Origin of the sequence: Halomonas nitroreducens (assembly GCF_003966155.1) — a bacterium.
Lineage (GTDB): Bacteria > Pseudomonadota > Gammaproteobacteria > Pseudomonadales > Halomonadaceae > Halomonas > Halomonas nitroreducens.
Map to the genome: position 1 here is coordinate 282,918 of NZ_RXNS01000002.1, position 54,053 is coordinate 336,970.

Sequence of the window (54,053 nt, forward strand, 5' to 3'; positions counted from 1 at the left end):
TGGTGGAAGACGCCCTGATCGCGCGTGGCGGCAGGTACTCCAAGGCCGAGGACTTCGCCCCCTACACCCGCCAGGACGGGCAGTTGCTCACCGGGCAGAACCCGCCTTCCTCCGAGCCGGTGGCCGCACGCCTCATCGAGATGCTCAAGGCATAGCGAGGAGTCGACATGATCGATCTCTACTACTGGACCACCCCCAACGGGCACAAGATCACGATGTTCCTCGAGGAGACCGGGCTCGACTATCGCATCAAGCCGATCAACATCGGCAAGGGCGACCAGTTCGACGAGGATTTCCTGGCCATCGCCCCCAACAACCGCATCCCGGCCATCGTCGACCATGCCCCGGAAGATGGCGGAGAGCCGCTATCGCTCTTCGAATCCGGGGCGATCCTCGAATACCTGGCCGACAAGAGCGGCCGGTTTCTGCCGCGAGACCTGCGGGGCCGCACCAAGACCCTGCAGTGGCTGCACTGGCAGATGGGCGGGCTCGGCCCCATGGCCGGCCAGAACCATCACTTCACCCAGTACGCGCCGGAGACGCTGGAATACGCCATCAATCGCTATGTCAACGAGACCGCTCGGCTGTATGGGGTGCTCGATAGCCGCCTGGCCCGGCGCGACTACATCGCCGGCGCCGACTACTCCATCGCGGACATGGCGGTGTATCCGTGGATCGTGCCCCACGACAAGCAGCGCCAGGACCTGAACGACTTCCCCCACCTCAAGGGGTGGTTCGAGCGCATCGGGGCGCGACCGGCGACCCAGCGTGCCTATGCGCTGACCCGCAGGGTCAATCCCGATGCCGGCAAGCCGCTGGACGACGAGGCCCGCCGCCATATGTTCGGTCAACGCTAGACCGCCGCGCCGGCGGCGGTATCGAGACCGGGCTTTAGAAGCGTGAAGGCGATGACCGGGGGTCATCGCCTTCTGTCGTCAGGGCCATCGAGCTTCGCGGCCCCTGGAGAGACGAGCGTCAACCACCCTCAATGGGCGTGGTCATGCCCATCGTCGTGATGGCCATCCTCGGGCTGCTGGGCCGCCTCCGCCTTATGGTGGTCGTCGGCGTCCGGGGCATCCGCCGCTCCGTCATGGTGGCCATCATCGGCCGCCCGATGGGCCCCCGCGGTGTCCGCCATGGCCAGCAGGTTGCCATGCTCGTGGTCATGGCCGTCGTCGGCCCGGGGCTGAGCAGCGTCGGGGGCGGGATCATCCCGGGAGTCGCCTTCCCCCGCCATGGCCGACATATTGCCGTGTTCATGGTCATGGCCATCGTCGGCCGTGTCCTGCCGCGCCTCGGGCGTGATCGAGGCGACATAATCCTGCTCGGAGAGTTCCGGTAAGCGCTGCAGGAAGGCCACCATTTCCCACAGCTCCTGATCCTCGTGAGTCACGCCCCAGGCCGGCATGCCGGTCATCTTGATACCGTGCTTGATGATCCAGAACTGCTCGGCCGGCGAACGATGGCCCGGCTCGGTCAGCCGCGGCGGCATGGGGTTGAGGCCAGCCCGCAGCACCGTGCCGTCGAGTCCCGGCTTGAGGTGACAGGCCGTGCAGAGCTCCTCGTAGGCGCGGGCCCCCTGGCGGATCATCTCGGGGTCGTCGAGGTCGGGCACCTCGACATCCTCGGCCCGGGTGGACACCGAGGCATGCATCGTGGAGTGCAGCGCCGAGTCGACCAGCGGCAGGTGATCGTCACTGGCGGCCACGTTGTACATGCCGCTGTGCATGTAAGCCATGGCTCCCGCAGCGAGCAGGACGAGACCCAGCGCCATGCCGGCAAGAATGCGAAACATATGGACAAACCTCTGATTCGTAGGTGGTGCGGTGCTTCCACTCGAGTGGCGCCCCCCTCGACCCGCCGCACCACGGCGAGTGACAGGGCTGGGCCGGCCGAGAGGTCGGCACGTCCGCTGGACATGGTGTGCGTGAACTCCCGCCAGCGGATACGTGGCACAGTGTGCCACGCCCGCGGCCGGAGCTCGACCGCCGAGCCCGAATGCCTAGCCCCGGCAGAACGGCCAGATCTGGTAGAAGCGATCGCAGCGGAACTCGGCCTCGCAGGCGGCCAGCTGCGAGCGATAGCGCACGGCGGTCGCGGCAACCTGCCGGGCAGCGCTGCGCACGCCGGGCTTGCTGCGGTAGGCCCCCCGCCGATAGCCGCCCTGACCCTCGTGGTAGGCCAGGTAGAGGTGCTCGGGATTGTGCAGTGACACCCCCGTCATGCGCCGGGTGCGCGCGTTATACCAGCCGATGAAGTCGGTGGCATCCTCCATGTCGCTGCGGCTGGCGAACCAGCCGGCGGCCTCTGCCTGGTACTCCCCCCACACCGGGTCCTGTGCCTGGGCGTAGCCGAAGGCCGACGATGGGCGGGTCCAGGGGATGAAACCCAGCAGGCGCTGCCGAGGAGGCTTCACATGGCTGCGAAAGGATGACTCCCGCTCGATGAAGGCCATCTGCGTCCAGATCGGCGTCCCCCACTTCTGCTGGGCGTCGCGGGCGGCGTCGTACCAGTCCGGTTGCTCACGGAAGATCTCGCACAGGTTCGTCTGGTCCCGGGGCGGCGCCGGCGCGAACATGGCACAGCCCGTCAGGCCGAGGGCCATGCCCAGTAGACCCAGCCGACCGATCCATCGCGTCATTCGCTTCCCGCCCCGCCAGGCGCCTCGACTCGCCACCACCCGCTGTCTCCCTCTCCGGCCCGGCCGCCTGCCGACCGGGCTGATGGCGAGCCTATCACCACTGCCGGCCCGGCGGGAGCCCGGTGGTTCCACGCACCCGCCAAGGCTCACCGCCGCGCCGTCTCCGTTGTGGCGCGGCGACGCGGAACGACCAGCGGTCGGTGCAGCAGGCCGTAGGCCAGGGCGCCGACCACCACGCCCCAGAAGGCCGAGCCGAGCCCCAGGAAGCTCATGCCCGAGGCCGTGGCGATGAAGGTGATCACCGAGGCCTCCAGGTGATCCTTCTGGGCGGCGAAGGCGCTGACGTTGCTGGTGATGGCACCAATCAGTGCCAGCCCCGCCAGCACGGCGACGAACTCGCCGGGCAGCGAGGTGAACAGCGCCACGATGGTGCCGGCGAAGGTCCCCCCGACCAGATAGAAGACGCCGTTGGCCACGCCGGCGACATAGCGCTTGTCCGGGTCCTCGTGAGCCTCCGGGCTGGTGCAGATCGCCGCGGTGATCGCCGCCACCACGGTGGTAATGCCACCGAAGCAGGCGGTCGCGAGGGAGGTCAGGCTGGCAACGGTGACGATGGGCCTGGCCGGGGTGTTGTAGCCGGAGGTGCGCAGGATCGCCATGCCCGGCAGGAACTGCCCGGTCAGGCTGACCAGTACCAGCGGGATCGCCAGGCTCAGAGTGCCCTGCCACGTCCACTCCGGCCGGATGAACTGAGGCGAGGCCAGCGCGAGCGTCACGCCCTCGAGGCTCGCCCCCTCCAGGACGACCGCCAGGGCGACGCCGACGATGAGCAGCAGCACCAGGCTGTAGCGCGGCGTCAGGCGCTTGAACACCAGGTAGGCCAGGATCATGCCGATGGCCAGCGACGGCACCGACTCCAGCGAGACGAAGACGCCGACGCCGAACTGGAAGAGGATGCCAGCCATCATGGCGCTGGCGATGCCCGGGGGGATCGTCCGGATGATGCGGTCGAAGGAGCCGGTGATGCCGATCACGAGAAGCACCGATGCCGTGGCGAGGTAGGCGCCCACCGCCTCGCCGAGCGACAGTTCCGGGAAGAGCGTGACCAGCAGCGCCGTGCCCGGCGCCGACCAGGCGGTGACCACCGGCACCTTCAGCCACAGGCTGAGTCCGATGCCCGACACGGCGGCCCCCATGGAGATGGCCCAGACCCAGGAGGTCATCATGGCGCCCGAGATCTCGGCGCTCTGGGCGGCCTGGAAGAAGATGGCCAGGGGGCCGGCATAGGAGACCAGCACCGCCACGAAGCCGGCGGTGACGGCGGGGAGTGACCAGTCCTGATGGAGTCGCATGACGAGAACCTCGGCTGAGAAACGGGCGGGCGCCACCAGGGCGCCGACGAAGGAAAAAAGGCCCGCACCACCATCGTGGGCACGGGCCAAGGGAGGATGCCGGGGCGGACGACGCGCCTAGCTGGCCCTCCTGGACAGCGGGCGACGCTCGAAGGTGAAGTCGAAATCCTTGAACTCGACAAGCATCGACAGCCCCGCCCCCAGGACCAGCGCCCAGAAGGAAGAGCCGATACCGAGGATCTGGAGCCCGGAGACAGCGATCAGGAAGGAGAACATCGCCCCCACCTCATGCTTGCCGGAGAAGGTCATGTGCATCGCCGAGCTGATCACCCGCAGCAGCGCCAGCCCGGCGATGATGGCGATGAAGTAGCTCGGCATGGCCTCGATCAGGCTGAACACGAAGCCATAGAAGGGCGCGGCCACGACGAAGATGATGCCGACGATGACGGCGGCCACCCAGCGCTTGTCATGGGTGCCGGCTTCCGGCCCGGAACAGATCCCGGTCATCGGCGCCGCGATGCAGGTGCTGTGCAGGTTGAAGAAGGCCGAGACCATGGTGCCGAAGCCGCCCAGGGCGGTGATGGCATTGGCGGGCGCATCCTTGTAGCCCATGCCCTTGACCAGGCCCACGCCGGCGGGCGTCTCCATGCCGACCAGGATCAGCGCCAGCGGCAGCCCGTAGGCCAGGAAGGCGTCCAGGGTGAAGGCGGGCATGATGAACTCGGGGAACCGGACCGAGAACTCCACGCTGGACAGGTCGGCACCGGACACCGCCATGTAGGCCACGCCGACCAGCAGGGTGACGACCAGCGGCGGCACCGGACGCAGGTAGCGTGCCGCGAAGAAGAAGGACAGGATCATCACCACCGCCGGCACCACGGCGTTCTGCAGCGGCATCACCATGTTGATGCCGAACTTGAGCAGAATGCCCGCGACCATGCCCATGACGATCGGCATGGGGATCAGCCGCATGACCAGGCTCATCATGCCGGCCAGACCGACGACCAGCGAGATGGCCCCGGCGATCAGCGTCGCCCCCAGGGCCTCGTTGAGGCCGACCACGGGAATGATGGCCGCGAACAACAGCGCGCCGGGGATGGAGTTGGCCATCGGCAGCGGCAGCCGATAGTAGGCCGGAAGGAAGAGCCCGAACAGGCCGTTGATCATCAGATAGCTGATCACCCAGAGCAGCGTGAACTCCTGGGGGAGCCCCGCCGCGGTGCCGGCACTGATATGGATGATACCGGCGCTGAGGCCGAAGATCCCGGCCACCAGGCCGGCGCTGAGGTTGTCCGCGTTGAGATCGCGGATGAAGTCGCGTGGCGCGGACATCAGCCCGACGCCTTTTTCGATATGCTTCACGATGTGCTCCAGGGGTTATTGTCGTTGGAAGTCAGGAGAGCGCCCGGGACGGGCGGGCCATCGGCCGGCTAGCCGAGGTCGCCACCGGCCACCGGCACCACCGTGCCGGTGATGTAGCTGGCATCGCTGGAGGCCAGGAACAGGATCGGCCCCACCTGCTCGTCGAGGGTGCCGTAGCGGCCCATGAGGCTGGTGGCCTTGGTCTGGTCGATCAGCGTCTGGTACCAGGCCTTCTCCTGCTCGGTCTGCTCGGCGGTATTGCGCGGCGTCTTGCGCGGGGGCGCCTCGGTGCCCCCCGGCGCCGTGGCGTTGACGCGGATGCCGTGCTCGGCGTATTCGAAGGCCAGCGCCACGGTCATGGCGTTGACGCCGCCCTTGGCCGCCGCATAGGGCACCCGCATCAGGCCCCGCGTCGCCACCGAGGACACGTTGACGATGTTGCCCCGGCTCTCCAGCAGGTGGGGCAATGCCGCCCGGCAGCACCACAGGGTGGGGAACAGCGAGCGGCGTACCTCGGCCTCGATCTGCGCCGGCGTGTAGTGCTCGTAGGGCTGGGCCCAGATGGTGCCGCCCACGTTGTTGATCACCACGTCGAGCCGACCGAAGTGCTCCCGGGCCCGGGTCATGGCGTCCTCGGCGCCCTCCCAGGTCTCCAGGTCGGCCTGCAGGGCGATCGATGCCACGCCCTGCGCCTGGAGGTCGGCCGCCACCTCCCGCACATGGTCGGCACGGTCCACCAGCGCCAGGCGGGCCCCCTCGGCGGCGGCGCGCTCGGCGACGCGCTGGCCGATGCCCTGGGCGGCGCCAGTGATCACCATCACCTGGCCGTCGAAACGTTGGCGGCTCATGCGGCCTCCCCGGGTGCCTGGTTGGGGGTGAACTTCTCGTAGTGGAAGCTCTGCGGGGCGATGCCCTGAACATCGAAGTGCTTGAGCACGGCATCGACCATGGGCGGCGGTCCACACAGGTAGACGTCGATGTCACCGTCGTGCAGGACCTCGGTATCCATGTGATGGGTGACGTAGCCCTTGCGCGGATGGTCGCTGTCCTCGTCCACCACCACGGTGGCGTAGCTGAAGGTCGGCAGGCGCTCCTTGAGGGCGTCCAGGGCATCAATCTTGACCAGGTGGTCGTCCTGGTTGACGCCGTAGATCAGGTGCACCGGCGCCTCGCAGCCCTGCCCTTCTTCCTGTTTCTGGGCCAACTGCTCGAGCATGGAGAGGAAGGGGGCGAGGCCGGTGCCGCCGGCCAGCATCAACACCGGGCGGGTGATCTCGCGCAGGTAGAAGCTGCCCATCGGCCCGCTCAGGGAGAGGCGCTCGCCGACCTTGCACTGGTCGGTGAGGTAGCCGCTCATCAGCCCCCCCGGGACGTTGCGGATCAGGAAGGTGGTCCGCGACTCCCCCGGCTTGGAGCTGAAGGAGTAGCAGCGATGCTCGGCGGTGCCCGGCACGTCGATATGGATGTACTGGCCGGGCAGGAAGGCCAGCTCGGCGCCGTCATCGAGGTCGATGACCAGCTCGATGCTGTCCTCGGAGAGTGGCTCGACCATGGCCACGGTGCCTTCGACCTTGCCCACCGCGGTCTTGCATAGGGTCGAGGCCACCGGCACCTGAACGACACAGTCGGTGGACGGCACCATCTGGCAGGTCAGCACCTGGCCTTCGGCGGCCTCCTCGTCGGAGAGCGCTTCCTCCAGGTACTCGTCGCCCATGTCGAATTCACCCTGCTCGCAGTGGCCCTTGCAGGTACCGCAGACGCCATCGGAGCAATCCATGGGCAGGTTGACCTTCTGCCGGTAGGCCGCGTCGAGGACCGTCTCCCCTTCCTTGCAGCCGATGAATCGGGTGACGCCGTCCTCGAAGTTCAGCGCAATGGTATAGCTCATGGTCGTTCTCCTCCGCACCGGTGTCGGGGGCCGGTCCTTGTCCCGGCCCCGGCGTCATCAGATGTGATAGACGTCGATGACCTGGTGGATGTAGTCGTTGTTCAGCACCACCTTCTTGTCGGTGATCAGTGGTGTCTCGCCGGATACGTCCAGGGTGTAGAAGGACGTCCCGAAGTACTGGTTGGTCTGCTGATAGCGGTGGCTGAGGGTGTGCCAGTTGAAGCGCACCGTCACCTCGTCGCCCTCCTGCCCCAGCACCTCCAGGTTGCTGATCAGGTGCGTGGTGCGCGGCTCGGGAATGCTGGTGGCCCCGGAACGCTCGGTCTTGATCCGGTAAACCCGGTCCTCGAGCCCCTCGCGGCTCGGGTAGTAGATCAGCGAGATCTCGCTCTGCGGGTCCTCGGTCAGCCGGTCGTCGTCGTCCCAGGCCGGCATCCAGAACACCGCATCCTTGCGGTAGCACTCGAGCCACGCGTCCCACTGGCGGTCGTCGAGCAGGCGCGCCTCGCGATGGATGAAGGCCTGAATATCCTGATAGTTGCTGCTCATGGTCTCTCTCCCCTCTTCACTGTCGCTGGGCGCTTAGGCAGACGCGGTGGCGATGTATTGGCTGCGTTCCTTGTCGATGGCGCGCCGCATCTCCTCGACCCAGTGCTGGTGGTGCAGCACGTAGAGGCCCTCGTCCTCCGGGGACGCCCCGCTCAGCAGCGGCTGCATGTCGATCGCCTTGGCGTTGTCGTCGGCCCCCTCGGTCCACTGCTTGGCGCCACGCGACAGGTCGTTCCATTCGGCCAGCTCGCCCTGATAGCCGTTGTGGCAGGCGCGGAATTCCTCCAGGTCGTCCGGTGTGCCCATCCCCGAGACGTTGAAGAAGTCCTCGTACTGGCGGATGCGCACGCGACGGTTCTCCGCCGACTCGCCCTTGGGCGCGAAGCAGTAGATGGTCACCTCGGTCTTGTCCACGGCCAGCGGGCGAAAGACGCGGATCTGGGTGGAGAACTGGTCCATCAGGTAGACGTTGGGGTAGAGGCAGAGATTACGGGTCTGGTTGACGATGGAGTCGGCCCGGGCCTCGCCCAGCTCGGCCTCGATCTCGTCCTTGCGGCTGAAGACGGGGCGCACCTCGGGGTTGAGCAGACGGGTCCACAGCATCATGTGGCCGTGATCAAAGGAGTAGAAGCCGCCCTGGCTCTTCGACCAGCCATCGGCATCCACCGCCTGGGTACCGCCGGCGTCGTAGTTGCGACGATCCATGGTCGAGGCGTAGTTCCAGTGCACGGTGCTGACGTGATAACCGTCGGCGCCGTTCTCGGCCTGCAGCTTCCAGTTGCCGGTATAGGTGTAGGAAGAAGTGCCGCGCAGAATCTCCAGGCCTTCCGGCGCCTGGTCGACGATGTTGTCGATCACCTTGGTGGTCTCGCCCAGGTACTCCGCCAGCGGCATCACCTCGGCGCTCAGGCTGCCGAACAGGAAGCCCTTGTAGTTCTCGAACGTCGGCAGCCGCTTGAGGTCGTGTGAGCCTTCGTGCTTGAAGCCCTCCGGATAGGCACCGGTCTTCTCGTTCTTGGCCTTGAGCAGCTTGCCGTCGTTCTTGAAGGTCCAGCCGTGGAACGGGCAGGTGAAGGTGCCTTTGTTGCCACGCTTCTTGCGGCACAGGGTGGCGCCGCGGTGGGCGCAGGCGTTGATCAGCGCGTGCAGCTCGCCGGCCTTGTCGCGGGTGATGATCACCGGCTGGCGGCCGAGGGTCACGGTCATGTAGTCGCCCGGCTCACTGATCTGGCTCTCGTGGGCCAGAAACAGCCAGTTGCCTTCGAAGATGTGCTTCATCTCGAGCTCGAAGAACTCGGGATCGGTGAAGATGCTGCGATGGGCGCGGAAGATACCGGCCTCGGCGTCGTCGACGACGGCACCGCGGACGCGTTGTTCGAGACGATCAAGCTTGGTGGTCATGATCCAGATCCTCGGTCTTGTATTCTCGTATCCGGCAGGCCCGGCTCTCGGACCTGCCTGGGCGTCAGGCAAGACGAACCGCGGTTACACCTTGGCCGTGCCGGCCAGCTGGCTGGCCTGGTCCTGCTCGTCTTCCTTGGCGCGCGGCCGCTTGTGGCGATGTTGCAGCTCGGGGTCGTCGGTCCTGGCCAGCTCGATATCGAAGGTCACCTCGGAGAAGGGGCCATCCAGCTCGCGCCTGGCGATCGCGTCCTGATCCTCGAAGCGGTTCGCCGGCACCACCAGCTCCTCGCGGGTGGCGTAGGCGAAGTCATCAAAGGTGTAGGGATCGCCGGCCAGGTTGATCTGGGTGGTCAGGTGCTTGTAGCCCGGCGCCGAGATGAAGTAGTGGATATGCGCCGGGCGCTGACCGTGGCGGCCGAGCAGGTCGAGCAGCTGCTGGGTCGGGCTGTCCGGCGGGCAGCCATAGCCGGAGGGGATGATGCTGCGCACCGCGTAGCGCCCTTGGCTGTCGGTGATGATGCTGCGCCGCAGGTTGTACTCACTCTGGGTGGGATCGAAGAAGGAGTAGCCACCCTTGGAGTTGGCATGCCACACCTCGACCTTGGCCCCGGCGACCGGGTTGCCGTCGGTGTCACGCACCTGGCCGGTCAGCCACATGGTCTCGCCGTCGCTGTCGCGCCCATCGTCCATGCGGCCCCGGCCGTGCACCTCGGGGGCACCGGCGACGTAGAGCGGGCCCTCGATGGTGCGCGGGGTCCCGCCGGCCAGGCCACGCGCCTCGTCCTGGGCATCCATGCGCATATCCAGGTAGTGGTCGAAGCCGAGCCCCGGGGCCAGCAGGCCGAACTGGGTGCCATGGCCCAGGGCGTTGAGCAGGCTGACGGCGTTCCAGAACTCCTCCGGGGTGACGTCATAGTCGTCGATCAGCCGATAGAGGTCGGAGAGCAGGCGATGCAGGATCTGCTTGGCGCGCTCGTTGCCGCTGTCCTGGTCGAGGCCGGCGACGGTGTTCAGGAAGTCCTGGACCTCGGGGGTATCGAAAATCTTTACGGTCATGCTGGCATCCTCGTGTTGTTGTCTCTGAGGGACTCGGGCGTCGAGTCAGCTGTCGTCGTCGCGAACCGACGAGGGGTGGCGACACAGCGGGGTGACGTTGATCTCCATGTACGGAAAGAGCGGGAGGTTGGAGACGATCTCCTGCAGTTCGGCGTTGTCCTGCACGTCGAAGATGCTGACGTTGGCGTAGCTGCCGGCGACCCGCCACAGGTGGCGCCACTTGCCGGCGCGTTGCAGCTTCTGGGCATAGGCCTTCTCGGTCGCCTTGATCTCGGCGGCCCGCTCGGCCGGCATGTCCGGCGGCAGCTTCACGGTCATTGCCACTTGAAACAGCATGTCGCTTCTCCTCTGAATCCGGGTCTGGATGCTTACTTGCGCGAATAGTGGGCGAGCTTGTCCTCGTCGAGGGCAATGCCGAGGCCGGGACCGGCCGGCAGGTCGACACCGAAGGCGTGGTAACGCAGCGGCTCGGCGACGATGTCGTCCTCGAGCAGCAGCGGGCCGAACATCTCGGTGCCCCAGGCCAGCTCGCCGAGCGTCGACCAGGCATGCAGGGAAGCGGCGGTGCCGAGGGTGCCCTCGAGCAGGGTGCCGCCATAGAGGCCGATGCCGGCGGTCTGGGCCAGATGCGCCAGCTCCAGCGCCGCCACTGGCCCGCCGGACTTGGCGATCTTCAGCGCGAAGGCGCCACTGAAGCCCCGCGATGCCAGGTCGAGGCCGTCGCGGGCGTCGGCCACCGCCTCGTCGGCCAGCATCGGCACCCGGAAGCGGTTGGCCAGGCGCACCAGGCCAGCATGCTCGCGGGCGGGAATCGCCTGCTCGATCAGCTCGATGCCGGCATCCTGCAGGGCCGCGATGCCACGCACCGCGGTGGCCTCGTCCCAGGCCTGGTTGACGTCGACCCGCACACTGGCCCGGTTCCCCAGCGCCGCCTTGATGGCCGCGACATGCCGCACGTCCTCGTCCAGGTCACGGGCGCCGATCTTCAGCTTGAAGCCACAGTGGCGGCGGTCGTCGAGGCGCTGGAAGGCCTCGTCGATGTCCTTGTCGGTATCCCCGGAGGCCAGCGTCCACAGCACCGGCAGATGACCATGGCGCGCGCCGCCCAGCAGGTCGGCCACCGACAGCCCCAGGCGCTTGCCCCGGGCGTCGAGCAGCGCGGTCTCCAGCGCCGACTTGGCGATCATGTTGCCGCGGGTATGGCGGGCCATTCGGGCGCGCAGGGCGTTGAGGTTGTCGGCGGGCTGGCCGATCAGCAGCGGCGCCAGGTAGGCGTCGATATTGCACTTGATGCTCTCCGGGCTCTCGGGACCGTAGGCGAGGCCGCCGATGGTGGTGCCCTCGCCCAGGCCCTCCACGCCATCACTGTGGCGCATGCGCACGATGACCATCGTCTGGCCGGCCATGGTGGTCATGGAAAGCTTGTGGGGGCGGATGGTCGGCAGGTCGACCAGCAGCGTCTCGATGGATTCGATCACGGATGACATGGAGGCTCCCGAAAGGCGGCATGCTGAACTGTTGGAGGCAGTTTGATTGCGCCCGAGGAGAGGAACCAATATGGTTTTGGTGGCCAGCCATACCCTGGAGGTATTATGGAGCTTCGTCACCTGCGCTACTTCTGCGTCGCGGCCGAGGAACTGAACATGACCCGGGCGGCCGCCCGACTGCACATGGCACAGCCCCCTTTAACCCGACAAATCAACCAGTTGGAAGAGGAAATCGGAACCCGGCTGTTCGAGCGCAGCCCCCGGGGACTGACCCTCACCCCGGCGGGTCAGTTCTTTCATGAGCATACCCTGCAGATACTGGAAAAGGTCGACACCACCGTCGCGGGCACCCGCCGCATCGCCCGCAGCAAACGCCAGCTGTTCGGCATCGGCTTCGTGCCGTCGGTGTTCTACGGCCAGCTCCCGCTGCTGGTGCGCGGCCTGCGACAAAAGGAGGATGTCGAGCTGACCCTTGCCGAGCTGACCACGGTGCAGCAGATCCAGGCGCTGAAGGCGGGGCGCATCGACCTGGGCTTCGGCCGGCTGCGCATCGACGACCCCGACGTGGAGCAGGAGGTGCTGTTCGAGGAGCCGATGATGGCGGCGCTGCCCAACGGCCACCCGCTGGAGGGCACCACGCCGACCATGGCGCAGCTGGCCGAGTATCCGCTGATCCTGTTCCCGGCCACGCCGCGGCCGAGCATGGCGGACACCGTGCTCGGCATGTTCCGCCGCCGCGGCCTGCGGGTGCAGGTCGCCCAGGAGGCCAACGAGATGCAGACCGCCCTGGGGCTGGTGGCCTCGGACCTGGGCATCACCCTGGTGCCCGAGCAGGTTCGCCGGCTGCAGCGCGACGGGATCAACTACGTCTACCTGGCGGAGACCCACATCACCATCCCGATCCTGTGCAGCCGGCGGCGGGACGAGCCGCCCTCTCCGATCATGCGCGAGGCCAACGCCATCCTCGAGGTGCTGGTCGAGAATCGCCGAACGGGCCGCTACCCCTGATCCTGCTTCCGTGATGGTCCCCGGGGACCTCCGGCCGACGCGTGGGCGTCATTCGGCGAGTGACCTGCCGCACGGGCCCGGGCGTCGCGATTCCCGGTGGCGGTCGGGGCCGGGGCTTCATCGATCGCCCGTTGGACGAGTAGGATGATCGCCTCTCCCTGCGGAGCCGAGCGAACCAGCCGGGAGTCCGCTGTCACCGGCGACATGCCGTGGATAGCCGTTACACTGCAGGACGCCCCGCCCCGTCAGGGCAATGCCGAAGGAGCCCCCCATGCGTCACCCCCTGAACTGCAGCGATGCCGAGTGGCAACAGCGCGTCGAACTGGCCGCTGCGTACCAGCTTTGCGACCACTTCGGTTTCAGCGACCTGGTCTGGACGCACCTGTCGGCACGGGTGCCGGGCGAGCCGGGGCGGTTCCTGCTGAATCCGGAAGGCCTGATGTTCGACGAGATCACCGCCTCCAACCTGGTCAAGATCGACATCGAGGGCCATGCCGTCGATGGCGGGCGCGCCAACCCCGCCGCCTTCACCATCCACAGTGCGGTCTATCGGGCCCGGGCCGACCATGCCTGTGCCATGCATCTGCACAGCCGGGCCGCCAATGCGGTGTCCACCCTCGCGGAGGGGCTGCTGCCGGTGCACCAGTTCTGCCTGGAGATCGGCGAGGTCGCCTACCACGACTACGAAGGCTTCGCCCTGGACCACGCCGAGCGAGAGCGCCTGGCCGCCGACCTCGGCGACAAGCATCTGATGATCCTGCGCAACCACGGCATGCTCGGGGTGGGTCACGATGTCGCCTCGACGTTCAAGCGCATCTACTACCTGGAGAAGGCCTGCGAGACCCAGCTCGATGCCTTGTCCATGGGGCGCCAGCTGACCTTGATCCCCGACGACATCTGCCGCAAGGCCCGTGCCCAGGCCGCCGCCTGGGGAGACCCCGGCGCCCTGGAATGGCAGGCACTGCTGCGCTTGCTGGCGCGCAAGGGCATCGATGCCCACCTGCGCTGAGTTCCCCTACCGTAGGCGCCAGCACCCGTCTCGCCTCCCTCGCACGGCCTGGGGGCCACAAGCGGCGCGCCTATCGCAGGGACGGCGAGCCGCCATTGCCGGCCGACCACTTCGGACGGGCACCCAGTAAACTGTGTTGACGAACCGGGCCTAGCTTGCAAAGGCCGGCTTCTTCAGTATCCTGCCCCAGCCCATCACAGCCACGGAGCGCCGCATGGCAGCAAGGAAAGGCCCCAAGTTCTATGTCGTCTGGGTCGGCCGGCAGACGGGGATCTTCACCACCTGGGACGAATGCAATCAGCAGGTGAAGGGCTATCCCAAGGCCCGTTACAAGTCCTTCCCCTCCCGGGAGGAGGCCGAAGCCGCCTTCGCGAAAGGCCCCGGCGGCGGCGCCCCCGCCAAGCGGGCGAAGGCCTCGGGCGGCGAGGGCTCGGCGCCTGCGAGACGCACGACACGCCGGCCGACTGCGCCAGCCCCCGACACCTCGAAGACCTACGACACAGAGATCTACTGCGATGGTGCCTGTGAGCCCAACCCCGGGGATGCCGGCTCGGGCATGGCCATCTACCGCAATGGCGCTCTGGACGAGCTCTGGTATGGGCTACACAACCCAAGGGGGACCAACAACACTGCCGAGCTGAACGCCCTGCACCAGGCGCTCCGCGTGGCCCGGGACGAGATCGCCCGGGGGGCATCGGTGCGGATCCACTGCGACTCCACCTACACCATCAACGCCATCACCAAGTGGGCCAGCGGATGGAAAAGACGCGGCTGGAAGAAGGCCGATGGCCAGGCCATCAAGAACCCCGAGATCATCCAGCCCACCCACGCCCTCTACGAGAGCCTCAAGTCGGCGGTGACCATCGCCCACGTCAAGGGCCACGCCGGCGTCGAGGGCAACGAGTTGGCGGATCGCATGGCCATGTATGGGGCCGACCGACAGGAGCCTGAGTTCTGCCGGTACCGGGACAGCATCTCCGTGGCGGACATTCTGAGGCTCAAGCGCGGCTGATGCCGGCAGCCCTGATAGCCCCTCATCGCGAAGAGGCCCGCTATCCCGGCATGAGACCTTCCGACCCGTTATCGAGGTCACGGAAGACAACGGCACCGAGCCCACTGCCTCCGCGAGGCGGCCTGCTGGAGAAGACCTTGACACGCCTGGGTCTGGCTGGTTATCTGTCCCGTAGCGCCGATTTGAGCCTCAGCTTGCGGGCGCTCTACAAATACCGCTAAAGCGACCATCAGAGGCCCGCTTTAGCCCATGCTGAGCGGGTTTTTTGCTGCCTGGCCTCCAGGCTGCCGCCGATTTAAGCACCAACTTGCGGGCGGGATAGAAATGCAGCTAAAGCGGCGCACGACTCCTCTCCCCTGGGTCGGCGCTTGCCGTCCAATGCAGGGGACCAGGAGACTGACATGCCCCCTTACGTTTCTCCCTCGAAGGGCCAGCAAGGCCCTACCCCCAACAGCCCCCACCTCGCCGAGTCCAGCGGCAAGGCCACCGAGCTTCTTGCGAGCCTGGGAGACGCGGACCTCGTGCGCCCGGAACTGCGCAATGAAGCCATCCTGGCGGCCATCCGCTCGGCGCGAGACACGGCCGACCAGGAGGCCGGCACGGCTCGCCAGCAGCGCAAGGCGCCCATCGGCAGTCGCAAGGATTAGACGGCATCGGGAAAGGACACCGGCAAGTATGAGAAAAGCAGTTCTTTTGCGTAACAGTTTGTGTACTAGCGTTACAAGAGAGGTCAGCTACAGCTTCATTGGCATGACACTGCGCTCTTCTCCCTGGACTGGAGGTGGTCCAATGCACACCCAGCAGGCTACCCACACAACTCGCCGTCCTTCCGGAATCGCCGCCATTCATTCGGCGGCCCGCACCATCGCCTCTTGCCGCCGCGATCAAGACGATGGTCCGATGACCGTGGAGCAACTGGCCAATGCGCGTCGGGAGGTCGAATACCTGGCCAGGCGTAACGGCATCAAGGAGCCGCTATTGCAGATATGGACTGTGCGAAGCTAGGCACCCGCGTTGACAGGAGCATCCACCGGCAGCCGAATGCTTCAGTTCGCGAGGTCTGTAGATGCGGCGGCTTGCCCGCGGATATCCACGAAACCACTCGCTCGGTTTTCCTACTGCGCGAGAGCATCGACGCCGAGCTGGGCGACCTTCAGGTGCTGATGGGCCACGCCGACGAGAGCATGACCCAGCACTATCTCGACGGTCACGGGATCCGCTGGCAGGAGGCGAAGGGGCCGGGGAAAGGAATGGCGGCCTTGCTGGGCGCCTCGTGAGCGCGCTCAGCCGTGTGGAATTTTTCGGGAATATTTCGGGAGTTTTACGGGCACACGAAAAAGCCGCCTGGCGCATTGCGCCAAGCGGCTGATTCGTAGAAGCTTGTTGGTGGAGCCTAGCGGGATCGAACCGCTGACCTCAACACTGCCAGTGTTGCGCTCTCCCAGCTGAGCTAAGGCCCCACGCTGTCTCGCCGTTCCTACCTTGCGAGAACGAGGCGAATATTACGCCCTGATCGGGAGACCGTCAACCCCAAAATGAGAAAAATCATTCCCGGGACTGACACCAATTCCCCTTAGGATGATGTTGTGCCACGCTTAAGGCATTGCGAGCCGCCCGGCATGTCGAGCATCGCGCCAGCGTCATGCCGTGGCATGCTTCCCCTTCCACTCTCAACTTCGTTCAGGAGCACCTGCCTTGATCAGGGTTCTCGTTGCCGATGATCACCACCTGGTTAGGACCAGCATCGCCCACCTGCTGAATGCCGAGGCAGACATCAGCGTGGTCGGCGAGGCAGCGGATGGCGAGGAGGCCATCCGTCAGGCGCGTCAGCTCAAGCCCGATATCGTGCTGATGGATATCCGCATGCCCGGTATCGGGGGATTGGAGGCCACGCGCAAGATCCATCGCTTCACCAGCGACGTCCGTATCCTGGTGCTGACGGCCTTCCTCGAGGAAGCCTTTGCCCAGCGGCTGCTGGAGGCCGGCGCCCACGGCTTCATCAGCAAGGGCTGCCAGCATGACGAGATGGTCCAGGCAATTCGCGGCGTCTTCTCCGGCCATCGTTACGTCAGCCCGGAGATCGCCCAGCGCCTGGTGCTGTCGCGTATCGATTCCAGCGAAAACCCCTTCGACCAGCTCTCCCAGCGCGAACTGCAGGTGGCGATGATGATCGTCAACTGCCAGAAGGTGGCCGACATCGCCGACCGCATGTTCCTGAGCCCCAAGACCGTCAACACCTATCGGTACCGCATCTTCGAGAAGCTCGGCGTGCATTCCGACGTGGAGCTGACCCACCTTGGGCTGCGCCACGGCCTGGTGGACGGCTTCAGCGAGGTGGAATGACCCGCCCGGCGGCGGGTCTGATAGGATGAGGCTCCCGTTTCATCCTTCACCGGCGCCACGATGAGTTTCGATTCCCGTCATTTCCTCGATACCGTCACCGAATCCCCGGGGGTCTATCGCATGCTCGACGAGCAAGGCGAGACCCTCTACGTAGGCAAGGCCCGCCGGCTCAAGGCACGCCTGGCCAGCTACTTTCGAGGCGCCCTTAACACCAAGACCCAGGCACTGGTCGCACGCATCGCTGACATCCAGGTCACGGTCACCAACAGCGAGACCGAAGCACTGCTGCTCGAGCAGACGCTGATCAAGGAGCAGCGTCCGCCCTACAACATCCTGCTGCGCGACGACAAGTCCTACCCCTTTGTCTTCGTCACCGACCGCCACCCCTTTCCCGCACTGGAGTACAAGCGGGCCCGCGCGCGCCACGACGATGGCCGCTACCTGGGCCCCTACCCCAGCAGCGGTGCGGTCCGCGAGAGCCTCTCGCTGATGCAGAAGATATTCCGCATCCGCAACTGCGAGGACAGCGTCTTCGCCCATCGCACCCGGCCCTGCCTGCAATTCCAGATCGGCCGCTGCAGCGCCCCCTGCGTCGGCCATATCACTGAGGATGACTATCGCCGCGACCTGGAGCATGCGGTGCAGTGCCTGGAGGGCAGGAGCGAGGCGGTGACCCGCGAGCTGACCCGGGACATGGAGGCCGCCAGCCAGGCGCTGGACTTCGAGGAGGCGGCCCGGCTACGCGATCAGATCCAGCACCTTCGCCAGCTGCAGCAGCGCCAGTTCGTCGATACCGGCGGCGGCGACGCCGACGTCTTTGCACTGGCCACGCGTCCCGGCGCCCTGTGCATCTCGGTGCTCACCGTGCGCCAGGGCCGCCTGCTCGGCGCCCGCCACCACGCCCCGAGCAACGGCCTTGACCTGGAGCCCGAGGCACTGCTCGGCGACTTCGTGAGCCAGTTCTACCTGGGCCAGAGCCGGGAGATACCCGCCGAGGTGATCACCAGCCACCCGCTCCCCGACGCCCCCCTCATCGCCCGTGCCCTGGGCGAGCGCGCCGGCAGGCGCATCCGGGTCACCGACCAGGTCCGTGGCCACCGCGCCCAGTGGCGCGAACTCGCCCGCACCAACGCCGAGCAGCAGCTGGCCGGCCAACTGGCCAGCCAGAACCAGCTCGCCAAGCGCTTCGAGGCCCTGCGCGAGGCGCTGGGCCTGGAGACCACACCGGCACGTCTGGAGTGCTTCGACATCAGCCACAGCCATGGTGAGGCAACGGTGGCCTCCTGCGTGGTGTTCGACGCCAATGGCCCGCGCAAGTCGGACTATCGACGCTTCAACATCGAGGGCGTGGAGGCCGGCGACGACTACGCCGCCATGCGCCAGGCGCTGACCCGGCGCTTCCGCCGGCTGAAGGATGGCGAGGGGGAGCGCCCGGACCTGCTCATCGTCGATGGCGGCAAGGGACAGCTCAACATGGCCCGGGAGGTGTTCGCCGAACTGGAGGTCAGCGGCGTGCGGCTGCTCGGCGTCGCCAAGGGCAGCACTCGCAAGGCCGGGCTGGAGACCCTGTTCATCGAGACCGTGGACCGCAGCCTCGACCTGGACGGCACCTCGCCGGCCCTGCACCTGCTGCAGCACATCCGCGACGAGTCGCACCGCTTCGCCATCGCCGGCCATCGTGCCCGGCGCGACAAGGCCCGCCGCACGTCCACCCTGCAGGAGATCCCCGGCGTCGGCCCGCGCCGGCGCCGCGAGCTGTTGCGCTTCTTCGGCGGCTTGCAGGGGGTCAAGCAGGCCAGCCGGGAAGAACTCGCCCGGGTGCCCGGCATCAGCGCCACCCTGGCCGAGGCGATTCATCGTGCCCTGCATGGATGAGGGCGGCCAAGCTGGATAGAATAGCCCGACGTCTCGGCATCCCCTCTCCATACAGGCAAGGACCGCAGCTTCCGATGAACATCCCCAATATCCTGACCCTGGCCAGAATCGTCTTCATCCCGCTGCTGGTGGTGCTGTTCTATCTGCCCGTCTCCTGGAGCATGCCGGTCGCCGCGGGGCTGTTCGCCCTGGCCTCGGTGACCGACTGGCTGGACGGCTACCTGGCCCGCCGCTGGGACCAGTCCACGCCCTTCGGCGCCTTCCTCGATCCCGTGGCCGACAAGCTGATGGTCGCCGTGGCCCTGGCTCTGCTCATCGAACGCTACGACGCCAGCTGGCTGACCCTGCCGGCGCTGGTCATCATTGGCCGCGAGATCGTCATCTCGGCACTCCGCGAGTGGATGGCCGAGATGGGCAAGCGCGGCACGGTGGCGGTGTCCTGGATCGGCAAGTTCAAGACCAGCCTGCAGATGATCGCCCTGCTGCTGCTGCTGGCCTTTGCCCCGGGCACGCCCATCGCCATGCTCGGGGTCGCGACTCTCTATGTGGCCGCGCTGCTGACGCTGTGGTCGATGATCGACTACCTGCGCGCCGCCTGGCCGCACCTGAGCCGCTCGATGTAACACCCGGCCGAGAAAAGCGTTTGACAGTCACCAACTTATCCGTATAATGCGTCCTCGAGTCAGGCGGGAATAGCTCAGTGGTAGAGCATCGCCTTGCCAAGGCGAGGGTCGCGAGTTCGAATCTCGTTTCCCGCTCCATTCCATACATGAATGGCTTGACTCCCGAGGCTGGATGGCAGAGTGGTTATGCAGCGGACTGCAACTCCGTGTACGCCGGTTCGATTCCGACTCCAGCCTCCATCTTTCCTATAGCTGCCCGCTCGAACCCCGCCCGGATGGCGAAATTGGTAGACGCAAGGGACTTAAAATCCCTCGGTGGCAACACCGTGCCGGTTCGAGCCCGGCTCCGGGCACCATACCGCAGTCAGCATTTCGACTTGTCTTGAGCCCGGCTCATCGAACGGGGCGTCGCTTCATGATCCTGGCGCGTCTGCGCGATCCGTACTTCAGCCATCGTCACCGTCGCAAGCTGCACGTCCTGCGTGTCGCCCTCGCCCTGTGCGTGACCTACGCCGTCACCGAACTCTTCGCCATCCAGCACAGCGGCTGGGCCCTGGTCAGCACCGTGATGGTGATGGGCAACCTGCCGCATATCGGCGGCGTGCTCGACAAGGGCCGCCAGCGCCTGCTGGGCACCCTGCTCGGGGCCGCCTGGGGGCTGCTGCTGATCGCCGCCGCCCCCCTTCCCTGGTCCGGCCTGGTGCCGCTGGGGACCCTGCTGGCCATCGCACTGGGCACCTGGATGACCTTCGGCAAGCGCTACGGCTACGGCGGCCTGATGTTCGCCATCAGCCTGCTGCTGGTGGTCGGCGACGGCAACCAGGATCTGGGCGTGGCGCTGTGGCGCAGCTTCGACGTCCTGCTCGGCACGCTGATCGGCATCGCAGTGACCGTGGCGGTGCTGCCCCACAAGGCCACCGACATGCTGCGCTTCATGCTGGCCGATAACCTGGATCGCATGGCGCGCCTCTACCATGCCCACACCTCGGCCACCTCGGCACCGGACCTGGATACCCGCGAACTGCTCAAGGCCTGCAGCGGCCTGCTGGTCAAGCAGCGCGGCATGGTCGACGCCATCCACCGCGAGGGGCGGCTGCGTCGCGGCGAGCTCGACGACATCATCTCCTTGCAGCGACGCATGCTCTCGACCATCGAGCTGCTGCTGGAGACCCACTGGAATACCCGCGCCGGCCATGACCGGATCGATGCCATGGGCGGCCTTCGCGATCAGCAGCATATCCTGGCCCGGGAGATCGGCACCCTGGCCTTCCAGGTACGCACCGGACATGCCATCGAAGTGCGCGTCGCGCCCTTCGACCTGCAGCGCCACGCCGGCCTGGCCGCCGATGCCCAGGCGGAGGACGGCCGCGCACTGTTCAGCCCCAGTGGCTATTTGTGGCTCAACCGGGAACTCGCTCGCCTGACCGGCGAGCTGATCGAGCGGCTGAGCGACCTGGAGCGCCTGCCCAGCCAGCGCCTTCGCCGGCGCGCCTCGCGCAACGGTCTTCTCGACCGCCCCGCCGGCGAACGGCCGGCCCACCAACAAGGACAGCCAGATGACGGACAGCAAGCATGAGGTGCTGATCATCGGCGGCGGTATCGCCGGCCTGGTGTTGGCCCTGGAGGTCGCCGACCGGCGACGCGTGACCCTGCTGCAGCCCGCCCGGGACGAACAGGGCGCGAGCCGCTGGGCCCAGGGCGGGATCGCCGCGGTACTCTCGCCCCAGGATGACGTGGAGGCCCATGTCGCCGACACCCTGGTGGCGGGTGACGGACTCTGCGACGAGGCCGCGGTGCGCTTCACCGTGGAGCAGGGCCCCGCGGCCATCGGCTGGCTGCTGTCACTGGGCGTGCCCTTCACCCCGGACCCCGACCCCCAGGCGGGCTATCCCTACCACCTGACCCGGGAAGGCGGCCACGGGGCGCGGCGCATCATCCATGCCGACGACGCCACCGGACGGGCCGTGGTCGAGACCCTGATGGCCCACGTGCAGGCCCATCCCGCCATCACTCTGCGCACCGACCTGACGGCCATCGGACTGATCGGCGACAGCGCCGGCCACTGCCGCGGCGCGCGCTGCCTGGACGAGGATGGCCAGCTGCACCGTCTGCTGGCGGCGGACACGGTGCTGGCCACCGGCGGGGCCAGCGGCCTGTATCGGCATACCACTAGTCCCCGACCGGCCAGCGGCGAGGGCATGATGATGGCCGCCGAGCTGGGCGCCGAGCTGATGAACCTCGAGTTCCAGCAGTTCCACCCCACCTGCCTCTATGACCCCGAGGGCTCGCCCTTCCTGATCAGCGAGGCGGTGCGCGGCGAGGGCGGCCTGCTGCTCAATGCCCAGGGTGAGCGCTTCATGCCGAGGGTGGACTCCCGCGCCGAGCTGGCGCCTCGCGACGTTGTCGCCCGGGCCATCGACGCCGAGATGCAGCGCACCGGCACCGATCACGTGCACCTCGACATCCGTCACCTCGGCGAGGCGGCGATTCGCCACCACTTCCCCACCATTCACGCCCACTGCGCCGCCCGGGGGCTGGATATCGCGCACATGCCGATTCCGGTGGTCCCGGCGGCCCACTACAGCTGTGGCGGGGTCACCACCAACCTGGAAGGCACCACCACCGTGCCGCGTCTCCACGCCATCGGCGAGGTCGCCTGCACCGGCCTGCACGGCGCCAATCGCATGGCCAGCAACTCGCTGCTGGAATGCCTGGCCTTTGCCCGTAGCTGTGGCCGGCGCCTGCGTCACGCCCCGCCGGCCGGCGACGCCCCCCTGGTGGCCTGGCAGTCCGGCCGGCGGCCAATCCCTCGGCAGGAGATCGCCGCCCTGCGCGATGAAATGCGCCGCATCATGAGCGCCCGGGTCGCCATCGTGCGCCGGGATGCCGGCCTCGATGAGGCTGCCAGCGTGCTGGCAGACCTGGCCGCCCGACTGGCACCGCGCCTGCCCGAGGCCGCGCCGGACGTGGAGCTGGCGAGCCTGTGGCACGCCCTTCGCCTGGCCCGGCTCACCGTGGCCTGCGCCCGAGCACGCCGGGAGTCACGGGGCCTGCACTTCAACCCCGACTGCCCGGTCCACGGCGACCCATCGCCCCAGCCCTCACGCATCCATCTCGGCGCCCTGGCCGGAGGCTGATGGCCGGGCATACGCTACCACCCACCGGCACACCTGCGGGCGGTCATTGATGGCAATCGCCAGGGAGCCGCAGCGTCAGGGCAGGGCCACCAGCCAGCGTCGCAGGACACGACGGGAGGCGGCGTCGCTGCTGTCGGGCCAGACCCACAGCCGGCGTCCATCGAGGCGCAGCCCCACCAGCCAGGGCCCCAGGTAATCGCAGTCCAGCCGCACCGACTGCCAGTCGGTCGCGCCGCGCGGCCGCCAGGCCCAGTCCGGGGCTGCCGACGGGCGCGGCGTGACCCGCAAGGTCCCGGCCAGACGGCGCCGCGCGACATCCCACAGCACGGCGCCCATCACCAACGCTGCCGACACGGCCATCCAGCGGGGCGCCTGATCGGCCAGCAGCGCGACCACGCCCAGGGCCAGCAGGCCATGGACGAGCAGCGCCAGCCTAGAGGGTGCGATAGTGATCGTTGTCGGTGGTCTCGGCATGCTCGACGATCATCTGGACGATGCGCCGCCGGGTCGGCTCTTCCGGCCATTCGCGGCGCATCAGCCAGGCGAAGAGGTCCTGGTCCTCCTCGGTGATGAGGTCGCGATAGGCAGCCTGGTCGCTCTCGCCCAGGTCGTCGTAGCGCTGTTCAAGGAAGGGAATCAGCAGCAGGTCGAGTTCCCACATGCCGCGACGGGAGTGCCAGTAGAGGCGCTTGCGCAGGGCAGCGCCGGCAGACGAATCGTCGTTCAAGGTCGGCCTCGTCGGATCCGGTGAGTGTGGCGACAGTATACCCGAGGGGCCACGCTGCCGGCACCCGCCGTCTGCGCCGGGGCCCCGCCTGGGGCAAAGGTCGTAGTGCGTTGTTTTATCGAGAGTTGCACAGTATGCTTTGAGTAAATAATCGCCCTCGGTAGCACGCCGACCCAGGCAGGACCGCACGGAGAGAACCGATGACCAAGTCCGAACTGATCGAGCAGATTGCCATGCGACAGCCGGAGCTGTCGGTCAAGGAAGTCGAAGCCGCCGTGCGCCTGATCCTCGACGACATCACCGACACCCTGGCGGAAGGCGGCCGCGTGGAGATCCGCGGCTTCGGCAGTTTCTCGCTGCACTATCGGGAGCCACGGGTCGGCCGTAACCCCAAGACCGGCGAACCGGTCGCACTGGACGGCAAGTTCGTGCCACACTTCAAGCCCGGCAAGGAACTGCGCGAACAGGTAGACGCCAGCCGCGCGCTCGGCTACTGACGAGCGGCCTCGCCCCCCCACTCTACTCAACACGACATGGGAACAAGCACATGCGTTGGCTAAAAGGCCTGATCATGGCCATCATCCTGCTGGCGGTGCTGCTGATCGGCATCCTGTTTGCCGTCAACAACCAGCAGGCCCTGCCCCTCAACCTGATCTGGATCGAGTTGCCGGCGGCCTCGCTCTCCGTCTGGCTTCTGGCCTCCCTGGCCGTGGGCGTCTTCCTGGGCATGCTCGCCATGAGCGGCGTCTACCTGCGCCTGCGCACCTTGCTGACCCGCGCCCAGCGCCACAACCAGCAGCAGCGCAAGGAACTGGACAAGCTGCGTATCCAGGAGATGAAGGAACTCCCCTAGAATGCGCGATGCTCTGCTGCTGGCCCTGTTGTTGGCAGCGGTCGCCATCGGCTGGTGGCTGGGCCGCCGCGAACGCCGAAGCCCTGGCACCCCTGCCACCTCCCCTGGCCTGGCCCGCGATTACTTCGTGGGCCTCAACTATCTGCTCAATGACCAGCAGGATCGCGCCATCGAGACCTTCGTCGGCGCCCTGGAAGTCAACAGCGATACCATCGAGACCCATATCGCCCTGGGCAACCTCTTCCGCTCCCGCGGCGAGGCCGATCGTGCAGTGAAGATCCATCAGAACCTTCTTGCCCGCCCCACCCTCACCGGCGATCAGGGGGAACGGGTCCAGCTGGAGCTCTCCCGGGACTTCCTCCACCTGGGGCTGCTCGACCGAGCCGAGCGCCTGCTCCAGGGGCTGGTCAAGGATGGCCAGGACGACGAGCTGCGCCTGTCAGCCCGGCGCCTGCTGGTCGACCTTCTCGAGCGGGAAGGGGAATGGCAGGCGGCCCTGGATGTGGCCCTGCCCAACCTGGTCCGGCAGCATGACGACATCCGTCGTGCCGCGGCCCACTGGCTGTGCGAGCTGGCCGACCAGGAACGTCGCTCGGCCAGTCCGGTGCTGGCCCGCCGCCATCTCAAGCAGGCGCTGACCACCGATGCCCGCTGCGTGCGGGCCAACCTGCTGCTGGCCGAGATGGCCCTCGATACCGGCCAGTACCGCCAGTCCATCCGCCTGCTGAAGCGCATCCCCGACCAGGACAAGACCTTCATTCCCAGCATGCTCGAGCCGCTGAGTCGCGCCTACCGGCTGCTGGACGACGAGGCCGGCCTGATCCAGTATCTCGAGGAACTGCTCGAGACGACCCCCTATACCAGTGTGATCATCCTGCTGGCCGAGACCCTGCGCCGGCATGATGGCGACGCCCGCGCCGCCCATGAGCTGGTCGCCCGCCAGCTCAACCGGGAGCCGAGCCTGGGTGCGGTGGACTACCTGATCCGCCTCTACCTGCGGGACGCCCCCGGCGGCGACGACGAGCGCATCGAGCTGCTGCAGCGCCACACCCAGACCCTGCTGAAGTCCCTGCCCCGCCACCGCTGTCGCCGTTGTGGCTTCAGCGGCGAACACCTGCACTGGCGGTGCCCCCGCTGTCGCAGCTGGGGGACCACCAAGCCGATCACCGGGATCGAGGGCGAGTAGGCATCAGTCGGCGGCGAGCTCGCTCTCGATGGCGGTCAGGGCAGCCATGGGATCATCGGCTCGAGTCACCGGCCGCCCCACCACCAGGTGAGTACTACCGGCGGTCATCGCCGCGGCAGGCGTCATGATGCGCCGCTGGTCGCCGGCGTCGGCCGTGGCCGGCCGGATGCCCGGGGTCACCTTGAGGAAGCGGTCACCGCACAGCGCGCGCAGCCGCTCGGCTTCCTGTGCCGAGCAGACCACCCCGTCCATGCCGCTGTCCCGGGCCAGCACGGCCAGTCGCTCCACCTGCTCGGCAGGCGTCGCCGACACCCCGACCTCGGCCAGATCCTCGGCCTCCATGCTGGTCAGCACCGTCACCGCAATCAGCTGAGTGGCCAGGCCATGCTGCTCCAGGCGCGTGCGGGCGGCCTCCATCATTCGACGCCCCCCGCCGGCATGCACATTGACCATCCATACGCCCTGCTCGGCAGCCGCCTGCACGGCCCCGGCCACAGTGTTGGGGATGTCGTGGAACTTGAGGTCCAGGAAGACCTCGAAGCCGCGCCCATGCAGCGCCTCGAGCACGTCCGGTCCGCTGCGGGTGAACAGCTCCTTGCCCACCTTCAGTCGGCAGCGCGCCGGATCCAGGCGATCGGCCATGCACAGGGCGGCATCCAGAGAGGTGTAGTCGAGGGCAATGATCAGGGGTGACGCGGTGGGCACGGGCGGGCTCCTGCGAGATGAATGATCCGGTGCAGTATATCAGTCATGCCCGACACCGCATGTGGCGGATGTCCTCTCCGCGACGTCGCCGACGCCTGACAGCGGGCGAAGGCGAAGGCTGACCCTCGCCATGGGCTGGCGGCACTAGCTTGAAAGCAGGCAGCTCGCCTGCTCGACCACACCCGACGAACCGTCACATGGAGCTCGGTATGCCAAGCACACTCAAGGAATGTCTCGCCCCCCTCGCCCTGGTCCTGCTGCTGGGCCTGGCCGCCCCCGCCCTGGCGCAGGAAATGGCGCCGGTAAACGTCAACACTGCCGATGCCGCGCTGCTCGCCGAGCTACCCGGGATCGGCGAGATCAAGGCCGCCGCCATCGTCGAGGAGCGCCAGGCCAATGGCGACTTCAGCTCGGCCGAGGACCTGACCCGGGTCGATGGCATCGGCGAGTCCACCGTCGATGCCCTCGCCGACCAGGTCAGCTTCTAGGCTGCCGGCCACCGGGCCGCATCCCGGTGGCCTCCCCCCCTACGGGGCCGCCCTCGCTCAGAGTCGCAGGCCCCCGTCACACTCGATCACCCGCCCGGTGAAATAGGGATTCTCGAAGATGAAGGCCACGCTCTCGGCGATGTCCTGGGGCTGGCCCAGACGCTTGAGCGGCACGTCGGCGGCAATGCGCTCCCGCATGTCGTCGCGCATTGCGGCCGTCATCTCCGTCTCGATGAAGCCGGGCGCCACCGCTCCCACGCGAATGTCATGGCGCGCCAGCTCCCTGGCCCAGGTCACCGTCAATGCCGCCACCCCGGCCTTCGCCGCCGCATAATTGCTCTGGCCCATGTTGCCGGCTCGGGAGATACTCGAGATATTGACGATCACCCCGGGCCGGCCGGCGTCGATCATCTGCGCGGCCGCCTCCCGACCGCACAGGAAGACACCGGTGAGGTTCACATCGATCACCTGCTGCCACTGGGCCAGCGACATGGTCTCCGTGACCGCGCCGTCCTTCGCCTTGACCAGCAGGCCGTCTCGCACGATGCCGGCATTGTTCACCAGGCCACCAAGCGGTCCCAGGGTGGAGCGAATGGCGGCGAAGGCCTCGCGAACCGAGCCCTCATCGACGACATCGACGCTGAAGCCGCTGGCGGCGATGCCCGCCGCGTGCAGGGCGCCCAGGGCGTTGTCCAGGCACTCGCCGTCCATGTCGAGCAGCGCCAGGGTGGCACCGGCCCGGCCGAGGCGCTCGGCCATGGCCAGTCCCAGGCCACGGGCACCGCCGGTAATGGCGATGGTGGTGTTGTCGAGGGTCATGGGAGTCTCCCGGGGTCAGTGTGGTCATGGCGACGGCCCGTCGCCGTCGGATGCCCGTCATATCGGCACTGACAGCCTACGCTTTATATTGCGACGCAGCACCCTCCCTCGGGAGCAGACCCTGGCCCACTGGGGATCGCTTGATTTTCCCTGTGTCGCCCCCATGTCATCGGCATTCGATACCGTGGAGTCATCATGCCCTTCCTTCTCATCTTCACCGTCTTTGCCCTGCTCGATTTCGTGCTCCTGTTTTCCGTCGGCAGCCAGATTGGCCTGCTGACCACCCTGGCCCTGGTACTCGGCACCGGCTTCATCGGTCTGCACCTGATCCGTCGCGAGGGGGTGGCCACCTTCGCCAGGGCCCAGGAGCGCATGGCCCGGGGTGAGGTTCCCTCCGGCGAACTGCTCACCGGGGCGGCGCTGATCTTCGGCGGCGCCCTGCTCATGGCGCCCGGCTTTCTCTCCGACACCCTGGGCTTCATGTGCCTGATTCCCGATGCGCGCCGCCTGCTGGGCAAGCTGCTCGGCCGGGTCGGCCTGCGCATGCGGGGGGTGCATGTCCAGACCGGCGGCTACCGTCCCCGCCAGGGCAGCGACGCCGACTGGCAACAAGCCGACGCGCCTCGCGGCGACGCCACCGGGGAAGGCCATACCGGCACCCAGGGCGAGCCGCTGGAGGGCGATTTCATCGGCCACGACGAGCGCCGGGGCTGACGAGAAAAAATTTATGCCGGGGCCTTGAAAGCCCCGTCAGCAGCCCCACTTAACCGTCAGCAACGAGCTTCGGCCCCGGCTTCGCCGAGGTCATCCACACGGAAGGCGGTAACGCCTTCACCCCGCAGCCCGCTGCGGGTTGATGATGAAAACCGCCGTGGCAGCGACGCCCCGGCACAGCAAACCATCAGGAGAACGTGAGCAATGAACATCCGTCCCTTGCACGATCGCGTCGTCATCCGTCGCGTTGAAGAAGAGCAGAAGACCGCAGGCGGCATCGTGCTCCCGGGCAGTGCCCAGGAAAAGCCGACTCGTGGCGAAGTCCTCGCCGTCGGTAACGGCCGGATTCTGGACAGCGGCGACGTGCGCCCGCTCGACGTCAAGGTCGGCGACACCGTGATCTTCAAGGATGGCTTCGGCGTCGAGAAGCAGAAGATCGACGGCGAGGAAGTGCTGATCATGAGCGAGTCCGACATCCTGGCCGTCGTCGAAGGCTGAGCCACGACCCGCTAGCAATCGCTCGATACTGACGTTCACGAACTCACAGGAAGCATACGAAAATGGCAGCGAAACAAGTCAAGTTCTCCAGTGATGCACGCACTCGCATGGCGCAGGGCGTCGATACCCTGGCCAATGCCGTCAAGGCCACCCTGGGGCCGAAGGGCCGCAACGTGGTGCTGGAGAAGTCCTTCGGCGCCCCGACCGTGACCAAGGATGGCGTCTCCGTGGCCAAGGAAATCGAACTGAAGGACAGGTTCGAGAACATGGGTGCCCAGATGGTCAAGGAAGTCGCCTCCAAGACTTCCGACGTCGCCGGTGACGGCACCACCACCGCCACCGTGCTGGCTCAGTCCATCGTGACCGAGGGCCTGAAGGGCGTGATCGCCGGCATGAACCCGATGGACCTGAAGCGTGGCATCGACCAGGCCGTCAACGCCGCCGTCAAGGAGCTCGGTGAGCTGGCCGTGCCCTGCACCGACTCCAAGGCCATCGCCCAGGTCGGCACCATCTCCGCCAACGGCGACAGCCGCATCGGCGAGATCATCGCCGAGGCCATGGAGAAGGTCGGCAAGGAAGGCGTCATCACCGTCGACGAAGGCCGTGGCTTCGAAGACGAGCTGGACGTCGTGGAAGGCATGCAGTTCGACCGCGGCTACCTGTCGCCGTACTTCGTGACCAACCAGGACACCATGGCCGTGGAACTGGAAGATCCGTTCATCCTGCTGGTGGACAAGAAGATCTCCAACATCCGTGAGCTGCTGCCGACCCTCGAGTCCGTGGCCAAGGCCGGCAAGCCGCTGGTCATCATCGCCGAGGACATCGAAGGCGAGGCCCTGGCTACCCTGGTGGTCAACACCATGCGTGGCATCGTCAAGGTTGCCGCCGCCAAGGCACCCGGCTTCGGTGACCGTCGCAAGGCCATGCTGCAGGACATCGCCATCCTCACCGGTGGCACCGTGATCTCCGAGGAAGTGGGCCTGGATCTCGAGCAGACCACCCTGGATCACCTGGGCACCGCCAAGCGCGTGACCATGTCCAAGGAGAACACCACCATCATCGATGGCGCCGGCCAGGATGCTGACATCGAGGCACGCGTCAACCAGATCCGTGCCCAGATCGAGGAGACCTCCTCCGACTACGATCGCGAGAAGCTCCAGGAGCGCGTCGCCAAGCTGGCCGGCGGTGTGGCCGTCATCCGCGTCGGTGCTGCCACCGAAGTCGAGATGAAGGAGAAGAAGGCCCGCGTCGAGGACGCCCTGCACTCCACTCGCGCCGCCGTCGAGGAAGGCGTGGTGCCTGGCGGTGGTACCGCCCTGGTCCGCGTGCTGACCAAGATTGCCGGCCTGAAGGGCGACAACGAGGACCAGACCCACGGTATCGCCATCGCCGTGCGCGCCATGGAAGCCCCGCTGCGCCAGATCGTCAGCAATGCCGGTCAGGAGGCCTCCGTCATCCTGAACCGCATCAAGGACGGCGAGGGCAACTTCGGCTACAACGCCCAGACCGGCGAGTTCGGCGACCTGTTCGAAATGGGCGTGCTGGACCCGGCCAAGGTCACCCGCTCCGCGCTGCAGTCCGCCGGTTCCGTCGCCGGCCTGATGATCACCACCGAGTGCATGATCGCCGACGATCCGGACGAGAAGGAAGCCGGTGGCGCCGACATGGGCGGCATGGGCGGCATGGGCGGCATGGGCGGCATGATGTAAGCCGACCCGCCAACCCAGGCCTCGCCTGAACGAGCCCCCCGCCGGTTACCGGCGGGGGGCTTTTCAGTTTCAAGAAGGAAGAAGGAAGAAGGAAGAAGGAAGAAGGAAGAAGGAAGACGAGGCAGTGTAGAATGTCCTCTTCCAGGCGCGAAGCGCCGATCTTCACTCTTCCAGCTTCCCTCTCGTCTTCATGCTATCGAACATTCGTATCGTTCTCGTCCAGACCTACCACCCCGGCAATATCGGTGCCTCGGCCCGCGCCATGAAGACCATGGGCCTCGAGAATCTGCTGTTGGTCAATCCCCGCTGCTTCCCCGACCCCGAGGCCTCGCGACTCGCCGCCGGCGCCGAGGACGTCGTGGCGAATGCCCGGGTGGTAACCAGCCTGGCGGAGGCCGTCGGCGACTGCGTGCAGGTCGTGGGCGCCAGCGCCCGCCTGCGCAGCCTGCCGCTGCCCCACTTCGACGAGCCCGCGGACATGGCCGAGACCCTGGTGGCCAATGCCAGCGATGATCCGGTGGCCCTGGTGTTCGGTCGCGAGCGTTTCGGGCTGACCAACGACGAGATCCGCCACTGCAGCCACCAGGTGAGCATTCCCGCCAACCCGGACTACGGCATCCTCAACCTGTCCCAGGCCGTGCAGGTTCTGGCCTACGAGGTCTTCCGGGCCTGGCGACAGCGCCCGGACAGCGGCTTCCGTGCGCCCCGGCCGTCCCCTGAGCGCCAGCCCACCCGCGAGCAGCTCGGCCACTTCCATGACCACCTGTCCCGGGTCATGCAGGCCAGCGGTTTCATCACCCAGCCCCACGCCCGCACCGAGGACCAGCTCCAGGCCCTGTTCGCCCGCGCCCGGCCTTCGCGCAAGGAGCTATCGCTGCTGCGGGGACTGCTGAGTGCCCTGGAGGAAAGGCCGGACGACACCTGAGCCGTCACGGCATTGTCATGCCGGGGTCATGATGCCGTCACCCATGACGGCGACACTGACCCTGCCCGACACGGGACCGGCAAGGGACACTGCTACTCGTTCTGCCAGGGACGCACGGGGACAGGACGCCCCCCAGGGAGGCCTAGCGTGGCATCGGGACGATGCCCAGGGAGGATGCAGATACCGCCACGACGCCCCGCGTCGTGGCGTTTTTCTTGGCGGGCACGGCCGAGGGTGGCAAAGTGATCCTCGAGGCGACCAGGAGAGACGACATGCCCCCGGAGACCGAGGCACCCAAGCCGAAACGCCTGCAACTGTTCCACGACGAACTCCCCAAGGAACACGAGGACCCGCTGATCGGCATCCTGCACCGCATCATCCGCCTCGGCGTCAAGGTACTGGCGGTGCTGATGGTCTTCGTGATCCTCTGGGGGATCTTCGACGTCATCTACGTGCTCTACCAGCAGCTTATCTCGCCGCCGTTCCTGCTGCTGGAAGTCGGCGATATCTTCCGCCTGTTCGGGGCCTTCATGGTGGTGCTGATCGCCATCGAGATCTTCATCAACATCCGCCTCTACCTCGGCACCGATGTACTGCCGATACAGCTGGTGATTGCCACCGCGCTGATGGCCATCGCCCGGAAGGTGATCGTCCTGGACATCGAGACCGTCTCGGCCGAGTACGTCTTCGCCATCGCCGCCGTGGTGCTGGCACTGGGGGTCACCCACTGGCTGGTCGCCCGCAAGCAGTAACGGCACCTGCGCCCCGCCCTGCCAGGGCCTCAGGCCGGCAATAGCCAGCCGGCGTAGGCCACCAGGTCATCGCCCAGCTCGCCGCGAGTCACCCGCCGGTAGAGCCCCTGCAAGCGCGCCGTCACCGAATCCCCGTCGATCGGCTGGTCCGGTCGAGGGGCGCCCGCCCGGGCACCGATATGGCGTCCGTCGAGCTCGCGCAGCGGCAGGATCTCGGCGGCGGTGCCAGTGACGAAGGCCTCGTCGGCGGTGTACAGCTCGTCCCGGGTGATGCGGCGTTCCTGCACTTCCATGTCCATCACCTCCCGGGCCAGGCGGATGACGCTGTCCCGGGTGATGCCCTGCAGGCAGGAGGTGATCTCCGGCGTGTGCAGGACCCCGTCGCGCAGCAGGAAAACATTGGCCGCCGAGGCCTCGGCCACATAGCCCTCCGGGTCGAGCATCAGGGTCTCGTCGAAGCCTGCCTTCACCGCGGTGTTCAGGGCCAGCATGGAGTTCACGTAGTGGCCATTGGTCTTGGCCCGGCACAGGCTGATGTTGACGTGGTGACGGGCCCAGGACGAGGTCAGGGCCCGCAGGCCGATGGCCGCCGCCTCCGGCGAGATGTAGTCGCCCAGGTCCCAGGCGGCGATCATCACGTGGCTGGTCAGCCCCTTGGCCCGCAGGCCGAGCCCCTCGGCACCCAGGTAGACGGTGGGCTTGAGGTAGGCATTGTCCAGGCCGTTCCGGGTCAGGCACTGCCGCTGGGCCGCGATCAGGGTCTCGGCGTCGAAAGATAACGGTATATCCAGAGCGTGCGCGCTATCCAGCAGCCGGCGGGTGTGCTCGGCGACCCGGAACAACTGCGCGCCGTCCGGGCCCCGGTACGCCCGAACCCCCTCGAAACAGCCCATGCCGTAGTGCAGGGTATGGGTCAGCAGGTGGGTCCGGGCCTCGCGCCAGGGCAGCCAGTCGCCGTCCTGCCACAGCCAGCCGTCTCGGTCATACAGGGGCGTCATGGGCGTCTCTCGTCGATGGAAGCGTGGCCGAACCAGCGCGCGCACCAGTCGTCGATCAGGGCACGCTGGTGGGGCTGCAGGGCCTGGTAGCCCCAGGCGGCGATCTCGTCGTTCTGCGGGTCGGGCACACCGGTCTCGCTGTCGGCGAGGGCCTGAATCACCGCATGGCCGCAGAAGGGCACATAGCCCTCCGAATAACCGCCCTCGTGGACCATCACCAGCTTGCCGCCGCAGACACGCTCGGCCAGGGCCATGAGCTGGCGGGTCATCTCGCCGAAGGCCCGGCTGTTGAGCAGCATCTTGCCCAGCGGGTCCTTGGCGCAGGCATCATAGCCGCAGGCGACGACGATCAGCTCCGGCCGGAAGGCCTCGAGCGCCGGCAGCACCAGGGTCTCCATGGCATGGGCATAGGCGCCGAGGCCGCAGCCCGGCGGCAGCGGCAGGTTCAGGGTGGTGCCCTGCCCCGCCCCTTCGCCCTGCTCGGCGAAGGTACCGGTGTCCAGCGGGTAGTTGCCGGCCTGGTGGATCGACACGGTGAAGACCTCGGGATCGGCGTAGAAGGCCGACTGCTGGCCGTTGCCGTGGTGGACGTCCCAGTCGAGGATCGCCACTCGCCCCACCTGGCCGAGGGCCCGGGCGCGCATCACCGCCACCGGGATATTGCCCAGCAGGCAGAAGCCGCGCCCCTGGTCGGCCTCGGCATGGTGGCCGGGCGGCCGGCACAGGGCATAGGCATTGGCGAGCTCGCCGGTGGCCACCGCCTCCACCGCGGCGATGGCCAGCCCTGCCGACTGTCGGGCCGCCGCCAGGCTGCCCGGCTGGTAGGGGGCGCAGTCCCCCGCATCGCCGCCGTGGGCGCGGTCCCCGACGGCGAGGGCCTCGAGGTAGCGGCCGGTATGGAAGCGCGCCAGATCGGCATCCTCGGCCGGCGGTGCCTTGCGCACGGCGAGCTCGTCGATGAGACCCGAGACCTCGAGCAGGTTCTTCAGCCGCCGTTTGCTCTCGGCACTCTCCGAGGCGGGCTGGGGCTGGCGGAAGGCCCCCGGCGAGGCAAACACGCCGATGGCCCCCGGGTCGTGCCAGAAGCAGCGCTCATGCCAGAAGAAGCCGGTGGCCGGCACTCCGGTGGCCGGCATCCCGGTGGCCGGCGAGGTGTTACTCATTCGCTTGCCTCCTGGCGCTCCCAGACCTCGATCGCCGCCGCCAGGTCCTCCAGCGAGGCACCCACCGACTTGAACACGGTGATGGCGTCCTCGCCGCTGCGGCCGGGTTGCTGCCCCTGCAGCAGCTCGGCCAGCTCGCCGCGGATGTCGTCGAAGGCGAAGCCGCCCTCGTCGATGGCCTGGAGGATGTCGCCGGCCTCCCCCTTGGCCCCGGCATAGGTATCGACGAACACCTCGCCGCGGCGCAGGCACTCGGCGTCGGTCTCGCGCATGCTCGGCCGGAAGGCGCCGATCAGGTCGAGGTGGGTGCCCGGCGCCAGCCAGTCGCCGCGGATCAGCGGCGCGCTGGACAGGGTCACGCAGCTGATCAGCTCGGCCTCGCGTGCTGCCGCCTCCAGGTCGGTCACCGCCGCCGTGTCGAAGCGATCGGCATAGTCCGCGGCCAGGCGCTCGGCCTTGTCGGGGTGTCGGCCCCAGATGCGCACCCGGCGGATGGGGCGTACCGCGGCATGGGCCTCGATGACCATCGGCGCCAGCTTGCCGGTGCCCACCACCAGCAGGGTCTCGGCATCGACCCGCGCCAGCTCCCGGGCCGCCAGGGCCGAGGCCGCGGCGGTACGCCGCCGGGTCAGCTCGCTGCCGTCGAGGCAGGCCAGCGGCCGGCCATGGTCACCCTCGCTGAGCAGGTACACCCCGGCGATCGCCGGCAGGCCGTGCGCGGCGTTCTGCGGAAAGACGTTGACCATCTTCACCCCGATGTAGCCGTCGCGCTCCCAGGCTGGCATCAACAGCAGGGTCGCCTCGCCGTCGCGGCGATGCATGGCATGGTGGTGCCGGGGCGGCGACTCCACCCCCTCGAGGAAGGTGGTGGCCAGGCGCTCGACAAGCGCCTGCCAGTCGAGTGCCGCCGCCACCTGCTCGGCGTCGATGATACGCATTTCAGGCCTCCGGTAGCGCAGCCACGGCCATGATCTCGACCTTCCACTCGGGCCTGGCCAGCTGGGCCTCGACGGCGGCGCGCACCGGGGGGCGACCGGGCACCACCCAGGCGTCCCAGGCGGCGTTCATCTCGGCGAACTCGCTCATGCTGGTTACCCAGATCTGCGCGGAGATCAGCTGCTCCTTGGAGGTGCCGGCCTTGGCCAGCAGTTCGTCGATGCGTGCCAGCACCTGCTCGGTCTGGCCGCGCATGCCGGCGCTGGGGTCGCTGGGCACCTGGCCGGCCAGGTAGACGGTGCCGTTGTGGACGGCAATCTGGCTCATGCGGGTGTTGCTGTCGTGATGGGTCAGGCTCATGGGGTGATCTCTCTCGGTCAGGGGCACTCAGGCACCGGTGAAGCCCGCCATGAAGGCGGCCAGGTTGTGACTCAGGTGTTCGGTGGGATAGCCGCCTTCCTGCACCAGCACCGTCGGCAGGTGCAGCGCCTGCAGCAGCCTTCCCACGGCGGCGAAGTCCGCGGTCTCCAGGGACAGGCCGGCCAGGGGATCGTCCTTGTGGGCATCCAGCCCCAGGGCCACCACCACCGCCTGGGGACCGAAGGCGCGCAGGCGCTCGAGCAGGGTCTCGAGGGCGGCGAGGAAGGCCATGCCGTCGCTGCCCAATGGCAGCGGCAGGTTGACGTTCGCGCCCAGGCCATCGCCCTCGCCGGTCTCGTCGGCTCCGCCCCAGAAGAACGGGTAGAAGTCGTCGGGGTCGGCATGCAGCGAGCCGGTCCAGACATCGCCGCTCTGGTAGAAGACGTCCTGGGTGCCGTTGCCGTGGTGCAGGTCCACGTCGATGATCGCCACCCGGGGAAAGCTCTCGCGCAGCACCGTGGCGGCCAGTGCCGCGTTGTTGAGAAAGCAGAAGCCGCCGGCGCGATCCGGCCCCGCATGGTGGCCGGGAGGGCGGCACAGGGCGTAGGCGCTGTGCTCGCCCCCGGCCACCGCCTCGGCGGCGGCCTGGGCGCTGGCGGCACTGGCCAGGATGCCGGCGAAGCTGTCGGCGGTGATCGGGCAGGCCATGTCATGGAGGTGCCAGCCGGCCTGGCCCACCGGGTGACGGGGATAGTGGTGGCCCCCGCCGCAGGGGTGGACGTTGGGGGCGACGATCTCGGCGGCATCCGGCAACGCCATCCAGCGGGCATGGATGGTCTCCAGGAAGGCCAGGTAGCGCGGGGTATGGATGCGCCCCAGCCGCTCACGCAAGCGCTCGCCATCGGAGTCCCCGGGCGGGGTCAGCGAGAGTCCCGCCTCGGCAAGGCCCCGGGTGAGCAGTTCGGCGCGTTCCGGCCCCTCGGGGGACGGCGCCGGCCGGCCTCGCAGCAGGAAGCTCGGCGGGGCATGGCGTTCCTGGTCGGAATGGTAGAAGAGTTTCATGCGGCGTCATCCTTGCAGCGAGCTCTCAGTCGAGCAGTGAGGGGATCCAGGTGGAGAGCGTCGGGAAGGCCGCCAGCATGACCACCACCGCGATGAAGGCGCAGTAGAACGGCAGCGAGGCGACAATGGCCCGCTCGTAGGGCACCTCGGCGATGCGCGCCGCCGTCATCAGCGTCATGCCCACCGGCGGCGTCACGTTGGCGATGTTCAGGGTCACGATCATCACGATGGCGAAGTGCAGCGGGTCGAAGCCCAGCGAGACCATGGCCGGGACCACCACCGGCCCGATCACCACCAGCGCGGGCAGCACGTCCATCACCGTCCCCAGCACGATCAGCAGCAGGCACACCAGCATGATCTGGACGAAGGGCACGTCGCTGATGGTGGTGATCACCGCGGCCGCCTCCCGGGCGATCCCTGAGCGCGTCACGAACCAGCCCAGCACCGCCGAGGTGGCCAGCAGGAAGAACACCACGCCGGAAAACTTCACGGTGGTGACCAGGGCCTGCCAGATCTTGTCCAGCGTCAGGTTACGATAGAACACCATGCCGATGAAGATGGCGTAGACCGCGGCAAAGCCGGAGGCCTCGGTGATGGTGGTCATCCCCGAGAGGATGCCGCCAAGGATGATCAGCGGGACCAGCATGGCCGGCAGCGCCGAGAGGAAGGCGAGGATGGCCACCCGGACCGGCGTGCCGCCCTGCTTGGGATAGCCACGCAGCCAGGCCAGCACGATGCTGGTCAGCAGCAGCGCCAGGGTCATCAGCACGCCGGGGATAATGCCCCCGGCGAAGAGGTCGATCACCGAGATGTCGCGCAGCAGGGTAGCGTAGACCACCATCACCACGCTGGGCGGGATGATCGGCCCGATGATCGACGAACAGGCGGTGATGGCCGCCGCGTACTCGGCATCGTAGCCCTGCTTCTTCATCTCGGGGATCATGATCTTGCCGATCGCCACGGTGTCGGTGATGGCCGCACCGGTCAGCCCGGCGAAGAACAGTGACACCGTCACGTTGACATGGGACAGGGCCCCGCGGATGCGCCCGAACAGGGCATTGTTGAAGGCGATGAGCTTCTGGGTCAGGCCGCCCTGATTCATCAGCTCGGCGGTGAAGATGAAGTACGGCACGGCGATCAGCATGTAGCCGGAGACCCCGGAGAACATGCGGTCGGCGATGATGCCGACCAGGCGCTCGCCGCCCAGGGCATAGACGCCGGCGACCCCGGAGATGGCCATGACCACGGCCACCGGGGCCCCGATCAGCAGCACGACGACGAAGGCGACGATGGCGGGAGTCATGAGCGGGGTTCCTCCTCGTGGCTGCCCAGCACCTCCTCGATCAACGCCGACTCGTCGGTGAAGTGCTCGAGCAGGCTGAAGCCATGCACCAGGTGCAGCAGGAAGATCACGCCGGAGAGGGGCACGGCGGCCGCCGTCCACTTGCGCGAGATCTGGATGTTGTCGGACACCATGTAGACCTGGGTGGCGTTCTGGAAGAAGTCCCAGCCGTACCAGATGACCAGCAGGGCGAAGCCGGCCATGACCACCAGGCTGAGGCCGGCGCACAGCTTGACCAGGGACTCGGGCAGCAGCCGCATGAGCAGGGTCATGGCCACGTGTTCCCCCGCATGCAAGGCGATGGTGGAAGACAGCAGCCCGATCCAGGGCAGGAAGAGCCGTGCCAGGGAGTAGGTCCAGCTCAGCGCATCGCCGGTGAACAGGGTGTAGAGGAAGCCCGTGAAGGAGATCGCCAGCATGCCGAGGATGCAGGCCACACAGAACACGATGGCGGCCTGGTTGACGACATCACTGAAGCGACGGGCCGGGGCAAGTAGGCGCATGGGCGATATCCGGGGAAGGCGTCGGGCAGACGGTGACGGCGCGGCGCCGGGGCAACTCGCCATGGGCTGCCCCGGCCACCGGCCCGCTCAACGCAGGCTCACTGGCCGTAGCGCTGGTAGGTTTCCTGGGGCAGCGTCTCGCGCAGCGACTGAACCTCGGCGAGCAGGTCATCGACCAGCTGGGCATCGGCCCCGAAATCCTCGACGATCCAGGTCTTCCAGGCCGGCCGGGCGATCTCGGCCATGCGCTGGCGCTCGTCGGTCGGCATGATGTAGCACTCCTCGAACAGCTCGCAGGACTTCTGCCAGCTGGCGGTGGCCAGCATCGCCGAGGCGCCGTGGCTCAGCTCCACCGCCTCGCGGGCCGCCGTGGTGACGATCCGCTGGTAGTCCTCGGGCAGCTCCTGGTACCAGGCCTCGCTCACCACCCAGGACGCGCTGTTGTAGACGTGTCCTGTCAGGGTGGTGTAATCGGTCACCTCGTCGAGGCCATAGGTGGTGTTGATCACCGGGGCGTTGAACTGACCATCGGCGAGGCCGGTCTCCAGGGCGGTGATCAGCTCGCCCCAGGGCAATGGCGTGGCCGAGGCGCCCAGGGCCTTCATGGTCGCCACGTGCGCCGGGTTCTCCTCGGTGCGGATGTTCAGGCCCTCGAGGTCCTCGACGGTCTTGATCAGGCGCTCGTTGTTGGTGAAGGCCACGAAGCCGCCGCCGTCGTCGAAGGTCCCCAGGTAGCGCATGTCGGCGGCCTCGATGGTGCCGGACATGAAGTCCGCGAACCACTCGCCGTCGAAGAAGGCCCAGGCCTGGCGCCAGTTGTCGAACAGGAAGGGCGCAGTGACGACCTGATAGTCCGGATAGAAGGATGACATGGCGCCGGAGGTCAGGATGCTCGACTGCAGCGCGCGCCCGCCGGCCTGTACCTGAGAGCCGGTCTCCACCTCGGAGCCCATCTGGCCGCCGCCGAAGATGGTCACGGCGAGGTCGCCCTCGGTCTGGGATTCCACCTGTTCCTTGAAGTGCACCAGTGCGGGATAGATGCTGTTGTTGGTCAGGTTTTCGGGGATCAGGGTGGCGATGGCCATCTCGTAGGACTGGGCCTGCACCTGGGTGCTGGCGATAGCCAGCGGCAACGCGGCCAGCGCTGCGAGGCGGGGAAGCGATGTGGCAGTCATGGGTTGCGACCTCGTTGTGGTTGTTATCGACCGGCTGCCGGCGCCCGAGGGGCCACCGACAACGCAAGGTACTGAACGTCAAGGTAGAACGCCTGGACGGGTCCTGCTTGCCCGGGACTGCGGGGCCCTTGCCCCAGACTCATGGCGGGATCAGTCCCGGCGTCGTTCCCGGGAGGGCGCAACGGCGAACTGGCGGCGATAGGCCCGGGAGAAGCTGCCCTGATCGCGGAAGCCCACCAGCGAGGCGATATGCCCGAGGCTCAGGCCACTGTGGTTGACCAGGGTCCGGGCGTGCTCGAGGCGGCGCTGCTGGACATAGGCCAGCGGCGTCATGCCCGTGCGCTCGCGGAAGCAGGCATGGAAATGGCCGACACTCAGGGCGCACAGTGCCGCCAGGCGATCGACACGGATCTCGTCGGCCAGGTGCCGGTCGATCCAGGCATTCAGGCGCGTCATGTCCAGCCGCCCGTCGCCGCTGGCCGGACTGGCGAGGCGATGCTCGTCCAGCGGCTGTGACTGCAGGTGCAGGTAGAGCGCCCGCAGCAACAGCGCGGCGATCTCGCTGTGCAAGGCCGGGCACAGCTCCAGTTGCTGCATCAGGCTGTCGGCCAGGCGATTGAGGCGGGACGGCACGCCGAAGAACCGCGGACGCTCGAAGAGCCGCTCGATCTCGCCGCCATCGCGAAGGCTGGGCAGGGTCGCGGCGGGGATATCGAGGACGAAGGTCCGGTTGCGCCCGTCGCCCTGGTACTCGTGATGCCGGGTGCAGGGGATCAGGCAGCCGCGACTGCCGGTGATGCGTTCGCCGTGCCCCTCGATGGACAGCTCGGTGGCCCCGCTGGTGGCCAGGATCAGCTGGTGGTGATCGTGGACATGGGCCACGTGTTCATGGGCGAGGGTGGTGGCGCGCAGGTCGAGATCGGACATGGAGCCCTGCCATGGCAAGCGACGAAGACGCTTTCCACCATAGGGCCGAGCCGCTGAAGAAAGCAAACCGGCGAGGCGAAGGCCCGTTGCGCGAGAGCCTGGCCATCCCTCGCGGCGCTGCCGGACCACTCCCCGCCCAACTGGCCGACCCGGCAGCTCTACCTGTAGCCTTCAGGGAAGCCCCATCCACCAGCGCCAGGAGAGACCCTATGCCGCGCTTCCCGCACCACCTCACCGCGCCCGGCCCCGACAACCCCTTTCCCGGCATCTGGGTGCTGCAGCGGCGCCTGGGACACGAGATCGCCCACCGCCTGGGCTCCAACGAGGGGCTCGACATGCCCCATGCCGCCCTGCGCGAGCACTTCGGCGACGCCATGACGGAGCACGTGTATTGCTATGGGGATGCCGAGGCCCTGGGCGTGCGCGAGCGCCTGGCCAGTCGGCATGGCTTCGCGGTGGACTCCCTGCTGGTGGATGCCGGCTGCGACAGCCTGCTGGCGCTGGCCCTGCGCACCGTCGCCCCGACCGGTACCACCGTGGTCAGTTCCGCCGGCACCTACCCCACCTTCGGCTACTTCGCCAGGGGCCAGGGCTGTCGCCTGGTGGAGGTCGACTACCGGGAGGACGCCCAGCAACTCGCCCCGGACCTCGACGCCCTGGTGCGCGCCGCCCACCAGGAGGACGCCCGCCTGGTGTACCTGGCCAACCCGGACAACCCCACCGGCCATGTCCACGACGAGGCCAGCGTCGAGCGTCTGCACGCGGAACTGCCCGAGGATTGCTGGCTGCTGCTGGACGAGGCCTACCATGACTTCCGCGACGACGCCGCGGCCCCGAGCTTCAGCCGGGCCCTGCCCGGGGTGATCCGGTGCCGCACGCTGTCCAAGGCGCTGGGGCTCGCGGGACTGCGGGTCGGCTATGCGATTGCCGAGCCCGACACCCTGGCGATGATGATGAAGGTGCGCATCCACTATGCCGTCTCCACCCTCAGCCTCGCCGCCGCCGAGGTGGTGCTGGATCATCCCGAGGAGATCGACGGCCACATCCGTGACGTCATCGCCCGACGGGAGCGGCTGGCCCGGCATTTCCGCGAGCTCGGCGCCGACGTGCTGCCGAGCGCCACCAATTTCATCGGCATTCGCCTGGCCAGCGCGGACCTGGCCAAGCGCGTGCATGCCGACCTGTTGCGGGAAGGCAAGCTGATCGCCCGCCCCGCCCATCCATCACTGGGCCATGTGCTGCGCATCACCGCCGTGGAGGATGCCCTGGTGCCGGGCCGGCTGGGGGAACTGGAAGCGGCCCTGCAGGAGAGCTAGCGTGGCAGAGGTCACGCCGAAGGCCGGCGCCGGCGGTTCCCTGGCCGTTCGCCCCTGCGCCCCGTCCCCCGTCAGCAACGCCCCTGCTTGGCCTGCCCGGGAGGACAGAAGCGGGAACGCTGGCGGTCCCGATCCCGGTAATCATGCCGGTCACGGTAGCGCCGGCCATCGTAGTGACGCTCGCGGTCGCGGCCATAGTAGTCCCAGTGGTCATCGTGATCGTCATCGTAGTGATCATGGCGGCGATGATACCCGCCATGGTGGCCATCGATCTCGATCAGCGGCTCGCTTTTGACACGTGCCGGGGTATAGCTGCAGCCCGCCAGGACCAGGGCCGCCGCCAGCAGCATCGTCGGCCCCACGACTCTGGATCTGAAGGTGTTCATGGCCCTCTCCCAGTCCGTTCTCGATCGAGCCTGCCGGATCAGCAGCGCCCCTTCATTGCCTGGCCGGGGGGGCAGAAGCCACCGCCGTGGCGATGACGGTCATGGTCGTGGCCGTCATGGTGATCGCCGAACTCGATCAACGGCTCGGAACTGATCCGCGCCGGGGTGTAGCTGCACCCCGCCAGCAAGGTGGCGGCGATCAGCAGGCTCGAGAGCAGCAGGGTTCGACAAGTCATAATGGCTCCGGATAGAGAATGGTTGATCGCCATTCTAGCGAACGGATGCCGGCTGCCCCATGTGGCACGGCAGCGACGCCACTGTCGCCTGAAGGCGACAGCCTCCGACAAGCCGGGGTGGCCACCCTGCGACACCTGTCACATGACAGCTGTAACGCCGCCGCGCCCTGGCCACCGGCCTTCAACGCGAACTTCCCTCGCTTCCCATGCCAGAACAACCACTTGCCGATTTAACCTGCTCCTGGGCTTGGTTGGCACGGCGCTTGCGAGCTCCTGGACGGTGACCCGGGTCACCGTCAACAACAACACAGGAGACGCACCATGGCGCCACTCGCCAAACGAACCCTCGCCGCCCTGCTGATCACGGCCACCAGCCAGGCCGCCCTCGCCGCCCTGCCCGGCATGCGCGGCCCCCAGCACTTCGGCTTCACCGTCCCGGACCGCCAGGCCGCCGTGGACTTCTTCGTCGACGTGATCGGCTGCCAGGCCTTCTTCACCATCGGGCCCTTCGGTCCCTTCGAGGACGACTGGATGGTGGTGAACCTGGATGTCCACCCGGAGGCCACCATCCCCGCCGCCCATCTGGTGCGCTGCGGGGATGGCACCAACCTGGAGATCTTCGAGTACACCGCGCCGGACCAGCGCACGGAGCAACCCCGCAACAGCGACATCGGCGGCCACCATATCGCCTTCTATGTCGACGACATGGACCAGGCCGTGGCCTACCTGAAGGAGCACGATGTAGAGGTCCTCGGCAAGCCCCACACCTTTACCGAGGGCCCGATGGAAGGCCTGACCTGGGTCTACTTCATGGCGCCCTGGGGCATGCAGCTCGAGCTGGTCAGCGTGCCCTACGGCACCATGGGCTACGAGGAGGAACATCGCGGCCGTCTTTGGGACCCGCGTCACTGAGGGGCATGCGCACTCCCAAGCGGCGGCACCGTCGGGTGCCGCCGCCCGCCTTTGCCCAGCCGATGGGTCTCCCTCCACGTTGATTGGCATGCCAGCATCAGCGTCTGATCTCACTTCCCGCGGTCCGTCGAGGCTCAAGACCCGCGAGTCAGCAGCCGTGCAATCAGCAGCAGGGCGCCGACCACCAGGCCCCAGTCGAGGACGACACCGAGATACAGCCCACCGAAGAGGCCATAGCTGAGGCCCAGTCCGCTCACCATACCGGACCATAACCGCGAGCCCAGACCGTCCTCCAGCAACGTGACCCCGATGACGATCGCCAGCGTGGGACAAGGCACCAGCCCGGTGGGTGCCGCATACAGGTAGGCCAGTGGCGAGGCTGCCTCCAGAAAATGCGGATAGCCCCAGCCGAACCCGATCACCAGCAGCCCGGCCATGCGAGTCCATCGAGGCCCCGGGGCAACACGCTCCGCCGGCAGCCGCCGGGCGCACGCCGCCAGGGCCAGGGCCCCGACCAGAAAGACCACCCCATTGAAGGGATTGGCCTCGCCCCATGCCAGGACACTGACGCAGAGCAAGGGCAGCGTCAGCAGGGCGGCAGTATGGCGCCGGCTCGGCCGCCGTGCGAACCACAGGGCCAGCAGCAGCAGCGCGAAGTAGACATGCCAGACCATCGCCAGCAGGGTCCAGCGGTTGGCAATGGCATGCAGCCCGTCAAGGATCTGATCCGGTGTCGGCATAGCCCCATGCTCGATTGATAAGCTATCCCCGCGACGATGAGCCACCTACCGGACCCCATCGTCCACATGGTTAAATCCCTCGATGTGCCCGGATGGCTACAGTGTACGACGGGCTCGACAGGCTGGCCGGGGCCGGGGCCGGCGCCACTTCGCCCCGCTGATTGGGTAAGGAACTGCGGTGATCTCCAAGCTGCCAAGATGGGTCGAATATGGCGCCTTCGTCCTGGCGTTCACGGCAGGATGCGTCAATGCCGTGGGCCTGCTGGGCTTCGAGCACCAGGCGATATCCCACCTCTCCGGCACGGCCACCCTGCTCGGATCGGGACTCTCCCTCGGCCAACTGTCCACGTCCTTTCACCTGGCGGCGATCCTGATCAGCTTCCTGATCGGGGCGGCCCTGTCGGGCCTGCTGCTGCCGGGCAGCTCCCTGAAGCTGGGGCGTCACTACGAGACACTGCTGGCCATCGAGGGAGCCTTGCTGCTGGCGGCCACCCTGGTGCTGGAAGGCGGGTCTTTCCTCGGTCATTACATCGCCTCGATGGCCTGCGGGGTGCAGAATGCCCTGGCCACGACCTACAGCGGCGCGGTAGTCCGCACAACCCATCTCACCGGCATCATCACCGATCTCGGCCTCATCCTGGGCCGCGCCCTGCGGGGACGCCCCTTCGATCGGCGCAGGGCCTCGCTCTTCCTGACCATCGTCGCAGGCTTCCTCGGCGGCGGGGCCTTCGGGGCCTTCCTGTTCGCCTGGCTCCACTTCCTGGCGCTGACGATTCCCGCCGGCATCTGCTTCAGCCTGGCGCTGGGCTATCGTCTCTACAGCCGGCAGCGGACCACCGGCTGAGCCTGTTCGTCCATTCGAGAGCGACCCACGGGCATCCCCAGGCCCCGGCTCGAATACCGAAAAAACCCCCAGCCTTGCGCGGCCAAATCGAAAAAAACCGCGGATGGTGTGTCCCCGCGAGTTTGTTATCGTCAGCGCTCGAACCCACCGCCAATGCCAGGAGGTAGCCAATGGGCGCCGAGACCCTGCCGGAAACCGTTCCCGCCACCATGTCGGCCATGCTGCTGACCGGCCATGGCGACGTGGACAAGCTGGTCTATGACACGCACGTCCCCACCCCGCGCCCCGCCGCCGGCGAAGTGCTGGTCCGGGTAACGGCCACGGCGAAGAACAATACCGATCGCAAGGCGCGCGAGGGCCTCTACCCGACCAAGGACAAGGGCGAGGTAACGTCCTTCGCCATGGGCGGATCGCCGACGCTGACCTTCCCGCGCATCCAGGGCGCCGACGTGGTCGGCCGCGTGGTGGCCGTGGGCGAGGGCGTCGCGAGCTCGCGAATCGGCGAGCGCGGCCTGCTCGACTTCAACCTCTACGCTGACGAGCGTCGCGACATCAACCTGACCCCCGACTACTACGGCCATGGCGCCGATGGCGGCTTCGCCGAGTATATCGCCGTGCCCTCGGACCAGTTCCACACCGTGGCCAACCCCGAACTGGCCGATGCCGAACTGGCGGCCATGGGCATGTGCTCCTACCAGACCGCTTATCATATGATGACCGCGGCCCGGGTCCGCCATGGCGAGCGGGTGCTGGTCACCGGTGCCAGCGGCGGCGTGGGCACGGCACTGATCCAGCTGTGCCGCATCGTCGGGGCGGTGCCCTACGCCCTCAGCCAGCCGGACAAGGCCGACGCCCTGCTCGCACTGGGCGCGGAGGCAGTACTCGACCGCAATGACATGACGGCCTTCACCGAGCAGGTCAAGGCCGTCACCGGTGGCGCGCCCATCGACGCGGTGATGGACCTGGTCGGCGGTGAGATGACCGACCGCTTCATCGACACCATGATCTTCGACATGAACAGCCGACGCAGCTACCCGCGCCTGTCCATCGCCGGCGCCAGCGGCGGCAACGTCAGCGAGATCATGTGGACCCGCATCTACCTCTACCAGGTGCAGATATTCGGCGTTTCCCACGGCACCCGGGAAGAAGCCGAGCAGCTCGTCCACTGGATTCGCGATGGCCAGCTCAAGCCGGTGCTGCATGCGGCCTTCAGGCTCTCCGAGCTGCACGAGGCCGAACGCTACTTCGTCAACCGCAGCAGCAACTACCTGGGCAAGATCGTGATTGTCCCGGACGCCCAATGGCAGGAACACGGCGCGCCCTATGCGCTCGAGGGAACGAAATGAGCAAGGAAGAACTGAAGATTCGTCTGATGGACACCCATGCCGGCGGCGATGTCAGCCGCATCGTGCTGGGCGGCATCGACCCGCTGCCCGGTGCCACGGTGCGCGAGCAGATGCATTACCTGCGCGACGATGCCGACGGCCTGCGCAAGCTGCTGCTCGACGAGCCCTATGGCATCCCCGAGATGTCGGTGGACCTTATCGTGCCGGCCACCGATCCCGAGGCCGAGGTCGGCTACATCATCATGGAGGTGATGGGCTATCCCATCTATTCCGGCTCCAATACCATCTGCACCGCCACGGCGGTGTTGGAGGCCGGCCTGGTGCCCAAGCAGGAGGGACAGCAGCGCTTCATCCTGGAATCGCCGGCGGGCCAGGTGCACATCGAGGCCAAGGTCGTCGACAACGTGGTGGAAGCCATCACCTGCGAGGGCCTACCCAGCTACATCGACACCTATCGAGCCAGTATCCACGTGCCGACGATCGGCGACGTTACCTATAGCGTGGCCTACAGCGGCGGCTTCTATGCCCTGGTGGAGGCGGCCGAGCTGGGCTTCTCGCTGGTGCGCGAGGAGGAGCGCGCCCTGGCCGACTGCGCGCACAAGATCGTCGAGGCCCTGCAGGCCGAGCGCGGCTTCTCCCACTATACCCTGGGCGACGTGGGCCCCCTGCCCTTCCTGCACTTCATGGGACCGGTGGACCAGATCTCCGATCACTTCTACCGCTCGCGGTCGACCACCTACGTGCATCCCGGGGTGATCTGCCGCAGCACCACCGGCACCGGCACCTCGGCACGCCTGGCGCTGATGAACTACGAGGGGCGCCTCAAGGCCGGTGACAAGCTCGAGACCGTCTCGCTGCGCGAGACCGGCTTCATTGGCGAGATCACCGACACCCGCCAGGAGGGCACCCACCAGGTGGTGGAGAACACCATCACCGGCAAGGCCTATGTGCTGGCCCACTCCGATGTGGTCATCAACCTGGAGGATCCGCTGGTGGATGACGGCAGCCTGCACCATATCCTCACCGACAGCCATCGCGGTCCCGGCGACTGAGCCTCGCCCCTCTCGATGGCCCGGGTCGCCCCGGGCCATCGCGCGCCGTCCCCCCGGGTCGACTCGATGCGCCGCGGCGCATCGAGTCGACCCGGGGCCCTGCCTCCGGCAAGATGCGCTACCGCCAGGCTGTCTGGCGCCTCGTCAGGAGCTCCACCATGCCCAACGTCCTTCTCCTGCTGGATGTCCAGAACCTCTACTACACCAGCCGACACGCCTATCGGCGCAACGTCGACTACAACGCCCTCTGGGCCCGAGCCACCGAGGACCGGCGGGTGGTCAAGGCCATCGCCTATGCCATCGACCGGGGCGACGAAAAACAGCGCCAGTTCCAGAACATCCTCCGGGCCATCGGCTTCGAGGTGAAGCTCAAGCCGTTCATCCAGCGTGCCGACGGCTCGGCCAAGGGCGACTGGGACGTGGGCATCACCCTGGATGCCATGGAGTACGCCGGCGAGGTCGACGTGGTGGTGCTGGCCTCGGGGGATGGCGACTTCGCCCTGCTGGCCGACCGCCTGCGCGAGAAGTTCGGCGTCGAAGTGGAAGTCTACGGCGTACCCGCCCTCACCGCCGACGCCCTGGTCCGGTCGGCCAGCCGCTTCGTGCCCATCGAGGGCGAGCTGCTGCTGGGTCCGGCTGGCCGCGGCCAATCGAAGGAGGCCTGACGCGCCACGTCGCCCCGCCCGTCGCGGGCAGACAGCCAGTGACCGGACCGCCTACATTGCAGTGCAGCACCGACAGGACATCAGGAGCAGGCATGGCGAAGGATGAACCCAAGCGCATCGACCTGGCACTGCAGGGCGGCGGCTCGCACGGGGCCCTGACCTGGGGCGTGCTCGACCGCTTTCTGGAAGACGAGCGACTGGAGATCGACGGCATCAGCGGGACCAGCGCCGGGGCCATGAACGCCGTGGTACTGGCCGATGGCCTCTACAGGAACGGGCGCGACGGCGCTCGACAGGCCCTGCGTTGCTTCTGGAAGGCGGTCAGCGAGGCAGCTCGCTTCTCGCCCATCCAGCGCACCTTCTGGGACCGGCTGGTGGGCAATGACGGCCTGGACCATTCGCCCAGCTACCTGTTCTTCGAGGGGCTCACCCAGCTGATCGCCCCGGCAAGGCTCAATCCGCTGGGCCTCAACCCCCTGCGCGATCTGGTCGAACGGCAGATCGACTTCGACTGCGTCAACGCCTGCGCCCGGGTCAAGGTCTTCGTCACCGCCACCAATGTGCGCACCGGCCGCGCGAAGATCTTTCGCCAGCCCGAGCTCTCGGTGGACACCGTGATGGCCTCGGCCTGCCTGCCCTCCCTCTTCCCCGCCGTGGAAATCGACGGCGAGGCCTACTGGGACGGTGGCTACAGCGGCAACCCCGCCCTCTATCCGCTGGTCAATAACCAGGGCTGCCGCGATCTCGTGGTGGTGCAGGTCAATCCGCTGATCCGCCGAAAGCTGCCCGGCAGCGCCCGGGAGATCATCAATCGGGTCGACGAGATCACCTTCAACTCGAGCCTGATCAAGGAACTGCGCAGCATCCAGCTGCTGCAGCAGCTGATCGAGACCGAGGGGTTGGCACTCGAGCGCTTCCGGAGCATGCGCCTGCACCTGATTCATGCCGAACAGGACATCGAGGAGCTCAGCGCCTCGAGCAAGATGAATGCCGAGTGGGGCTTCCTCACCCGACTGCACGACCAGGGCCGTGCCTGGGCCGACGCCTGGCTGGAGACCCACTTCGCGGCCCTGGGTCACCACTCGACCTTCGACCTCGATGCGGTCTTCGAGGACACCTTCACCCCGCTCTCGGCGGTCAAGGGGATGGCCGGCGGCGAAGACAGTGCAAGCGACGGCCAGTCGAACGGCCAGTGACTGGCAAGCGACGGGGCCAGGACCAGGGTTTCCTTCCACCATCGCCGCCGGCCTCCATCCCGGCCACCGGGCGGCATCTGCAGGAGCAAGGCGGATGGCCATGTATCTGTCAGCCAAGGAGATCGACGCCCTGGCGGGCGTGACCAAGCAACACTTTCTCAACCCCCGAGCGATCCGCCTCAACAAGTCGCTGGGGGATGCCGTCGGGCTCAAGCACCTCGGCGTGCACCTGATCCACGTGGCCCCCGGGCATTACTCCACCGAGTATCATGCCCACCTCTACGAGGAGGAATGCCTCTACATCCTGGCGGGTCGGGGGCTCGCCACCCTGGGCGATCACCCACAGGCCGTCGGCCCCGGCGACTTCATCGGCTGCCCGACCAACGGCGTGGCCCATGACCTCTACAACGATGGCGACGCCCCCCTCACCTGCCTGGTGATCGGCCAGCGTCTCGACCAGGACGTGTCGGACTACCCGCGGCAGGGCAAGCGCCTCTACCGCAACAGCGGTGAATGGAACCTCGTCGATCATGCGGCCATCGAGACCCTGGAGCGATGACGGCGCGCCAGCCCATGCTCGGCCACTCCGTCGCGTCGAGACACCCACGCGGTGATGAACCGGAGCCATTGGGACACCATCTGCCGAAAGCCGGCCCGCGGACGAGATCAGCTGGTACCAGCCGCATCTGGCGCCCTCGCTGCGACGGGTGGAGGTCGAGGCCGCGGCGCCGGCGCGGAATGCCGTCATCATCGAGGTGGGCGGCGGTGGAGTCAGCCTGGTCGACGACCTGCTCGCCCGGGGCTATCGCGACCTCACCGTCCCGAACCTCTTCCCCGCCGCGCTCGAGGTAACCAGGCGCCGCCTTGTCGCTCCCGACAACCTCACCTAGCTTGAAAGTCATTCGCCTTGCCCGGCGGCAAGGCTATACGGTGTCGTCACCGAGCCCGACGTGCCGTTACCCGCTGTGGAGCCGGCATGATGGAGTCTACTGTGCATCCCCCCGAGGCGACCGTCACCGTTCGCCTGACCCTCAACGGCATCCCGGTCACTGTCGGGGTCTCCCCCAACGCCATCCTGCTCGACGTGCTGCGCGAGCAACTCGGGCTGACCGGCCCCAAGAAGGGCTGCGATCACGGCCAGTGCGGGGCCTGCACGGTGCACGTCGATGGGCGAGCGATGAACGCCTGCCTGCGCCTGGCCGTGATGTGCGAGGGCCAGGCCATCATCACCATCGAGGGGCTGGCCGGGGCGGGCCACCTGCATCCGGTCCAGCAGGCCTTCCTCGACCACGACGCCTTCCAGTGCGGCTACTGCAGTCCGGGGCAGATCATGTCCGCCGTGGCGCTGCTCGAGGATCGCCGAATCGCCGGCGATGTCGCCACGGTGCGCGAGGCGATGAGCGGCAACCTCTGCCGCTGTGGCGCCTACCAGAACATCCTCGCGGCGATCCAGGACGCCCGCCTGCGCCTGCACGGTCAGGAGGGAGGGGACAAGACATGAGGACCTTCGCCTTCGCCCGGGCCGACAGCGTCGCGCGCGCGGTGGCAAGCCGCCAGGGCGAGCCGGCCAGCGCCTTCGTGGCCGGCGGCACCACCCTGCTCGACCTGGTCAAGCTCGATGTCATGCGTCCGTCCCGGATCATCGATATCAACGCCCTGCCGTTGAAGGGCATTGAACGCCTCCACGACGACCGCCTGCGCATCGGCGCCCTGGTGACCAATACCGACCTCGCCTACCATCCGGACGTGCTCGCGGATCATCCCCTGCTGTCCCAGGCGATCCTGGCCGGCGCCTCGAGCCAGGTACGCAACATGGCCACCACCGGCGGCAACCTCATGCAGCGTACCCGCTGCCCCTACTTCCGCGACGCGGCCGCGGCCTGCAACAAGCGAGCGCCGGGCAGCGGCTGCGACGCCCGGCACGGCGTCAACCGCATGCATGCCGTGCTCGGCGGCAGCAGCGAGTGTGTGGCGGTGCATCCCTCCGACATGTGCGTGGCCCTGGCCGCCATCGGCGCCACCGTCACCCTGCACGGCCCCCACGGCGAGCGCGAGATCGAGTTCGCCGACTTCCACCGCCTGCCCGGCACCACGCCCCATCTCGAACACGCCCTCGATGGCGAGTTGATCGTCGCCGTCACCCTGCCGCCCCCGCTCAAGCCCCTGGGCACGGCCTACGTCAAGCTGCGCGATCGCGCCTGCTTTGAATTCGCCCTGGCATCCGCGGGGGCCATGCTGTCGCTGGACGAGGGCCTGATCGGCGAGGTGCGCCTGGCGCTGGGCGGGGTGGCCACCAAGCCCTGGCACTGCCGCGAGGCCGAGGCGCTGCTGGCGGGGAAACGGGCCGAGACCGGAGCCTTCGAGGCGGCGGCGGACCTCGCCCTGGCCGATGCCCGGCCACTCTCCCACAACGCCTTCAAGATTCCGCTGGCCCGCCAGGCCATCGTGCGGGCGCTGCGCGATGCCGCCTGCGCCGCCAGGGAGAACGACACATGAGCGACATCACCGAGCCCCGCGTCATCGGCCGGCGCACGCCGCGCATCGATGGCGTAGCCAAGCTGACCGGCCGCGCCGACTATACCGTCGACCATCGCCTCGAGGGCATGCTCCATGGCTATCCCGTGCCGGCGAGCATCGCCCACGGCACGCTCGAATCGCTGACGCTCGATGCCGCCCGCGCCATGCCCGGCGTGGTGGACATCCTCCACCACGGGCACTTTCCCGACCTGCATCGCTCGCCCAACAGCATGCGCCAGGGCAACGCGGTCAGCGAGGTTCGCCTGCCCTTCGAGGACGACCGGATCCATTATCATGGCCAGTACATCGCCCTGGTGATCGCGGAGACCTTCGCCCAGGCCCGGGCCGCGGCCTTCCGCGTGGAAGCTCGCTATCACCGGGATGCGGGGGTCATGACCGGGCTGGCGGCGAGCGACGACGAGGGCGAAGAGGTCCGCCACTACACACGGGGCGAGCCCGAGCTCGCCTTCGGCATCGCCCCGGTGATCCTCGATGAGACCTACACCATGGCCGCGGAGAGCCATCTGCAACTGGAATCGCATGCCACCCTGGCCGAGTGGCACGAGGCGGACCAGCGCCTGATCGTCCACGAGTCCACCCAGGGCGTCTTCTACCAGCGCAACGCCCTGGCACGCATCTTCGACCTGCCGGAAGAGCGGGTCGAGGTGATCTCGCACTACATCGGCTCGGGATTCGGCAACAAGCTGTTCATGTGGCCACATGCCGTGGCCACCGCCGCGGCCGCGCGGATGCTGGGCCGGCCGGTCAAGACGGTGCTACCCCGCCAGCAGGACATGATGACCACTGGCCACCGCCCCGCCTCGCGCCAGCGCATCCGCCTCGGCGCCGAGCTCGATGGCAGCCTGGCCTCGATCCAGCACGACAGCCTCACCGAGACCTCGACCGTCGACCGCTACGTGGATGCCTGCGGGGGCGCCACGCCCAGCGCCTATGCCTGCGACAGCGTCGCAACCCACCAGCGCATCCTGCCGGTCCATCACGGCACCCCCTGTCCGATGCGGGCGCCGGGGGAAGTGTCCGGCGTGTTCGCGCTGGAAAGCGCCATGGACGAATTGGCCCTGGCCCTCGACATGGACCCGCTGGCCCTGCGCCTGAAGAACTACGCGCACCAGGACCCGCAACGCGGCCTGCCGTGGTCGAGCAAGCACCTCGACCGCTGCCTGGAAAGCGCGGCCGAGCGGTTCGGCTGGACCGCGCGCGACCCCGGGCTGGGCGCCATGCGCGACGGCGACGAAGTCATCGGCCAGGGGATGGCCGCGGCCACCTGGTTCGCCGGCCGCCAACCCTGTGCGGCGGAAGTGGAGCTGCGCGCCGATGGATCGGTGGTCGCCGCCTGCGGCACCCAGGACATCGGCACCGGCACCTACACCATCGTCGCCCAGACGGTGGCCGAACTCACCGGCGTGCCGATCGAGCGCGTCGAGGTCCGGCTGGGCGAGACCCACCTCCCCGCCGGCCCGCTCTCCGGCGGATCGATGACCACCGCCTCAACGCTGCCGGCGGTCGCCGCCGCGGTACACGACGCCCTAACGGCGCTGAAGGCGAGGGCGACCGAGCCGGGAGGCAGCTTCGCGGGCCTCGCCGCTGATTCCCTGGGAGTCGAGTCGGGCGCCCTGGTGGCCGATGGCCGACGGGCTGACTTCGCCGAGATCCTCGCGCGCCACCGCCTCACCGCTATCACCGGCGAGGGCAGCGCCGCGCCGGGCGACGAGCGCCGGGAATACAGCTTCCGCTCCTTCGGCGCCCACTTCGTCGAGGTGCGCTGGGACCCGGGCATTTCCCGGCTACGGGTGGCCAGGGTGGTCAGCAGCATCGATATCGGCCGGGCCATCAACCCCGTCGCCGCACGCAACCAGGTGGAAGGCGCGATCGTGATGGGCATCGGCATGGCACTGCTCGAGAAGCTCGACTACGACCCGCGCGACGCCCGGCTGATCAACGCCAATGCCTCCGACTACCGGATACCGGTACATGCCGACATGCCCGAGATCGACGTCGAGCTTCTCGATCATCCCGACTTCCGCTTCAACGAGTTCGGCGCCCGGGGCATCGGCGAGATCGGTCTGACCGGGATCGCGCCGGCGATCGCCAACGCCGTCCACCACGCCACCGGCAAGCGCCTGCGCAACCTCCCGATCACCGTGGAACAGCTGGTGGAGGGGAACTAGCCCGGGGCCCGCTCCTGACGCTTTACGGTCATCGTGGGATCACCGACGCTTGCCCTGCGGGGTCCC

General features: G+C 67.6%; 61 protein-coding genes and 4 tRNA genes (1 of these 65 only partly in view). 37 read left to right on the top strand and 28 right to left on the bottom strand.

What is annotated here, in order from left to right; all coding sequences use genetic code 11:
- Together EKG36_RS03160 and EKG36_RS03165 are read left to right on the top strand one after the other, a co-directional pair.
- Positions 1-155, top strand: partial view of a type 1 glutamine amidotransferase domain-containing protein gene (locus tag EKG36_RS03160; protein ID WP_126480955.1) — the 3' portion only. It extends 532 nt beyond the left edge of the window; only the last 155 of its 687 coding nucleotides appear in the window; the start codon falls outside the window, past its left edge; it ends in the stop codon at positions 153-155.
- Positions 156-167: 12 nt separating this feature from the next.
- The gene (locus tag EKG36_RS03165) at positions 168-857 is read left to right on the top strand and encodes a glutathione binding-like protein (RefSeq protein ID WP_126480957.1); all 690 of its coding nucleotides are present in this window, start codon (positions 168-170) and stop codon (positions 855-857) included.
- Positions 858-985: 128 nt separating this feature from the next.
- Here EKG36_RS03165 and EKG36_RS03170 read toward each other — a convergent pair whose 3' ends face one another.
- The 11 genes from EKG36_RS03170 to EKG36_RS03220 all read right to left on the bottom strand — a co-directional run bounded on the left by EKG36_RS03170 (position 986) and on the right by EKG36_RS03220 (position 11,739).
- The gene (locus EKG36_RS03170; protein ID WP_126480959.1) at positions 986-1,795 is read right to left on the bottom strand and encodes a c-type cytochrome; all 810 of its coding nucleotides are present in this window, start codon (positions 1,793-1,795) and stop codon (positions 986-988) included.
- A gap of 207 nt (positions 1,796-2,002) precedes the next feature.
- Positions 2,003-2,641 (bottom strand): transglycosylase SLT domain-containing protein, encoded by a 639-nt coding sequence (locus EKG36_RS03175; RefSeq protein WP_126480961.1) that lies wholly within the window; start codon positions 2,639-2,641, stop codon positions 2,003-2,005.
- Between the two features lie 146 nt (positions 2,642-2,787).
- A complete protein-coding gene (locus EKG36_RS03180; protein WP_126480963.1) occupies positions 2,788-3,993 on the bottom strand; it encodes a benzoate/H(+) symporter BenE family transporter in 1,206 nt (401 codons plus the stop codon).
- Between the two features lie 117 nt (positions 3,994-4,110).
- Positions 4,111-5,355 (bottom strand): benzoate/H(+) symporter BenE family transporter, encoded by a 1,245-nt coding sequence (locus EKG36_RS03185; protein WP_246007418.1) that lies wholly within the window; start codon positions 5,353-5,355, stop codon positions 4,111-4,113.
- A 68-nt stretch (positions 5,356-5,423) separates the two neighbouring features.
- Positions 5,424-6,203 carry a benzoate diol dehydrogenase BenD gene (benD, locus tag EKG36_RS03190; protein ID WP_126480965.1) on the bottom strand — a complete coding sequence of 260 codons (780 nt, stop codon included), beginning with the start codon at positions 6,201-6,203 and terminating at the stop codon, positions 5,424-5,426.
- Complete coding sequence (gene benC, locus EKG36_RS03195; RefSeq protein WP_126480967.1) at positions 6,200-7,243, bottom strand: benzoate 1,2-dioxygenase electron transfer component BenC; 1,044 nt, start codon at positions 7,241-7,243, stop codon at positions 6,200-6,202. Before benC ends, benD begins: the two co-directional genes overlap by 4 nt.
- 57 nt (positions 7,244-7,300) lie before the next feature.
- The gene (benB, locus tag EKG36_RS03200) at positions 7,301-7,792 is read right to left on the bottom strand and encodes a benzoate 1,2-dioxygenase small subunit (protein WP_126480969.1); all 492 of its coding nucleotides are present in this window, start codon (positions 7,790-7,792) and stop codon (positions 7,301-7,303) included.
- 33 nt (positions 7,793-7,825) lie between these two features.
- The gene (locus tag EKG36_RS03205) at positions 7,826-9,193 is read right to left on the bottom strand and encodes a Rieske 2Fe-2S domain-containing protein (protein ID WP_126480971.1); all 1,368 of its coding nucleotides are present in this window, start codon (positions 9,191-9,193) and stop codon (positions 7,826-7,828) included.
- An 84-nt stretch (positions 9,194-9,277) separates the two neighbouring features.
- On the bottom strand, positions 9,278-10,252 hold the full coding sequence (catA, locus tag EKG36_RS03210; protein ID WP_126480973.1) for a catechol 1,2-dioxygenase: 975 nt from the start codon (positions 10,250-10,252) through the stop codon (positions 9,278-9,280).
- 45 nt (positions 10,253-10,297) lie between these two features.
- On the bottom strand, positions 10,298-10,588 hold the full coding sequence (catC, locus tag EKG36_RS03215; RefSeq protein ID WP_126480975.1) for a muconolactone Delta-isomerase: 291 nt from the start codon (positions 10,586-10,588) through the stop codon (positions 10,298-10,300).
- Positions 10,589-10,620: 32 nt separating this feature from the next.
- The gene (locus tag EKG36_RS03220; RefSeq protein WP_126480977.1) at positions 10,621-11,739 is read right to left on the bottom strand and encodes a muconate cycloisomerase family protein; all 1,119 of its coding nucleotides are present in this window, start codon (positions 11,737-11,739) and stop codon (positions 10,621-10,623) included.
- A gap of 105 nt (positions 11,740-11,844) precedes the next feature.
- Between EKG36_RS03220 and EKG36_RS03225 the strand changes: the two genes are divergently transcribed.
- From EKG36_RS03225 to EKG36_RS03250, 6 genes are all read left to right on the top strand, one after another.
- Entirely contained in the window at positions 11,845-12,747 is a 903-nt protein-coding gene (locus tag EKG36_RS03225) for a LysR family transcriptional regulator (RefSeq protein ID WP_126480979.1), read from the top strand.
- 271 nt (positions 12,748-13,018) lie between these two features.
- Positions 13,019-13,756, top strand: coding sequence for a class II aldolase/adducin family protein (locus EKG36_RS03230; protein ID WP_126480982.1), 738 nt, complete (start codon positions 13,019-13,021; stop codon positions 13,754-13,756).
- A gap of 214 nt (positions 13,757-13,970) precedes the next feature.
- Positions 13,971-14,768, top strand: coding sequence for a ribonuclease H family protein (locus tag EKG36_RS03235; RefSeq protein WP_126480984.1), 798 nt, complete (start codon positions 13,971-13,973; stop codon positions 14,766-14,768).
- 401 nt (positions 14,769-15,169) lie between these two features.
- The gene (locus tag EKG36_RS03240) at positions 15,170-15,415 is read left to right on the top strand and encodes a hypothetical protein (protein ID WP_126480986.1); all 246 of its coding nucleotides are present in this window, start codon (positions 15,170-15,172) and stop codon (positions 15,413-15,415) included.
- 142 nt (positions 15,416-15,557) lie between these two features.
- Positions 15,558-15,773, top strand: a complete 216-nt coding sequence (locus tag EKG36_RS03245) for a hypothetical protein (RefSeq protein ID WP_126480988.1) — start codon at positions 15,558-15,560, stop codon at positions 15,771-15,773.
- A gap of 71 nt (positions 15,774-15,844) precedes the next feature.
- Positions 15,845-16,045 carry a hypothetical protein gene (locus tag EKG36_RS03250; RefSeq protein ID WP_246007419.1) on the top strand — a complete coding sequence of 67 codons (201 nt, stop codon included), beginning with the start codon at positions 15,845-15,847 and terminating at the stop codon, positions 16,043-16,045.
- Between the two features lie 107 nt (positions 16,046-16,152).
- On the opposite strand, the gene EKG36_RS03255 is transcribed toward EKG36_RS03250, so the two are convergent.
- Positions 16,153-16,228 (bottom strand) — tRNA-Ala (locus tag EKG36_RS03255).
- Between the two features lie 235 nt (positions 16,229-16,463).
- On the opposite strand from EKG36_RS03255, the gene uvrY reads away from it, so the two are divergent.
- The 8 genes from uvrY to nadB all read left to right on the top strand — a co-directional run bounded on the left by uvrY (position 16,464) and on the right by nadB (position 22,746).
- The gene (gene uvrY / locus EKG36_RS03260; RefSeq protein WP_126480990.1) at positions 16,464-17,111 is read left to right on the top strand and encodes a UvrY/SirA/GacA family response regulator transcription factor; all 648 of its coding nucleotides are present in this window, start codon (positions 16,464-16,466) and stop codon (positions 17,109-17,111) included.
- Positions 17,112-17,171: 60 nt separating this feature from the next.
- Entirely contained in the window at positions 17,172-18,986 is a 1,815-nt protein-coding gene (uvrC, locus tag EKG36_RS03265) for an excinuclease ABC subunit UvrC (RefSeq protein WP_126480992.1), read from the top strand.
- A 74-nt stretch (positions 18,987-19,060) separates the two neighbouring features.
- Positions 19,061-19,609, top strand: a complete 549-nt coding sequence (gene pgsA / locus EKG36_RS03270; protein ID WP_126480994.1) for a CDP-diacylglycerol--glycerol-3-phosphate 3-phosphatidyltransferase — start codon at positions 19,061-19,063, stop codon at positions 19,607-19,609.
- A gap of 63 nt (positions 19,610-19,672) precedes the next feature.
- Positions 19,673-19,747: transfer RNA gene (locus EKG36_RS03275), tRNA-Gly, on the top strand.
- 28 nt (positions 19,748-19,775) lie between these two features.
- Positions 19,776-19,849: transfer RNA gene (locus tag EKG36_RS03280), tRNA-Cys, on the top strand.
- Positions 19,850-19,878: 29 nt separating this feature from the next.
- Positions 19,879-19,965 (top strand) — tRNA-Leu (locus EKG36_RS03285).
- Positions 19,966-20,024: 59 nt separating this feature from the next.
- Complete coding sequence (locus tag EKG36_RS03290; protein WP_126480996.1) at positions 20,025-21,185, top strand: FUSC family protein; 1,161 nt, start codon at positions 20,025-20,027, stop codon at positions 21,183-21,185.
- Complete coding sequence (gene nadB / locus EKG36_RS03295; RefSeq protein ID WP_126480999.1) at positions 21,166-22,746, top strand: L-aspartate oxidase; 1,581 nt, start codon at positions 21,166-21,168, stop codon at positions 22,744-22,746. The genes EKG36_RS03290 and nadB overlap by 20 nt, the downstream gene beginning before the upstream one ends.
- Before the next feature lie 75 nt (positions 22,747-22,821).
- On the opposite strand, the gene EKG36_RS03300 is transcribed toward nadB, so the two are convergent.
- Positions 22,822-23,220, bottom strand: coding sequence for a hypothetical protein (locus EKG36_RS03300; RefSeq protein WP_126481001.1), 399 nt, complete (start codon positions 23,218-23,220; stop codon positions 22,822-22,824).
- Entirely contained in the window at positions 23,180-23,473 is a 294-nt protein-coding gene (locus EKG36_RS03305) for an FAD assembly factor SdhE (RefSeq protein WP_126481003.1), read from the bottom strand. The genes EKG36_RS03300 and EKG36_RS03305 overlap by 41 nt, the downstream gene beginning before the upstream one ends.
- 200 nt (positions 23,474-23,673) lie before the next feature.
- Here EKG36_RS03305 and EKG36_RS03310 point away from each other — a divergent pair, with 200 nt between their 5' ends.
- From EKG36_RS03310 to lapB, 3 genes are read left to right on the top strand one after another with little or no spacing between them, the layout of a single operon-like run.
- On the top strand, positions 23,674-23,970 hold the full coding sequence (locus EKG36_RS03310) for an integration host factor subunit beta (protein WP_040187190.1): 297 nt from the start codon (positions 23,674-23,676) through the stop codon (positions 23,968-23,970).
- Positions 23,971-24,020: 50 nt separating this feature from the next.
- On the top strand, positions 24,021-24,326 hold the full coding sequence (locus tag EKG36_RS03315) for a LapA family protein (RefSeq protein ID WP_126481005.1): 306 nt from the start codon (positions 24,021-24,023) through the stop codon (positions 24,324-24,326).
- 1 nt (position 24,327) lies between these two features.
- Positions 24,328-25,512 (top strand): lipopolysaccharide assembly protein LapB, encoded by a 1,185-nt coding sequence (lapB, locus tag EKG36_RS03320; protein WP_126481007.1) that lies wholly within the window; start codon positions 24,328-24,330, stop codon positions 25,510-25,512.
- Positions 25,513-25,515: 3 nt separating this feature from the next.
- On the opposite strand, the gene pyrF is transcribed toward lapB, so the two are convergent.
- On the bottom strand, positions 25,516-26,217 hold the full coding sequence (gene pyrF / locus EKG36_RS03325; protein ID WP_126481009.1) for an orotidine-5'-phosphate decarboxylase: 702 nt from the start codon (positions 26,215-26,217) through the stop codon (positions 25,516-25,518).
- Positions 26,218-26,426: 209 nt separating this feature from the next.
- Here pyrF and EKG36_RS03330 point away from each other — a divergent pair, with 209 nt between their 5' ends.
- Positions 26,427-26,705 carry a ComEA family DNA-binding protein gene (locus tag EKG36_RS03330; RefSeq protein WP_126481012.1) on the top strand — a complete coding sequence of 93 codons (279 nt, stop codon included), beginning with the start codon at positions 26,427-26,429 and terminating at the stop codon, positions 26,703-26,705.
- Between the two features lie 57 nt (positions 26,706-26,762).
- Here EKG36_RS03330 and EKG36_RS03335 read toward each other — a convergent pair whose 3' ends face one another.
- Complete coding sequence (locus tag EKG36_RS03335) at positions 26,763-27,524, bottom strand: SDR family oxidoreductase (protein ID WP_126481014.1); 762 nt, start codon at positions 27,522-27,524, stop codon at positions 26,763-26,765.
- A gap of 195 nt (positions 27,525-27,719) precedes the next feature.
- On the opposite strand from EKG36_RS03335, the gene EKG36_RS03340 reads away from it, so the two are divergent.
- The 5 genes from EKG36_RS03340 to EKG36_RS03360 all read left to right on the top strand — a co-directional run bounded on the left by EKG36_RS03340 (position 27,720) and on the right by EKG36_RS03360 (position 32,122).
- Positions 27,720-28,238 carry an FxsA family protein gene (locus EKG36_RS03340; RefSeq protein WP_126481016.1) on the top strand — a complete coding sequence of 173 codons (519 nt, stop codon included), beginning with the start codon at positions 27,720-27,722 and terminating at the stop codon, positions 28,236-28,238.
- A gap of 204 nt (positions 28,239-28,442) precedes the next feature.
- A complete protein-coding gene (locus EKG36_RS03345) occupies positions 28,443-28,736 on the top strand; it encodes a co-chaperone GroES (protein ID WP_035595572.1) in 294 nt (97 codons plus the stop codon).
- Between the two features lie 62 nt (positions 28,737-28,798).
- On the top strand, positions 28,799-30,445 hold the full coding sequence (gene groL / locus EKG36_RS03350) for a chaperonin GroEL (RefSeq protein ID WP_126481018.1): 1,647 nt from the start codon (positions 28,799-28,801) through the stop codon (positions 30,443-30,445).
- Between the two features lie 190 nt (positions 30,446-30,635).
- Complete coding sequence (locus EKG36_RS03355) at positions 30,636-31,370, top strand: RNA methyltransferase (protein WP_126481019.1); 735 nt, start codon at positions 30,636-30,638, stop codon at positions 31,368-31,370.
- Positions 31,371-31,642: 272 nt separating this feature from the next.
- Complete coding sequence (locus EKG36_RS03360; RefSeq protein ID WP_126481021.1) at positions 31,643-32,122, top strand: phosphate-starvation-inducible PsiE family protein; 480 nt, start codon at positions 31,643-31,645, stop codon at positions 32,120-32,122.
- A 29-nt stretch (positions 32,123-32,151) separates the two neighbouring features.
- On the opposite strand, the gene EKG36_RS03365 is transcribed toward EKG36_RS03360, so the two are convergent.
- From EKG36_RS03365 to EKG36_RS03405, 9 genes are all read right to left on the bottom strand, one after another.
- Complete coding sequence (locus EKG36_RS03365; protein ID WP_126481023.1) at positions 32,152-33,120, bottom strand: branched-chain amino acid transaminase; 969 nt, start codon at positions 33,118-33,120, stop codon at positions 32,152-32,154.
- Positions 33,117-34,241, bottom strand: coding sequence for a class II histone deacetylase (locus EKG36_RS03370; protein WP_126481167.1), 1,125 nt, complete (start codon positions 34,239-34,241; stop codon positions 33,117-33,119). The genes EKG36_RS03365 and EKG36_RS03370 overlap by 4 nt, the downstream gene beginning before the upstream one ends.
- Positions 34,242-34,279: 38 nt before the next feature.
- Positions 34,280-35,221: a bifunctional Delta(1)-pyrroline-2-carboxylate/Delta(1)-piperideine-2-carboxylate reductase gene (gene lhpI, locus EKG36_RS03375; protein WP_126481025.1), complete on the bottom strand. Its 942-nt coding sequence runs from the start codon at positions 35,219-35,221 to the stop codon at positions 34,280-34,282.
- Between the two features lies 1 nt (position 35,222).
- Positions 35,223-35,579 (bottom strand): RidA family protein, encoded by a 357-nt coding sequence (locus EKG36_RS03380; protein ID WP_126481027.1) that lies wholly within the window; start codon positions 35,577-35,579, stop codon positions 35,223-35,225.
- Between the two features lie 27 nt (positions 35,580-35,606).
- Positions 35,607-36,641: a histone deacetylase family protein gene (locus EKG36_RS03385; protein WP_126481029.1), complete on the bottom strand. Its 1,035-nt coding sequence runs from the start codon at positions 36,639-36,641 to the stop codon at positions 35,607-35,609.
- A 25-nt stretch (positions 36,642-36,666) separates the two neighbouring features.
- Entirely contained in the window at positions 36,667-37,944 is a 1,278-nt protein-coding gene (locus EKG36_RS03390; RefSeq protein ID WP_126481031.1) for a TRAP transporter large permease, read from the bottom strand.
- A complete protein-coding gene (locus tag EKG36_RS03395) occupies positions 37,941-38,486 on the bottom strand; it encodes a TRAP transporter small permease (protein ID WP_126481033.1) in 546 nt (181 codons plus the stop codon). Before EKG36_RS03395 ends, EKG36_RS03390 begins: the two co-directional genes overlap by 4 nt.
- 98 nt (positions 38,487-38,584) lie before the next feature.
- The gene (locus EKG36_RS03400; protein WP_126481035.1) at positions 38,585-39,661 is read right to left on the bottom strand and encodes a TRAP transporter substrate-binding protein; all 1,077 of its coding nucleotides are present in this window, start codon (positions 39,659-39,661) and stop codon (positions 38,585-38,587) included.
- A gap of 150 nt (positions 39,662-39,811) precedes the next feature.
- A complete protein-coding gene (locus EKG36_RS03405) occupies positions 39,812-40,588 on the bottom strand; it encodes an AraC family transcriptional regulator (RefSeq protein ID WP_126481037.1) in 777 nt (258 codons plus the stop codon).
- 209 nt (positions 40,589-40,797) lie between these two features.
- Between EKG36_RS03405 and EKG36_RS03410 the strand changes: the two genes are divergently transcribed.
- Positions 40,798-41,904 carry a pyridoxal phosphate-dependent aminotransferase gene (locus EKG36_RS03410; protein WP_126481039.1) on the top strand — a complete coding sequence of 369 codons (1,107 nt, stop codon included), beginning with the start codon at positions 40,798-40,800 and terminating at the stop codon, positions 41,902-41,904.
- Between the two features lie 71 nt (positions 41,905-41,975).
- Here EKG36_RS03410 and EKG36_RS03415 read toward each other — a convergent pair whose 3' ends face one another.
- Both EKG36_RS03415 and EKG36_RS03420 read right to left on the bottom strand, forming a co-directional pair.
- Positions 41,976-42,290: a hypothetical protein gene (locus EKG36_RS03415; RefSeq protein ID WP_126481041.1), complete on the bottom strand. Its 315-nt coding sequence runs from the start codon at positions 42,288-42,290 to the stop codon at positions 41,976-41,978.
- A 38-nt stretch (positions 42,291-42,328) separates the two neighbouring features.
- Positions 42,329-42,526: a hypothetical protein gene (locus EKG36_RS03420; RefSeq protein ID WP_126481043.1), complete on the bottom strand. Its 198-nt coding sequence runs from the start codon at positions 42,524-42,526 to the stop codon at positions 42,329-42,331.
- 321 nt (positions 42,527-42,847) lie between these two features.
- Between EKG36_RS03420 and EKG36_RS03425 the strand changes: the two genes are divergently transcribed.
- Positions 42,848-43,438 carry a VOC family protein gene (locus EKG36_RS03425; RefSeq protein WP_126481045.1) on the top strand — a complete coding sequence of 197 codons (591 nt, stop codon included), beginning with the start codon at positions 42,848-42,850 and terminating at the stop codon, positions 43,436-43,438.
- Between the two features lie 134 nt (positions 43,439-43,572).
- On the opposite strand, the gene EKG36_RS03430 is transcribed toward EKG36_RS03425, so the two are convergent.
- Positions 43,573-44,178, bottom strand: coding sequence for a hypothetical protein (locus tag EKG36_RS03430; RefSeq protein WP_126481047.1), 606 nt, complete (start codon positions 44,176-44,178; stop codon positions 43,573-43,575).
- A 178-nt stretch (positions 44,179-44,356) separates the two neighbouring features.
- On the opposite strand from EKG36_RS03430, the gene EKG36_RS03435 reads away from it, so the two are divergent.
- The 10 genes from EKG36_RS03435 to EKG36_RS03480 all read left to right on the top strand — a co-directional run bounded on the left by EKG36_RS03435 (position 44,357) and on the right by EKG36_RS03480 (position 53,987).
- A complete protein-coding gene (locus EKG36_RS03435) occupies positions 44,357-45,022 on the top strand; it encodes a YoaK family protein (RefSeq protein ID WP_126481049.1) in 666 nt (221 codons plus the stop codon).
- 170 nt (positions 45,023-45,192) lie between these two features.
- The gene (locus tag EKG36_RS03440) at positions 45,193-46,368 is read left to right on the top strand and encodes a zinc-binding dehydrogenase (protein WP_126481051.1); all 1,176 of its coding nucleotides are present in this window, start codon (positions 45,193-45,195) and stop codon (positions 46,366-46,368) included.
- Entirely contained in the window at positions 46,365-47,420 is a 1,056-nt protein-coding gene (locus EKG36_RS03445; RefSeq protein ID WP_126481053.1) for a proline racemase family protein, read from the top strand. The genes EKG36_RS03440 and EKG36_RS03445 overlap by 4 nt, the downstream gene beginning before the upstream one ends.
- Positions 47,421-47,578: 158 nt before the next feature.
- Positions 47,579-48,085 (top strand): NYN domain-containing protein, encoded by a 507-nt coding sequence (locus EKG36_RS03450; protein WP_126481055.1) that lies wholly within the window; start codon positions 47,579-47,581, stop codon positions 48,083-48,085.
- A 92-nt stretch (positions 48,086-48,177) separates the two neighbouring features.
- A complete protein-coding gene (locus EKG36_RS03455; RefSeq protein ID WP_126481057.1) occupies positions 48,178-49,281 on the top strand; it encodes a patatin-like phospholipase family protein in 1,104 nt (367 codons plus the stop codon).
- A gap of 94 nt (positions 49,282-49,375) precedes the next feature.
- On the top strand, positions 49,376-49,840 hold the full coding sequence (locus tag EKG36_RS03460) for a cupin domain-containing protein (protein ID WP_126481059.1): 465 nt from the start codon (positions 49,376-49,378) through the stop codon (positions 49,838-49,840).
- A gap of 148 nt (positions 49,841-49,988) precedes the next feature.
- Positions 49,989-50,171 carry a hypothetical protein gene (locus EKG36_RS03465; protein ID WP_126481061.1) on the top strand — a complete coding sequence of 61 codons (183 nt, stop codon included), beginning with the start codon at positions 49,989-49,991 and terminating at the stop codon, positions 50,169-50,171.
- Positions 50,172-50,257: 86 nt separating this feature from the next.
- Positions 50,258-50,782 carry a (2Fe-2S)-binding protein gene (locus EKG36_RS03470; RefSeq protein ID WP_126481063.1) on the top strand — a complete coding sequence of 175 codons (525 nt, stop codon included), beginning with the start codon at positions 50,258-50,260 and terminating at the stop codon, positions 50,780-50,782.
- Complete coding sequence (locus EKG36_RS03475; protein ID WP_126481065.1) at positions 50,779-51,777, top strand: FAD binding domain-containing protein; 999 nt, start codon at positions 50,779-50,781, stop codon at positions 51,775-51,777. The genes EKG36_RS03470 and EKG36_RS03475 overlap by 4 nt, the downstream gene beginning before the upstream one ends.
- Entirely contained in the window at positions 51,774-53,987 is a 2,214-nt protein-coding gene (locus EKG36_RS03480) for a xanthine dehydrogenase family protein molybdopterin-binding subunit (protein ID WP_126481067.1), read from the top strand. The genes EKG36_RS03475 and EKG36_RS03480 overlap by 4 nt, the downstream gene beginning before the upstream one ends.
- The last annotated feature ends 66 nt before the right edge of the window (positions 53,988-54,053 follow it).

Excerpts from the sequence above, each read along its gene's own strand:
- nadB (WP_126480999.1), top strand. The coding sequence starts at position 21,166 with ATGACGGACAGCAAGCATGAGGTGCTGATCATCGGCGGCGGTATCGCC.
- EKG36_RS03245 (WP_126480988.1), top strand. The coding sequence starts at position 15,558 with ATGCACACCCAGCAGGCTACCCACACAACTCGCCGTCCTTCCGGAATC.
- EKG36_RS03175 (WP_126480961.1), bottom strand. The coding sequence starts at position 2,641 with ATGACGCGATGGATCGGTCGGCTGGGTCTACTGGGCATGGCCCTCGGC.
- EKG36_RS03410 (WP_126481039.1), top strand. The coding sequence starts at position 40,798 with ATGCCGCGCTTCCCGCACCACCTCACCGCGCCCGGCCCCGACAACCCC.
- EKG36_RS03335 (WP_126481014.1), bottom strand. The coding sequence starts at position 27,524 with ATGACCCTCGACAACACCACCATCGCCATTACCGGCGGTGCCCGTGGC.
- EKG36_RS03205 (WP_126480971.1), bottom strand. The coding sequence starts at position 9,193 with ATGACCACCAAGCTTGATCGTCTCGAACAACGCGTCCGCGGTGCCGTC.
- EKG36_RS03395 (WP_126481033.1), bottom strand. The coding sequence starts at position 38,486 with ATGCGCCTACTTGCCCCGGCCCGTCGCTTCAGTGATGTCGTCAACCAG.
- EKG36_RS03450 (WP_126481055.1), top strand. The coding sequence starts at position 47,579 with ATGCCCAACGTCCTTCTCCTGCTGGATGTCCAGAACCTCTACTACACC.
- pgsA (WP_126480994.1), top strand. The coding sequence starts at position 19,061 with ATGAACATCCCCAATATCCTGACCCTGGCCAGAATCGTCTTCATCCCG.
- EKG36_RS03360 (WP_126481021.1), top strand. The coding sequence starts at position 31,643 with ATGCCCCCGGAGACCGAGGCACCCAAGCCGAAACGCCTGCAACTGTTC.
- catC (WP_126480975.1), bottom strand. The coding sequence starts at position 10,588 with ATGCTGTTTCAAGTGGCAATGACCGTGAAGCTGCCGCCGGACATGCCG.
- lapB (WP_126481007.1), top strand. The coding sequence starts at position 24,328 with ATGCGCGATGCTCTGCTGCTGGCCCTGTTGTTGGCAGCGGTCGCCATC.
- EKG36_RS03330 (WP_126481012.1), top strand. The coding sequence starts at position 26,427 with ATGCCAAGCACACTCAAGGAATGTCTCGCCCCCCTCGCCCTGGTCCTG.
- EKG36_RS03460 (WP_126481059.1), top strand. The coding sequence starts at position 49,376 with ATGGCCATGTATCTGTCAGCCAAGGAGATCGACGCCCTGGCGGGCGTG.
- benB (WP_126480969.1), bottom strand. The coding sequence starts at position 7,792 with ATGAGCAGCAACTATCAGGATATTCAGGCCTTCATCCATCGCGAGGCG.
- EKG36_RS03385 (WP_126481029.1), bottom strand. The coding sequence starts at position 36,641 with ATGAAACTCTTCTACCATTCCGACCAGGAACGCCATGCCCCGCCGAGC.
- EKG36_RS03220 (WP_126480977.1), bottom strand. The coding sequence starts at position 11,739 with ATGTCATCCGTGATCGAATCCATCGAGACGCTGCTGGTCGACCTGCCG.
- EKG36_RS03380 (WP_126481027.1), bottom strand. The coding sequence starts at position 35,579 with ATGAGCCTGACCCATCACGACAGCAACACCCGCATGAGCCAGATTGCC.
- EKG36_RS03365 (WP_126481023.1), bottom strand. The coding sequence starts at position 33,120 with ATGACGCCCCTGTATGACCGAGACGGCTGGCTGTGGCAGGACGGCGAC.
- EKG36_RS03455 (WP_126481057.1), top strand. The coding sequence starts at position 48,178 with ATGGCGAAGGATGAACCCAAGCGCATCGACCTGGCACTGCAGGGCGGC.
- benC (WP_126480967.1), bottom strand. The coding sequence starts at position 7,243 with ATGAGCTATACCATTGCGCTGAACTTCGAGGACGGCGTCACCCGATTC.
- EKG36_RS03310 (WP_040187190.1), top strand. The coding sequence starts at position 23,674 with ATGACCAAGTCCGAACTGATCGAGCAGATTGCCATGCGACAGCCGGAG.
- EKG36_RS03225 (WP_126480979.1), top strand. The coding sequence starts at position 11,845 with ATGGAGCTTCGTCACCTGCGCTACTTCTGCGTCGCGGCCGAGGAACTG.
- EKG36_RS03345 (WP_035595572.1), top strand. The coding sequence starts at position 28,443 with ATGAACATCCGTCCCTTGCACGATCGCGTCGTCATCCGTCGCGTTGAA.
- EKG36_RS03470 (WP_126481063.1), top strand. The coding sequence starts at position 50,258 with ATGATGGAGTCTACTGTGCATCCCCCCGAGGCGACCGTCACCGTTCGC.
- EKG36_RS03415 (WP_126481041.1), bottom strand. The coding sequence starts at position 42,290 with ATGAACACCTTCAGATCCAGAGTCGTGGGGCCGACGATGCTGCTGGCG.
- EKG36_RS03480 (WP_126481067.1), top strand. The coding sequence starts at position 51,774 with ATGAGCGACATCACCGAGCCCCGCGTCATCGGCCGGCGCACGCCGCGC.
- EKG36_RS03440 (WP_126481051.1), top strand. The coding sequence starts at position 45,193 with ATGGGCGCCGAGACCCTGCCGGAAACCGTTCCCGCCACCATGTCGGCC.
- EKG36_RS03165 (WP_126480957.1), top strand. The coding sequence starts at position 168 with ATGATCGATCTCTACTACTGGACCACCCCCAACGGGCACAAGATCACG.
- EKG36_RS03405 (WP_126481037.1), bottom strand. The coding sequence starts at position 40,588 with ATGTCCGATCTCGACCTGCGCGCCACCACCCTCGCCCATGAACACGTG.
- EKG36_RS03240 (WP_126480986.1), top strand. The coding sequence starts at position 15,170 with ATGCCCCCTTACGTTTCTCCCTCGAAGGGCCAGCAAGGCCCTACCCCC.
- uvrC (WP_126480992.1), top strand. The coding sequence starts at position 17,172 with ATGAGTTTCGATTCCCGTCATTTCCTCGATACCGTCACCGAATCCCCG.
- EKG36_RS03230 (WP_126480982.1), top strand. The coding sequence starts at position 13,019 with ATGCGTCACCCCCTGAACTGCAGCGATGCCGAGTGGCAACAGCGCGTC.
- groL (WP_126481018.1), top strand. The coding sequence starts at position 28,799 with ATGGCAGCGAAACAAGTCAAGTTCTCCAGTGATGCACGCACTCGCATG.
- EKG36_RS03170 (WP_126480959.1), bottom strand. The coding sequence starts at position 1,795 with ATGTTTCGCATTCTTGCCGGCATGGCGCTGGGTCTCGTCCTGCTCGCT.
- EKG36_RS03400 (WP_126481035.1), bottom strand. The coding sequence starts at position 39,661 with ATGACTGCCACATCGCTTCCCCGCCTCGCAGCGCTGGCCGCGTTGCCG.
- EKG36_RS03315 (WP_126481005.1), top strand. The coding sequence starts at position 24,021 with ATGCGTTGGCTAAAAGGCCTGATCATGGCCATCATCCTGCTGGCGGTG.
- catA (WP_126480973.1), bottom strand. The coding sequence starts at position 10,252 with ATGACCGTAAAGATTTTCGATACCCCCGAGGTCCAGGACTTCCTGAAC.
- EKG36_RS03390 (WP_126481031.1), bottom strand. The coding sequence starts at position 37,944 with ATGACTCCCGCCATCGTCGCCTTCGTCGTCGTGCTGCTGATCGGGGCC.
- benD (WP_126480965.1), bottom strand. The coding sequence starts at position 6,203 with ATGAGCCGCCAACGTTTCGACGGCCAGGTGATGGTGATCACTGGCGCC.
- EKG36_RS03355 (WP_126481019.1), top strand. The coding sequence starts at position 30,636 with ATGCTATCGAACATTCGTATCGTTCTCGTCCAGACCTACCACCCCGGC.
- EKG36_RS03475 (WP_126481065.1), top strand. The coding sequence starts at position 50,779 with ATGAGGACCTTCGCCTTCGCCCGGGCCGACAGCGTCGCGCGCGCGGTG.
- EKG36_RS03425 (WP_126481045.1), top strand. The coding sequence starts at position 42,848 with ATGGCGCCACTCGCCAAACGAACCCTCGCCGCCCTGCTGATCACGGCC.
- EKG36_RS03300 (WP_126481001.1), bottom strand. The coding sequence starts at position 23,220 with ATGCCGAGACCACCGACAACGATCACTATCGCACCCTCTAGGCTGGCG.
- EKG36_RS03180 (WP_126480963.1), bottom strand. The coding sequence starts at position 3,993 with ATGCGACTCCATCAGGACTGGTCACTCCCCGCCGTCACCGCCGGCTTC.
- EKG36_RS03290 (WP_126480996.1), top strand. The coding sequence starts at position 20,025 with ATGATCCTGGCGCGTCTGCGCGATCCGTACTTCAGCCATCGTCACCGT.
- EKG36_RS03430 (WP_126481047.1), bottom strand. The coding sequence starts at position 44,178 with ATGCCGACACCGGATCAGATCCTTGACGGGCTGCATGCCATTGCCAAC.
- EKG36_RS03340 (WP_126481016.1), top strand. The coding sequence starts at position 27,720 with ATGCCCTTCCTTCTCATCTTCACCGTCTTTGCCCTGCTCGATTTCGTG.
- EKG36_RS03445 (WP_126481053.1), top strand. The coding sequence starts at position 46,365 with ATGAGCAAGGAAGAACTGAAGATTCGTCTGATGGACACCCATGCCGGC.
- EKG36_RS03235 (WP_126480984.1), top strand. The coding sequence starts at position 13,971 with ATGGCAGCAAGGAAAGGCCCCAAGTTCTATGTCGTCTGGGTCGGCCGG.
- lhpI (WP_126481025.1), bottom strand. The coding sequence starts at position 35,221 with ATGCGTATCATCGACGCCGAGCAGGTGGCGGCGGCACTCGACTGGCAG.
- EKG36_RS03420 (WP_126481043.1), bottom strand. The coding sequence starts at position 42,526 with ATGACTTGTCGAACCCTGCTGCTCTCGAGCCTGCTGATCGCCGCCACC.